Origin of the sequence: Moritella sp. Urea-trap-13, from assembly GCF_002836355.1 — a bacterium.
In the GTDB taxonomy this organism is placed as follows: Bacteria; Pseudomonadota; Gammaproteobacteria; order Enterobacterales; family Moritellaceae; genus Moritella.
The window spans coordinates 115,344-173,014 of sequence record NZ_PJCA01000028.1 but is presented as its reverse complement, the minus strand read 5'-3'; the positions used below and the strand labels follow the sequence as shown (position 1 = coordinate 173,014).

Here is a 57,671-nt window from a genome sequence, read left to right as displayed (position 1 = left end):
CATCCTGGTAATGTGTTTGTTGATTATAAGACGCCAGAAGATCCGCGTTGGATTGGTATTGATTGTGGTATCGTTGGCACCTTAAATCGTGAAGATAAACGTTACTTAGCCGAGAATTTACTGGCCTTTTTCCATCGCGATTATCGTAAAGTTGCTGAATTACATGTGGATTCTGGTTGGGTACCATCGCATGTGGATGTTAATGATTTCGAGTTTGCGATCCGCACTGTCTGCGATCCTATTTTCGAAAAACCACTAGCAGAGATCTCATTTGGTCATGTGTTGGTTAATTTATTTGCCACCGCGCGTAAATTCGATATGACGGTACAGCCGCAATTAGTGCTATTGCAAAAGACCTTGTTATACGTTGAAGGATTAGGTCGTCAGCTCTATCCTCAGCTAGACTTATGGGATACGGCAAAGCCATTTCTTGAGCGCTGGGTTAAAGAACAAATGGGGCCTCAGGCGGTGTTTTCAGCAGTAAAACAACGAGCGCCATTTTGGGCTGAAAAATTACCAGAGTTACCTGAGTTAGTGTTTGATACATTAACCAAGGCAACCAAACAACAAGCTAAGTTGGATAAATTGTTCACTCAAGCGGAGCAGTTTACCCAAAATCAGGCGCAGTCAGGTAAAGGCCGTTATTTACTGAGTGTGGGTGGTGTGATTATGATTTGTGCCGCGATCGTGTACAATCCAGATTCGGCATCGTTAGCATTAACGCTAGCGAGTATTGGCTCTGGACTCACTGTCTTCGGTTGGTTCAAGCTGAAATAAGCGGTTCGAAAAAGGTTGGTTAAATTTATCGTAGATCAGAGTGTAGTAAATATGTAGTCTATATACTGTATACTGATCAATATTAATAATGACGTATTCAATTACATAAAATAAGGTTTTATCATGGGCGGAATCAGTGTTACTCAGTTAATTATCATTGCTGTAATTATTCTTTTGTTGTTTGGAACTAAGAAGTTACGTAATGTTGGTGGTGATTTAGGTGCGGCAGTTAAAGGCTTCAAAAAAGCCATGGGTGACGACGCTAAAGATACCAAAGCAGAAAATAAAGTATTAGAAGAGACGAACGCAGTAAAAACAGACGTAACTAAAGAAACAACCGAAACAAAAAAAGATAAAGAACAGGCGTAATTTATGTTTGATATCGGATTTTGGGAAATTGTGGTTATTTCAGTTCTGGGCCTATTAGTATTAGGGCCAGAGCGTTTACCTGTGGCTATACGAACGGTAAGCACTTGGGTGAAAACCATCAAAGGGGCTGCTAACTCAGTGAAAGACGAATTGTCACATGAATTGAAAATTCAAGAAATGCATGACAATCTGAAAAAAGCCGAGCAGCAAGGCATGAATAATATTAGCCCCGAACTGCAAGACTCTATTGATTCTTTACGCGATGCAGCTGCCTCGGTGACACGTCCCTATGCGGATGCCGATTCATCGACTACGACCTCAACATCGACGGTTGAGCAAGCGCCTAAAATAGCAGAACAGGCTATCGAACAGGATAAAAAATAAATGGCAGCAGATCCAAATACTCAGCCTTTGATTACCCATTTAATCGAGCTGAGGGATCGGTTATTGCGTGCGAGTGCCGCAATTATCGTAGTTTTTCTTTCTTTGGTGTACTTTGCGAATGATATTTATCAGCTAGTTTCTGCGCCTTTGATTGCGCAATTACCGGCTGGTACGAGTATGATTGCAACGGATGTCGCGACTCCATTTTTTACACCGATAAAGCTAACCTTGGTTGCGTCTTCGTTTATCGCTATTCCTTGGGTGCTATACCAAGTATGGGCTTTTATTGCGCCTGGCTTGTATAAACATGAGAAGAAATTAATTGCGCCACTGGTGATTAGTAGTGCGTTACTGTTTTATCTGGGTATCGCTTTTTCTTATTTTATCGTGTTCCCTCTCGCATTCGAATTTTTTGCAGGCGTTGCGCCAGAAGGGGTAACCTTTGCCCCTGATATTAGCAGTTACCTTGATTTTGTCTTGAAGATATTTTTTGCTTTTGGTTTGGCATTTGAAATTCCAATCGCCACATTAGTATTATGCTGGACAGGTGCGACAACGCCTGACAGTTTACGCAAGAAACGTCCTTATATTGTGGTTGCTGCCTTTATTATGGGCATGTTATTAACACCACCAGACATTATCTCACAAACATTATTAGCCATCCCGATGTTGCTATTGTTTGAGTTAGGTTTATTATTTTCTCGTTTTTACGTTAAACAGGACGAGATAGAAGATGAAGAAGCAGGAACTGATTGATATTGGCGTTAATTTAACAAACGCTGCTTTTCACAACGATTTACCTGATGTTATTGAACGCGCCTCTGCCCAAGGGGTGCGTCGTTTAATTGTTACTGGCACGGATATCGCCGAAAGCCAGCTTGCCTATCAACTTACTCAAGATTACCCTCAACAACTTTATGCTACCGCCGGTATTCACCCACACGATGCACGTCATGCTACGGATGAAAGTTGGCAGCAAATTAGAACGTTAGCTCTGCACGACAGTGTTGTGGCTATTGGTGAGTGTGGTCTTGATTTTAACCGCGATTTTTCTCCCCGACCAATGCAAGAAGCCGCTTTTGCCAAGCAGTTAGAGCTTGCTGCAGAATTAAATATGCCAGTCTTTATGCATGAGCGCGATGCTAACGAACGCTTTATCGCGATCTTGAAAGAATATCGTTCTGCGTTACCCGCTGCTGTACTGCACTGTTTCACCGGTTCTGCGAGCGATCTTGCAGCCTGTCTAGAGCTAGATTTACATATTGGTATTACTGGCTGGATCTGCGATGAACGCCGCGGTGCGGATTTATATCAACTGGTACGAGACATACCTGCTAACCGGTTAATGTTAGAAACCGATGCGCCCTATTTATTACCCCGAGATTTGAAACCTAAACCAAAATCTCGCCGTAATGAACCTTGCCATCTACCGCACGTGGCTGAAACGATTGCCAGAGCGCGAGGTGAGGATATCGACACCTTACTTAGCCGTAGTTTACACGTGACGGAACAGTTTTTTCAGCTACCTAAGCTGTGAGCATTATCACTGCTTGCCACTTTATTTTTGTACTAGAGTAGACAAAACCGACTATTCAGTCTATTTTAATTGACTAACTAGTCGGTTTTTATATTGAGGTATGAATAGTATGAGCGTAGCGGAAATCAAAACAAATGATAGCGATAGTATTGCTGAAATTACAGCGATGGAGCAGGTCTTTACTTCCCAAAAACAAGCCTATTTAGCCCAGACTGAATGGGATCTTGCCGAGCGTAAAAAGCGTTTAACGCAATTTAAAGCCGCTTTTCTCGCGAATAAAGAGGCATTAGTGACAGCTGTGTCTGAAGATTATGGCCACCGTTCTCGTTACGATACTTTGATCGCCGATATTTTACCGACAGTAGCACAATTTAATTATACCCTATCGCGCTTAGCTAAGTGGATGAAACCGACCCGACGTAGTCCTGGATTATTATTAGCACCAGCAAGTGTCACTATCCATTATCAGCCTGTTGGTGTTGTTGGTATCGTCGTGCCTTGGAATTTCCCTATTAATTTGGCCATCGTGCCACTGATTACCAGTATTGCTGCGGGTAACCGGGCAATGCTTAAAATGTCGGAATTCACCCCGAAAACTAACCAAGTATTAAAGCAGATCATTACCTCGATATTTGATAGTAAAGACGTGAGTATTGTTGAAGGTGAAATGGCCTTGTCTGCTGCTTTTACTAAACTGCCTTTTGATCATTTATTATTTACTGGTTCGACAGTTGTAGGTAAACACGTTATGCGCGCCGCTGCCGATAACCTAACGCCCGTGACGCTTGAATTAGGTGGTAAGTCTCCTGTCATTGTTGCCCCTGATATTGATATCAAAGTCGCTGTTAATCGTATCATGCTGGGTAAAAGTTTAAATGCCGGTCAGATCTGTGTTGCGCCTGATTATATTCTTTGCCCACGTGCGAAAGTTGATGAGTTTGTTAGCGAATATCGCAATGAATTTAATCGTCGCTACCCAGCTGCAATGCAGAATGATGACTATACGAACATTGTAGATGATCGCCAATATGGCCGCCTTAAATCATGGTTAGAAGATGCGAAACAAAAGGGCGCCAAAGTTGAAACCATGCAAGATGGTAGCAGCTGTGACGATCAAAAGCATCGGATGCTACCGCATTTATTGTTAGAGACAAGTGATGATATGCAGCTAATGCAGGATGAAATATTTGGTCCATTACTGCCAATCTTGCCTTATGATTCGATTGATGATGCGATCGATTATATTAAAGCGCGTCCACACCCGTTAGCGTTATATATTATGAGTTTTGATCATGCGACTCAACAAAAAATTCAACGCGAGACTATTTCTGGTGGTGTCTCAATCAATGATACAATCATGCAGGTTGCAGCTGAAGATGCGCCGTTTGGGGGTGTCGGTTCAGCAGGTATGGGCCATTACCATGGTATCGAAGGTTTCCGTACGTTTTCAAAATCAAAAACGATATTGAAACAAGGTAAATTCCATTCAACGCGCTTTGTTCACGCACCCTATGGCAGTTTAATACAAAAGATAATTTTGAAATTTTTCTTGAGATAATATGACTAAATCAAAAAGAACACTGATCTTGGATGGCGCATTAGCGTTATTCACGATCAATGGTTTTCATGGTACCTCGACAGCGGCGATTGCCCGTGAAGCAAAAGTCGCTACGGGTACCTTATTTCATCACTTTGCGACTAAGGAAGCTTTAATCGAAGCCTTATATTTCGAAGTGAAAAAAGAATTTGCGCAGGCGCTGTTACAAAAAAATGACCCTGATTCACCCTTTCCATTAACGGATATCTGGGTTAATGGAGTGACTTGGTTAGTCAGTCAGCCACAAAAAATGGCGTTTATTCTATTGTGCAGCCATTCGCTGTATTTTGATAAAAAAATCCAATTGGCGATATGGCAAGAAGTGTTAGGCTTTTTTACCCAATTGCTTAATGCGGGTATTAAAAGTGGCACGGTTAAGGATTTACCTATTCCTTATCTACTCACCACCTGTGAAAGTATCCTCTTATCCACGGCGAGTTATGTGTATGCATTACCAGCGGTAGATCAAAAGGCTGCGATTAATTCGTCAATTAATGTAATTGTTGATGCTATTTCAGTACAAGGTGCTGATATTCACTTACTCACGCGGTAAGATAACCCCCTAACCAAGTACAAGCCGTACTTGGTTGCCCAATTCGTATTCCTACCTCGTAAGGAGATATCGTGAGTAAAACTATTCTAGGTGGCTTCCCAAATCGCCGCCCTCGTCGTAATCGTAAAAATGATTTTTCGCGTCGTTTAGTGGCTGAGCATCAACTAACTGTTAATGATCTTATCTATCCTATGTTTGTTCTGGAAGGTAATGGCCGTCGTGAAGCGATTGCATCGATGCCTGGTGTTGAGCGCTTATCGATTGATTTGTTACTTGAAGAAGCTGCTGAGCTTGTTGCATTAGGCATTCCGATGATAGCTATCTTCCCAGTAACGCCGTTAGATCAAAAAAGTTTATTAGCTGAAGAAGCATATAACGCCAATGGTTTAGCACAAAAAGCAGTGCGGGCATTAAAAGCATCGTTTCCTGAACTCGGAGTGATGACTGATGTGGCGTTAGATCCGTTTACGACACATGGCCAAGACGGCATTATCGATGATACGGGTTATATCCTTAATGACATTACCACTGATATCTTAGTTAAACAGGCTCTTTCTCACGCAGACGCTGGCGCTGATGTTATCGCACCCTCAGACATGATGGATGGTCGTATTGGCGCTATTCGTGCCGCGCTAGAAGAAGCCGGGCATGTGAATACCCAAATCATGGCTTACTCGGCAAAATATGCATCAAACTATTATGGTCCTTTCCGTGATGCGGTCGGCTCTGCGAGTAATTTAAAGGGCGGCAGTAAAGTCACTTACCAAATGGACCCGGCCAACTCAGATGAAGCGTTACATGAAGTAGCGATGGATATCGAAGAGGGCGCTGATATGGTCATGGTGAAACCGGGCATGCCTTATCTTGATATCGTCCGCCGTGTTAAAGATGAGTTTGGTGTACCGACGTTTGCTTATCAAGTGAGTGGTGAATATGCGATGCATATGGCTGCTATTCAAAACGGTTGGTTAAAAGAGCAAGAGTGTGTTCTAGAGTCATTGTTATGCTTTAAACGTGCAGGTGCTGATGGCATCTTAACGTATTTTGCAAAACGCGTTGCGATATGGCTGAAAGAAAATAAAGCTTAATTATCTTATAGCTGCTCTTTAGTTAAAGGTCAGCTATCAAAATGTAGATATAAAAAAACCGAGCTTTTATGCTCGGTTTTTCTTTTTTAGTTCGGCGTTATAGCTCTTGAATGTGTAATACTAAATTGTGTTTAGCTTGTAGCTTTTGCTCAATTTCTAATGCAGCTGCGCGCAGCGGGTGCTGTGATAACCAGTTTTTAGGCAGTGTTATTTGCAGACTGTTATCGTCTGCTAATACAAATGAAAATTCTGGGATAGTTCCGTCGGTACGACGTAGTGCTAACGAGTAAGATACTCTTAAAATACGGCATAACTGTAGGGCAACAGCGTAACTTAATGCTGACTGCTGTTCTAGTAAGGCTAAGTTGAGTTCATCGCGTTGGTTTATCAATAAAGCCGAAAGTAATTTTTTTTGGGCTTTGGTGAAACCTAGCATGTCAGTATTATCAATAATGTAAGCAGCGTGTTGCGGGGCTTTCTTATAATCAATGGAGAGACCAATCTCATGTAAGCTGCTGACGTAAGCAAGTAAAGGACCTGCTTGGGCATCATCTTCTGAAATAAGCATTTTACTTTGATCGAAGGCTTTTAATGCCGTACTTTTAACGCGGTGAGCTTGTTCTATGTCCAGTTGATGTTTCACCATCAAGCTATTCACGGTTTGTTGACGTACATTGTGACTGGCTCGCAGTCCGGTCATTTCGTAAATCACACCTTCTCTTAACGCGCCGCCAGCTAAAAACATATTATTAATAGCTAGGCTTTCAAATAACGCGGTAAGAATAGCTAAACCACTGGTGAAAACTGGCTTTCTATCGCTAGCTAAGCCTTTAATATTGAGGTTTTCAATATCGCCACAAGCAATGGCTTGTTGTTGGATCCGCTGTAGCTTTGCTAAGGTTATTTGTTCGTTTTCACCTTGTGCAACCATAATTTCTTGTAGGGCTTGGATGGTACCGGACGCACCGATACAGGTATCCCAGCCTAAGATTAAATACTTTTCTTGCTGAGGGGTCAACACCGCTTTGGCCGCATCAATTGCCTGCGTAAAGTTGTGTTGATTGAGCTTACCGTCGGAAAAGTAGTTATTTAACCAAGTAACACAACCCATTTTAAAGCTATAAAGTAACTTAGCTTGTGCTTGTTCACCAATAATGAGTTCAGTGCTGGCGCCACCAATATCGACAACTAAACGATTGCCTTGACCACTGCTGGTATAGGCAACGCCTTTGTAGATAAGTGCCGCTTCTTGTTCTCCGGAAATAATATTTACCGGATGTGCCAATATTTTTTCTGCCGTTGCCAGAAATATCGCTACGTTGTTGGCTAAGCGCAATGTCGCTGTGCCAACAATACGAATATTCGCAGTCGGAATATCCTGTAACTGTTCAGCAAACAAACTTAAACAATCCCAACCGCGCTGTAATGCCGCTTGATCAAGATTGTTGTCTGTATCAAGTCCGGCAGCAAGTCTTACTTTGCGTTTAACTTTAGCAACAGTTTGTAGGCTATTGTTAACTTCACGAACAACCAACATATGAAAGCTGTTTGAACCAAGGTCAACCACCGCATATAAATTTGACGAACTTTTTTTACTCACACTAATCACTTTATCTATAAACAAACTATTTAATTAATGGCTTTTGTTATGCGTATTATGCTGACGTTGGCCAGTGCGACGGGTTTTACTACGATCATTCATGGTGCGTGAATTACCTGGACGTGCACGTTTAGTGTGGATTGGTCGTGGTAAGTCCGTTAATAATGCGGTTTTATCGTAATGACAAACCGGGATCGCGTTTTCAATATATTCTTCAATCGCGGGTAAATTATAAATGTATTTTTCACACGCAAAACTAATTGAATGACCAGTTTCACCAGCACGACCAGTACGGCCAATACGGTGCACGTAATCACCACAATTATCGGGTAGATCGTAGTTAAACACATGACTTACTAATGGAATATGTAGACCACGTGCTGCTACATCAGTTGCCACTAGGATGTCTAATTTACCTTGGGTAAACTGTTCAAGAATACTGTTACGTTTCTTCTGCGGAATATCACCAGTTAACAAACCAACACGATGTTTATCTGCAGCAAGGTGGCCCCAGATCTCTTCGCATTTGTGTTTAGTATTGGCAAATACAATGGCACGGTCTGGCCATTCTTCTTCGATTAACGTTTGTAATAGCGCCATTTTGTCATCATTTGACGGGTGAAATAGCTCTTGAGTAATACTGCTGCCCGTTACTTTTTCTGCTTCTACAGTAACTTCTTCTGGTTCATTCATGTGCTGATAAGCAAGTTCACGAATATCCCAAGTAAAAGTAGCTGAAAACAGTAAGTTTAGACGTTGTTTTGGTTCAGGCATTTTACGCATAAGATAACGAATATCTTTAATAAAACCTTGATCTAACATGCGATCGGCTTCATCTAATACTAATGCTTCAACACCAGATAAATCCATTGCTCTTTGTTTTTCAAAGTCAATGATTCGACCCACAGTACCAATAATGATATCAACACCGTTGGCAAGGTTTTCACGTTGAATATCGTAGCTTTCACCACCATAAACCAAACCCATTTTAAGGCCTGTTGCTTTGGCAATTGGTATAGCGTCTTTATGAATTTGAATTGCAAGTTCGCGAGTTGGCGCTAAGATAATAGCGCGAGGCTTATTTTTTGGACGATCTTCAGCGACGGGTGTTTTCAATAAATGATGGAAAATAGCGGCTAAAAATGCAATCGTTTTGCCTGTACCTGTCTGTGCTTGACCGGCGACATCTTTACCTTGAATGGCAAATGGCAAGCTAAGTGCTTGAATTGGTGTACAATATTCGAAGCCTGACGCTTCTAACCCAGAAAGTACGTCGGCATTAAGGCCAAACTGGGAGAACTTATGTTCTGTAAGATGTTTTTTGCTCATTTAATTAGCATATCAGGTTAAGCTTGCATTAAGAACTTAAATCTATTGAAATAGGGCAATGAGTGCCACATATACGTAGTAACAAAATTATTTTTTATTGGAGTAATAAATGAGCGACAAAATTATTCAGCTAACCGATGCTGCTTTCGATACTGATGTTTTATATTCAGAATTACCTGTACTAGTTGATTTCTGGGCAGAGTGGTGTGGACCTTGTAAAATGATCGCACCTATCTTAAGCGAAGTTGCTGAAGAGTACGCAGGTAAAGTCACTATCGGTAAATTAAATATCGATCAAAACTCAGGTACGCCACCTAAATTTGGTATCCGTGGTATCCCGACTTTATTGTTATTTAAAAATGGTGCGGTAGCAGCAACTAAAGTTGGCGCATTATCAAAAGCACAATTACAAAGTTTTCTAGACGAAAACCTGTAACATGTAAAATACTGACGAGATTTTGTTCTTTAATCTCGTCAGTATGCTATTATTCAGTGGACGAATAAAATTATAAATGCTAATTTCATTGTGCGTTTATTGCTCTACGTGCCGAATCAGGTACATAATCAATGATCCAATCATTGATTCAATAACTCAAATTATGGATTCATTACTTAGTGAATGAACCACACACTCGATCATTGATTCAAACCCTTTATCCTTGGTTGACATCCCGTTACGCAAAGGTCGCATAAGCTCGAACTCATCATTATGAATTTAACCGAATTAAAAAACACACCAGTTTCTGAACTTGTAAAACTGGGCGAATCTATGGGTCTAGAAAATCTGGCTCGCTTAAGAAAACAAGACATCATCTTCTCCATCCTAAAAGCGCATGCTAAAAGTGGCGAAGACATTTTTGGTAATGGTGTTTTAGAGATTTTGCAGGATGGCTTTGGTTTCTTGCGTTCAGCAGACTGCTCTTATCTCGCCGGACCGGATGATATTTATGTATCGCCAAGTCAGATCCGTCGCTTTAACTTGCGAACGGGTGATACTGTCGGTGGTAAGATTAGACCGCCAAAAGATGGCGAACGCTATTTTGCCCTGTTAAAAATTGACGAAGTTAACTTTGACCGCCCAGAAAATTCTCGTAATAAAATCCTCTTTGAAAACCTTACTCCAATTCACCCGAATGAACGTCTTCGTTTAGAACGTGGTAATGGTAGTACCGAAGATATCACTGCACGTATTCTTGATTTAAGTGCACCGATCGGTAAAGGTCAACGTGGTCTAATTGTGGCACCGCCGAAAGCCGGTAAAACAATGTTATTACAAAACATTGCTTCTTCAATTGCATTAAATCATCCTGATGCAACATTGATGGTGCTTCTTATCGATGAACGTCCGGAAGAAGTAACTGAAATGCAGCGTTTGGTTCGTGGTGAAGTAATTGCTTCAACATTTGACGAACCAGCTAACCGCCACGTACAAGTAGCGGAAATGATGATTGAAAAAGCGAAGCGTCTTGTAGAACACAAGAAAGACGTGATCATCTTACTGGATTCTGTAACGCGTCTAGCTCGTGCTTACAATACAGTAACACCATCATCAGGTAAGATTTTATCTGGTGGTGTTGATGCCAATGCTTTACACCGTCCGAAACGTTTCTTCGGTGCTGCTCGTAACGTTGAAGAAGGTGGTTCTTTAACTATTATCGCAACAGCATTGATTGATACTGGTTCGAAAATGGACGAAGTAATTTACGAAGAATTTAAAGGTACTGGTAACCAAGAGTTACACCTGAATCGTAAAATTGCAGAACGTCGTGTTTATCCTGCGATTGACTTCACTCGTTCAGGTACGCGTCGCGAAGAATTATTAGCAGATAAAGTTGAGCTACAGAAAATGTGGATCTTACGTAAAATCATTCACCCAATGGGTGAGATTGATGCGATGGAATTCCTCATTGATAAACTGGCGATGACTAAAACGAATGATCAATTCTTCGAAGCGATGAAGAAACAAAAATCATAATCGTTTAGGCTAACGCCTGTGATTAATATTTAAAATAAGCGCCATACATTTTGTTTTTATAACAAGTGTGTGGCGTTTTTTTTGCCAAAAATAGCGTGGAACTGTTTATGAAATATAAAGATCTAAGAGACTTTATTGCTTTGCTTGAAAGTAAGGGTCAGCTAAAACGTATTAAACAAGAAATTGATCCGTACTTAGAAATGACAGAAATTTGTGATCGCACATTAAAAGCAGGCGGTCCGGCATTATTATTTGAAAACCCGAAAGGCCATACTATGCCGGTATTAGGTAACCTTTTTGGTACGCCAGATCGTGTTGCTATGGGCATGGGTCGAGAAAGTTTGAGCGAGTTACGCGAAGTGGGTCAGTGGTTAGCTTATTTAAAAGAGCCTGAACCACCAAAAGGTTTTAAAGAATTAATGGAAAAAGTGCCAATCTTTAAACAGGTATTGAATATGCCGACCAAAAGATTACGCAAGGCACCCTGCCAAGAAATTATCTTAACTGGTGATGACGTCGACCTAGCTAAAATACCCGTTCAACATTGTTGGCCTGGTGACGTCGCACCGTTAATTACGTGGGGTTTAACGATTACTCAAGGTCCTTACAAGAAACGCCAGAATTTAGGTATTTACCGTCAGCAAGTACTGAGTAAGAATAAATTAATCATGCGTTGGTTATCCCACCGTGGTGGTGCGTTGGACTTTAAAGAATTTCAGGAGCTACACCCAGGTGAAAACTACCCGGTATCAGTGGCATTAGGTGCTGATCCGGCAACTATTTTAGGTGCGGTAACGCCAGTGCCTGATTCTTTATCTGAGTATGCCTTTGCAGGTTTATTACGTGGTAGCCGTACTGAAGTGGTTAAATCTATTTCTAATGATTTAGAAGTGCCAGCGGGCGCGGAAATTATTTTAGAAGGTTATATCGCGCCGGGTGAAATGGCAGAAGAAGGCCCTTATGGTGATCATACTGGTTACTATAATGAAACTGATTCATTCCCTGTGTTTACTATCACCCACATTACCATGCGTAAAGATGCTATCTATCATTCTACTTACACGGGTCGCCCTGCGGATGAACCAGCTGTATTAGGCGTGGCATTAAATGAAGTCTTTGTGCCGATTTTACAAAAACAGTTTCCTGAAATTGTAGATTTTTATTTACCGCCAGAAGGCTGTTCGTACCGTATGGCTATTGTGACCATTAAGAAACAATATCCGGGTCATGCAAAACGCGTGATGTTGGGTGTTTGGTCGTTCTTACGTCAGTTCATGTATACCAAGTTTGTGATCGTGTGTGATGATGATATTAACGCCCGTGATTGGAACGATGTGATTTGGGCTATTACCACTCGCATGGATCCAGCACGTGACACGACTATGATTGAACATACGCCAATTGATTACCTCGACTTTGCTTCACCGGTATCGGGTTTAGGCTCAAAAATGGGCATGGATGCAACCAATAAATGGCCTGGTGAAACAGATCGTGAATGGGGTGAACCCATCGTAATGGACGAGAAAGTGAAACAACGAGTCGATGATTTATGGGACGAATTAGGGATTTTGTGATATAAATGAGCTAGATCATAAAAATTCGTGCTTGTCAGAGATTAAGTTTTAAAGGGAATGTATGTTAAGAATAAAGTGTGAAGTGACGTTATTAGAGTCTTATACAGATACTGTATTTAACGTGAAATTGAAGCCTGAACAGAAGGTGGATTTTCAAGCTGGACAATATCTAATGGTGGTCATGGCAGAAGATGACAAGCGCCCATTTTCAATTGCTTCTAGCCCAAGTAATGATGAAATTTTAGAATTGCACATCGGTGCATCAGAACAAAATTCATATGCAATGCAAGTTGTAGAAAGACTAAAATCAGGCTCTATTGAAATTGAGTTACCAGGCGGTAATGCCGGTTTAAGAGAAGACTCTGAACGTCCTCTGGTATTAATTGCTGGCGGTACTGGTTTTTCTTATACAAAATCTATTTTAGAGCGTGCGGTTGAAGTTAGCCAACGTCCAATTTCATTGTACTGGGGCGCACGCGAAGAATCGCACTTATATGCATTTTCACTCGCACAAGAATTAGCGGATGCGCATCCACAGGTAACGTTTATTCCTGTTGTTGAATCTGCTCCAGAGCAATGGTCTGGCAAAGTAGGTCAGGTTCATCAAGTGGTAATGGCAGATGTTGCTGATTTAGCGGGTTGTGATATTTATATCGCGGGTCGTTTTGAAATGGCGGGTGCGGCACGTGCTGATTTTGCACCGCTTGGTGTGAAAGATCATTTATATGGCGATGCATTTGAATTCATTTAAGCAATACTAACTGCCGGTAACCATGTATTGATAATGATGCATTGGTCATAATGCACTGGTAATTAGATATTCTTAATCATGTATTCATTAATAATGAACTCGTAATAAAAAAGCCGCAACATCTGTTACGGCTTTTTTATTATCTTCGGTTTTATCACGTCTCACTAAGCTTGCTGGTGATAGCTCAAGCTTTGTTTGTATGTGGTATTGGCTTCGTTAACACGGCCTAATTTCTCATAGGCTTGCGCAAGCGCAACATAAGCAAATGTTGACGGTGATTGGCTAATACCTTGGCTTAACTCTTCAACAGCTTCGCCCCAGCGTCCTTCCTTCACCATTAACTGACCAATACATACCGCTAATAACCCTGAACCTTCACGACTCTGTTGCAGGCGTTTAAGACGTTCGATTAAAGCATGGTAATCCGTTAGATTTAACTTTGGTGTTAGACTGACTAATTCAGGATAAAGTTCGTTACCGAGTGCATCCATAATGAGCAGGTAAGCAGACTGGTCATCATTACGAGCCATCAGCAGACTCGCTGTTTCAGCTAAATAGCGGCCATCATGTTTCAGTGTTTTCGGCAGTGAGCTCCACGTATCAAGTAAGCCAGTGCTACCTTGTTGCTTTGCTACTTCACCTAAATGTTGGAAATGACTGTTTTTACGTAATTCATCGGCTTCATTTGCGGTCAATAATTTTTGTTTTTGCAGTGCTGAAATAATGCTGAGTAATTGACTCCATTCTTTTCTTTCAATGCATACATTTTTAAATAAGGCTAACACCACTTTATTTTTGGGATGTTTATCGTGTAATACCGATAGCGATGCAAATGCTTGCTCAAATTGTTGTTGTTCGACTTGTAATTTAGCTTGTGTCAGTTCGACGGCAAAGGTGTCTTTATGGGCATTTTGGTGTGCTAATAATAAATACTCATCACGCTTTGCTTCGTTACCAAGGCCTTGTGCAGACTGTGCCGCAGCAAGGTAGTTTAATACTGGTACTTGTGCTTTTTTAGCTGCTTTTAAAGTTAAGGTTTCGGCTCTTTTAAAATCACCACTGGCCAGTGCTAAGATACCTTTTTCGGTTTGTATTTTAGCGCGAGCTTGATGATAACGATTAAACCAACCTAAGCTGTACGTCAGCCTATTGATTAATGCTTCGATCGCTAATAACGTAAAGTAGAAACCAATGACCATGACCACGGCGCTACTCACCGTTGCATCAATGATATAGTCTCCAGCGGCAATCATCACATAACCTTTATTACCCATTAAATAAGGGGCCGCTATTGCACCTGCAAGAAGCAGCGCGATTAATACTATAAATCTAACCATTTTCTGCCTCCGCCTATTCAGTGTCAGTGTTATTTGCTAATGAATTGATTTTTCGATCTCTAATCGTCGTTTGAATCAATGCTGCACTATTTAATTTAGTTGGGTATGTTGTGGTAATCGTCACTTTACTGAGACTGTCAAGACTCGTTAACATACTTTTTGTTGCGGGCTGGTTTACATCGTAATAGCGCTTGATCCAAGCTTTAGCCGTTTTTAGCGCCTGGGTAAATTTAGCTTGGTCTTGACGATGTACGGCTAACTCAGCTTGCAGTAATTGAGTTTTTAAATTTTCAGTTAAATACCAAGCCGTTTGTGGTGATAGTAGCGCCTCAACCGAGTTATCTTGACGACGAATGGTAATAAAGTTATCACTGAATGATTGCCATGACTTGGTTAGATTCGCTTGCCAGTCAGCACTATCACTCGACAGTTGCGTCTCAGATGCCACGACTTCAGGGCGGGTAAAACCGGCTAATGCTAAGCTATCAACTTGTTCTGCTTGGATCGCCAATTTTAACGCTAAACCATCATGGTCAATACGCGGTAATTTAGTCAATGTGGCAATGTCTTGCTCAATGACTTTACGCAGTGGTAATAAACTTGGATCGTTTAATTGTGTTAGGCGGCGGCTTGCTGATGACAGCAGCGCTAAACTGGTATCAATATCTTGTTCTAGTGCAATTTTACGCCCAGCGATACGAATTAAGTATTCTGCTTCTGCTAACATCCATTCATTAGGATTACGCATTTTCAGATTAGCGATTGCCAGCTGTACTGTTTCTAATTGCGCAGCGGTTAATTTTTCGCTGTCTTGGATCTTAGCCAGTTGTTGTGTGGTTTGTGTTAGTTGGCTAGCCACGACTTGCTTGTCTTCGCTTAATTGCAGACGTAATGATTGCTGGCTATCTTTTTGATCTTGCAACTGTGCTCGTAGTTTCGACAAAACTTGCTGCTGTAGCTGGTTTTGTTGATGACTATGATAATAAAGACCAGCACCTAGACCTAGCGTTAATAATATCGCGATTGCTCCAGTGATCACTCCGGCTTTACTGGATGATTTCTCTTGTGTTGCAATCGCATTTGAGGTGTCAGTAGTGCCTTTATTTGTTGTTTTAGTATCGGCACTTTGACTATTATTCTTGTTGTTTGTCATTTAGCTTATTCCTATCTGCATATCCAATTGCTTAACAGCATTAAATAATGAATTATTTGATGCACCACTAGCAATGGTGACGTGTGCTATTCCTAACTCATGAGCAAGTGCTGCTATTCGAGGGCTCGGAACAATAAAGTGTAAGTTCAGGATCCAAGGTAACGCCGTGTAGGGTATTGTTTTTATCAGGTTACCGAGTATTTCACCGCTAGTGATAATAACACTATTAATCGCGAATTGTTGCCACTTATTAATCAACATTTCCTGATCGTAATCCGGTACAGTACGTTGATAAACTTCACAATATGTCACGTTTGCGGTTCGTCTTCTTAGATCTTCAGCCATGGTTTCGCGACCACCATTACCGCGAAGAATGACGATGTTTTTGTTGGCGAGGGATACGTTGGCGAATAGTTTTAATACCCCTTCGCTATCATGTGAATCGGGTATTTTTGCGTGCCGTATACCGTATTTTTGCCAGCTTTTTGCAGTCGTTGGACCCACTGCTATATAGTTAATTTGCTGTGGCCAAGCTTTATTATCGAGTATTAAACTTGCATTGGCATAATTTACCGCATTATCGCTTATGGCAATAATATAGTCATCAGACTGTAAATTTTCCAGTAATGGACTGACTTTATCAAATTGTTGCCCTGCGGAAATATCGATAAACGGACAACATAAAGCTGCCCCATTGGCAGCCTCAATTTGACGAGCAAGTTGCTCGCCTTTTTCATGTGGGCGAGTTATGAGCGCCCTGATTTTCATGCGTCTGCAGTATTGTAAACTTCAGTTAAAATTTCTTTTGCACCTTGCGCAAGTAGGGTATCAGCAAGTGCTAAGCCTAATTGACGGGCATTTTTACGATCGCCACGAATTTCAGCGCGGATCACTTCAGTACCATCTGGTTTACCAACCAGGCCACGTAACCAAAGTTCATCACCGTCGATTAGTGCATAACTACCAATTGGCACCTGACAACCACCTTCAAGCGCTAAGTTCATTGCGCGTTCAGCCCATACTCGATCACTGGTTAAAGCGTGGTTTAATGGCGCTAATATTGCCTTTACACGTTCATCATCAATGCGACATTCAATGCCAACAGCACCTTGGCCAACAGCTGGTAGACTTTGCTCTGGTTCAATATAACTGGCAATACGGTATTCCATATCCAAGCGTTTTAGACCTGCAGCGGCGAGGATAATCGCATCATAATCTTTGTTATCCAGTTTTTTTAAACGGGTGTTAACGTTGCCACGTAAGTTCATAATTTTTAAATCAGGACGAGCTTCGCTTAACTGACATTCACGGCGTAAGCTGCAGGTACCAACGATTGCACCTAGTGGTAATTCTTCAATTTTGCTATAAGTATTTGAAACAAATGCATCACGTGGATCTTCACGTTCACAAATGACTTCTAAACCCAAGCCTTCTGGAAATTCAACTGGTACGTCTTTCATTGAATGCACGGCAATATCTGCACGGTTCTCAAGCATTGCCACTTCAAGTTCTTTTACAAAAAGACCTTTACCACCCACTTTTGCTAACGGCGTATCTAAAATTATGTCACCTTTGGTTACCATGGGAATAAGTTCCACGGTAAGGTTTTGATGGAGCGATTCTAGACGTGCTTTTACATATTCTGCTTGCCACATTGCCAGTGGACTTTTACGGGTTGCAATTCTTAGTGTTTCAGTAGCCATGATATTTCCAAATTTAACTAGATTGACTAAATATTAACAGATTTCATTGATTAATGGTTGATCTAAGATGGGGTTATTTAGAAAAAGGAGGGCGGTTTAAAGTGAAGTATTGATGTGGCTAGCGGAGGGATAATAGGGCTATCATCAAATTGCAGATATAAAAAAACCTCGATAAACGAGGTTTCTTTATTTATTCTTGTAAGAAAGTGGTGGGCTGTGAAGGATTTGAACCTTCGACCAATTGATTAAAAGTCAACTGCTCTACCAACTGAGCTAACAGCCCCCGTAGTCTTTCTTTTATAGTTTTACGTCTTATAACGTAACACCACAATAAAGTGGTGGGTCCTACTGGGCTTGAACCAGTGACCCTCGCCTTGTAAGGGCGATGCTCTCCCAACTGAGCTAAGGACCCACATTATTTTTTAGCGATAGTTGTGGCTATCGTATAAACTGGTTGCGGGAGCAGGATTTGAACCTACGACCTTCGGGTTATGAGCCCGACGAGCTACCAGACTGCTCCATCCCGCGACAATGCTGTTGTATACTGTTTCTCTAATAGTAAGAAAGAACAGTAAGAAAGTGGTGGGCTGTGAAGGATTTGAACCTTCGACCAATTGATTAAAAGTCAACTGCTCTACCAACTGAGCTAACAGCCCCCATAGTCTTTCTTTTATAGTTTTACGTCTTAAACGTAACACCACAATAAAGTGGTGGGTCCTACTGGGCTTGAACCAGTGACCCTCGCCTTGTAAGGGCGATGCTCTCCCAACTGAGCTAAGGACCCACATTATTTTTTAGCGATAGTTGTGGCTATCGTTTAAACTGGTTGCGGGAGCAGGATTTGAACCTACGACCTTCGGGTTATGAGCCCGACGAGCTACCAGACTGCTCCATCCCGCGACAATACTGTATTATAAAGAAAGTGGTGGGCTGTGAAGGATTTGAACCTTCGACCAATTGATTAAAAGTCAACTGCTCTACCAACTGAGCTAACAGCCCCCGAATTCTTTCTTCATAGTAAATCCCGTTACTTATCTTATAAAAGATATAACCAGACTTAATATATGGTGGGTCCTACTGGGCTTGAACCAGTGACCCTCGCCTTGTAAGGGCGATGCTCTCCCAACTGAGCTAAGGACCCCATACTTTCGATTAACATTGGTAACGTTGTTTTGAAGCAGCGCCCCTAATCGAGGAGGCAGATATTATCCAGATCCAATTCGTTATGCAACCCCTAAAGCAAATATTTTATTTAAATTGTTGAGTTGCGATCTTTTTTACTTCTTTTTGTTTACAAAATGTGCGGTGATCGTTTGTGCCAGCCGAATTTCTAATAATAGAGAACAAATTTATGAACGGCCACAATACTTGTGAAGCAACTATTTAGATGGTTTTAATCGACCCTCAAGCTTATCCATTTTAATAATGTGACTATTTTGGCGCTATAAGTTTACCATTATCTAGAAAACTGTTAGCATCATCACACTTCTGTGCCCGTCATATAAGTGATTTTTTAATGTTTAAAAGTCACTTAATAGTAAGCATGGTTTTCCTCATTTAAGGTTTTATTTTGCAGAATAAAATTGTTGAACTGAAGCAAAAAGCTAAGTTGTTTAATCAGCTTAGACTTGATCGTGCCTTGTCTATAATGGATGATAATGGCCGTGAAGTGACAGCTATTTTACCTCTTTTACTGCATTGTAATCACCCAAACCTACCTGTTTATCTCGATACAGCGGTGCCATATGGTATCTGTTTATTTACCCCCGATGAGCAACAGCAAGATTATTTAACCGCCTTAAATGTCGAATTAGTTGATGATGAATGTACCACCTGTTCGCCTATATACAGTTTATATGCCATGGGCAGTACCGGCTCTATCGGTCAGAATTGGCGTAGTGATCTGGATATTTGGGTTTGTCATGATCCAGTCATGAGTGCGGAACAAGCTGATTTATTAGAGCAGAAGTGCACGCTAATAACGGCGTGGGCTGAAACTTATCATGTAGAAGTTAATTTCTTTCTGATTGCCGAAGATAAGTTCCGAAAAGTAAATAATGCGGTGATGACAAAAGAAAGTTGTGGCAGTGCCCAACACTTTCTTTTGTTAGATGAATTTTATCGCAGTGCCTTACGGATCGCGGGTAAACCCAGCCTATGGCATATTTTACCGGTTGAATTTGACAATAATTATGATGATTATGTTGATGAATTGGTTGCCGATGGCGTACTTGATCGTAGCGAGTGGGTTGATTTAGGTGGTTTTCCACGTATTCCTGCTGAAGAGTATTTTGGTTCTGCATTGTGGCAGCTCTATAAAGGTATCGATTCTCCTTATAAGGCGGTATTGAAAACCTTATTAATGGAAGCTTACTCAGCTGAATACCCAAATAACCGTTTATTATCGCAAATAATGAAAGAAAACTTTCAGTTGGCATCTTCACAACAACTAGCTTCTTCACAGCAATTGGCATTATCACACGATACCTATTACCAGATTTTAATTAAAGTAACGGCTTATCTCGAAAAAATAGGCGATAACGCCCGTGTAGATTTATTACGTCGTTGTTTTTACTTGAAAATGTTTAGTGGTAATTGCGCTGCTGAAAAACTGGCGCGTCCAGAATGGCATCGCACGTCTGTTGCTGAAGTCATTAGTGAATGGCATTGGCATCCTGATCGTATTGCCCATCTTGATAACCGCGACAATTGGAAGATTGAACAGGTGCAAGAAGCGCATCCTGAATTATTGGATGCGATGATGAAGGGTTACCGTAATCTGATTGGTTTTGCTCGTCGCAATAATATCAGTGAATCGATTAATCCAGCAGATATCGGTATTTTATCGCGTAAGTTATATGCCGCGTTTGAATCTCTGCCGGGTAAAGTGACTTACATTAATCCGCAGATCTCGCCTGATTTATCCGAACACCAGCTCAGTTTTGTGCAAGTCCCCGATGGCCGCTTTAATAATGCCGGTTGGTACTTATATAACTCGTCGTTAGAGCCAATGCAGATTGTTGGTCGTAAACCTCTAGAGCATAACGGCTACCTCAGTAAATTGGTGGCCTGGAGCTACTTTAATGGCTTGATGGCTGATAAAACTCAGGTTGATATTTTTAACCAAGATTCAGATATGAATAGCGATGTGTTGAATTCATTCTGCAAAGATCTTAAAAATAAATTTCCGATCAATGCCAAACCCGCTTCTAATCAAGCATTGAGCCGTCCTTGTGAAATCCGCGATTTATCTATATTTCTGAATTTAGAACATGATCCGACGAACCATTGGGGTGGTCGTATTATTGAATTCGATACTAATACCAGTGATGTATTCTCGTTTGGTGATTGTAAAGCCTGCTTAGTGGGTAGCATCGATTTGATTTATCGTAATTCTTGGAATGAAGTACGGACACTGCATTTTTCTGGTGAAGAGCGTATTGTTGATGCGTTAACCACCATCATGGGAAAAATGCATCAAGATGCGACAGAACCTGATTCTATTAAGGTGTTTTGTTATAGCCTGCATTTTCGCGGTCTGATCCGTCACAGTTTCGAACGTTTGGTGCGTGACTGTATTAGTACTAGATTACAACGTGATAAAGATCAGATTGTTAAAATGCTGACCATTAGTGATGAGCGCTTTGGTATTTATTTTGAACGCCGTGGCGTGTCTATCCGTAAACTCGAGAGTTCGCTGGATCTGTACAACCATATCTCAGAGCGTAAGTTAGAGCAGATGCCATTACGAATTGATAAAACTACCACAGCTGAAGGTACGCCTTTGGCGGTTGAATCGCATTCATCAGAAGGCTTAGTACAATTCTTTTTTGAGAATTATAAAAACGGTTTTAACGTTTATATCGTTGATGAAGCTAACCGGGTAGAAACGTATCAACATTTAAGTGGCAATAAAGATGAGTTAATTAAAGGTGTGCATCGTTTTTATACCAATTCTCAAGAAGAATCGCGTAACGAAGGTACCTTTGCTAATTTCAACTTACCGCAGTTTTACGATATCGTCTATTCTGAAAATAAAGAATTAGAAGTCATTCCTTACGTATCGGCGAAATAGTCCCGCATTGTATATCAATCATTGTCACCTATTAGGTGATTTTATTGAAAACGACAACTTTTAGTTTTTAATTCGATTTTACACTGTAAGACATTGACCATTTTAACTGTAAGACTTTGATATTTTATTGTTGTGGGCTTATTCGTTTTCAGCCATGTGATACACCTTGTCATTGCTTTTAAGTTATTGATATTAAGATTGTAAATTTGTTTTGTGACCTAGATCTTGTATTTTTTATGCAAAAAAGTCGATTTATGCATTGCAGCAAAATGGGATTTCTCTATAGTAGGTATCCGTAAGGACGCAGACGTAGTTGGTAAGGATTACTAACTAGATATGGATTATCGAATAGGATTTACCACAGGATGTGGTCGCAAGGAAAAATCTTCAGGATGAAGATGTGATGGACACTCAACGGATATGAGTATAAAGGACACCTCCAGGATGGAGAGGAAATAAATCGGCTTGATTTATTGTACCAGGATGGTAATAAAAAATACCCGATGGATTGGGAGTTAAACCTAAAGGACATTAGGTAAGTCAATTTGCAGGGAGCAAAATTAGTTCAAGGATTGGGCTACACGACTATTTAAGGACGGCATTTATGCCGTCCTTTTCTTTATCCGCTGTTTTATTTTCACGTCTATTTTCAACGTTTCGCCAAGTGTTTGCCTTGCTGGTTTTTTGTACAATTCCTTGCAGGTATGGTGCATTTATGCCCATCTATGTTTAGCGCTCTTAACAAGGCTTATCGTAATCGCTGTTGAACATTCGGCTACGACTCAATTTGATTCTTTTTATCTTTACTACAGCGCTATTATCCAGCTTAAAATCGCCATTTGAATCATGTGTTTTCATTTCAATTTAGTCCTGTAATAGTGTTAGGTATGAGCTGCATGTTGGTAGTAATCTAAGGCTAATTCGAGCAAGAGATGAACATAATGAAGACCACCGATAACAAATTTATAGAAACCGATTTTAGCGAACAAGACCTTGAATCGATGATTTTTACACGCTGTGCCTTTTACCGTTGTGATTTTAATCATGCCCAGTTAAGTGATGCTGAGTTTGTTGATTGTAAATTTATCGAGCAAGGGGATATCAGCGGTTGCTGTTTTGATTATGCTGACTTGAAAGGCGCGAGTTTTAAAAATTGCGATTTAAATATGAGCCGGTTTATTGGTGCTGAGTGTTTTGGTAGTGAGTTTCGTGGCTGTAATTTAAAGGGCGGCGATTTTAGTCGTGCCAGTTTTGCTAATTATATTACCCAAAAAATCTTCTTTTGTTCTGTTTATATAACGCAATGTAATTTGAGTTATGCCAACCTTGCTGATCAGCGGTTGGAAAAATGTGAGTTGTATGAAAACCGCTGGACCGGCTGTAATTTAGTCGGCGCCTCATTACAGGGTTCTGATTTGAGCCGCGGTGAGTTTTCTCAAGAAAGCTGGTCGCAGTTTAATCTTCAGTATTGTAATTTAAGTCACGTAGATTTAACCGGTCTCGACCCGAGACAGGTTAATTTGTACGGTGTGACGATTTGCAGCTGGCAGCAGGAACAACTATTAGCGCCTTTTGGATTGATTATTAGTGGTGATTAATAAGGTAGAGTGATCTCGATCACAAATAAACAGCTGCTGATTTACAGGATACTGAAGATGAGTTTATCCACTTAAATTGACGTGTAAGAGATCGACTATTCATGCTCAGAGACATAGTACTTATATTCAGGGGTGATCCTCGGGTGTGAAGATATTTATTGCTGCTACTTTACTGCTTAAAGCCTATTCTCACGGTATTTATAGCAATTTTCACTGGAGAATTCGTGTCGTGGCAATAATTTAATTTTTTTTATCGCTATCTATTGTTTTTAGGTTTGTTATATTTGTTTCCAGAGAAGCAGGAAGCTCATCAGGATGATGACTTGGCCCTCTACTGAAACCGCAAGGATGTGGTGGATTACAAGGATAGCACTCACGGATTTTGAGTGAATAAAGGACACCTCCAGGACGGAGATGAGAAACAGGTTAGGATGACTTGTTAGGCTAGGATTGCCAAAGGAACAACTCAAAGGATTGGGGAAAAGTAAATCACCTAACGGATTAGGTAAAAACGTCTAAGTGCAGGGAGCACAATAAGTTCAAGGATATGAGCTATTACGACAACGTAAAAAGGCCGCATTAGTTATCTAGTGCGGCCTTTTTCTTTGCTTAAAATTTAGCAATTAGCTAAAGCATACCAATCACGTCTATTTACGTCATTGGTAGCATTGCATACTAGAAGTTAACGTCTTCACCGCCCTGATTTTTAACCGCGTCGGTCAATACCACAGATAAAGACTGCTGCGTGCGATTATCAATCCACACATCATTGTTAAATTCAAAGTGATGGCCATTGGCTTTTGTTGCTACCCAAAGCTGATGTAATGGTGCTTGTTTGTTCAAAATGATTTGCGAACCATCACGGCAGTATAGAGTCAAAATACTGTTGCTGTTTTCATAATCGAGCTCAACATCACTGTCATCAATGATCTCTTCAAAGCTAATTAATAGTTCATCTACTTGTTCGTGGAATTCTGAATCAGTCATTTTTTATTAATCCTATTGCTTTTAATTTTGTCAGTGCGATTATAAGGGATAGAATTAATTTATCATTGAGTCGGTTATGAGCCAAGCAAGAAAAACAACATTTATTACATTAGCCTTTCTATTTAGTGCTGGCTTACTGAGTGGTTGTGGTATTTCAGGTCCTTTATATGCACCTGGAACGGGACCTGATGCGGCGAAAGCCAAGCCAAAACAGGTAACAACACAGACAGCGACAAGTGTTGATAACAATACCGCGAGTGAGACGCCAAACGCTGCAGCAGAATAAACAAGCATTGTTGCATGATCGACAATGAATGGATGTGTTTACGAATTAAAGAAAAGGAATAGAGCATTGGATTATTTTAATTATCAGGATGATGGCCAGTTATTTGCGGAACAGTGTGCGATTGCAGACGTTGCAGAAAAATTTGGTACGCCAACATATGTATATAGCCGAGCGACAATTGAACGCCATTGGCACGCATTTAATGATGCTGCTGGTGAGCACCCGCACTTGGTTTGTTATGCGGTAAAGGCTAATTCGAATATTGCAGTGCTTAACGTGATGGCGCGTTTAGGATCAGGTTTCGATATTGTCTCAGGTGGCGAATTGTTACGAGTGATAGCGGCGGGTGGTGATCCAAGCAAAATAGTGTTCTCGGGTGTCGGTAAAACCATCGCTGAAATTAATTTAGCACTCGATCATCAAATTCATTGTTTTAATGTTGAATCGACATCTGAGTTAGAGCGCATTAATGAAATTGCGTTAAGCCGAGGTGTACAAGCGCCAATATCTATCCGCGTTAACCCGAATATTGATGCCGGTACGCATCCATATATCTCTACCGGTTTAAAAGAAAACAAATTCGGTATCGACATCGATCTGGCTGAAGGTGTTTATCAAGCGGCCAGCAAAATGCTGGGTATTAAATTAAACGGCGTTGATTGCCACATTGGTTCTCAATTGACTGAATTATCACCGTTTCTAGAGGCGGTAGATAAGTTGTTGGTATTAATTGATAAATTGTCAGCACAAGGCATCGTGCTAACGCATCTTGATGTCGGCGGCGGTTTAGGTGTGCCTTATGAAGGCGAAACGCCACCATTGCCAGCGGAATATGCACAGGCATTAAAAGATAAGTTAGCGGGTCGTAAACTGGCGCTTATTTTTGAACCGGGCCGTGCCATCATGGCTAATGCCGGTATTTTGGTGAGTAAAGTTGAATATATTAAACTTACTGAACATAAAAACTTTGCTATCGTCGATGCGGCAATGAATGATCTGATTCGTCCAGCGCTATACAGTGCATGGCAAGCGATTGCGCCAGTGAATAAATCATTAGTGCGTGAATCTCGCAATTATGACGTGGTTGGTCCTATTTGTGAAACTGGTGATTTCTTAGGTAAGAACCGTGATTTAACCATCGCTATGGATGATTATATTGTTGTACGCTCTGCCGGTGCATATGGCTCAACCATGAGCTCTAACTATAATTCTCGTAGTCGACCTGCTGAAGTGATGGTTGATGGTGATGTGGCGCATTTAATTCGTCGTCGAGAAGAACTGGCTGAGATCTGGAAAGACGAAGCGATTTTACCTGCACAGTAGTATTTACCTACAGAATGAAATAAGGGTTACAGGTTCATATGTTTATACAGTTTTCAAAAATGCACGGTTTGGGTAATGATTTCATGGTTGTTGACTGTGTGACCCAAAATGTATTTTTTAATAATGACAATATCCGTCGTTTGGCGGATCGAAATACCGGTATTGGCTTTGATCAACTGTTAGTGGTCGAAGCACCTTATGATCCTGATCTTGATTTTCACTATCGTATTTTTAATGCCGATGGCAGCGAAGTGGAGCAGTGTGGTAATGGCGCGCGCTGTTTTGCTAGTTTCGTGCGTCATAAAGGTTTAACCAATAAAAGTAAAATCTCGGTAAGTACTAGCTCAGGTAAGATCACGTTACAAGTGGAGTACGATGGTCAGATCACGGTGAATATGGGGGTGCCTGAATTAGCCCCTGATAAAATACCATTCCGTGCCAAGCAGCAGGAAAAAACCTATATTTTACGCGCCTTAGACAGCACGGTGTTTTGTGGTGCTGTGTCTATGGGCAACCCACATTGTGTCACGTTAGTCGATGACATCGATGCGGCGCCGTTGGCCGATCTTGGTCATGCGATCGCTCATCATGAACGTTTTCCTAACCGTGTTAATGCTGGTTTCATGCAGGTATTGTCACCGGAACATGCCAAGTTACGGGTATATGAACGTGGTGTCGGTGAAACACGTGCGTGTGGCACTGGTGCTTGCGCGGCAGCGGTTGTCGGTCAATTACAGGGGAAACTCGGTCAAGATGTGTGTATGGAACTGCCTGGCGGTAAATTACAAATATCATGGCGCGGTCCTGGTACACCGGTCTTTATGACTGGTCCTGCAACACTCGTTTACGATGGACAAATAAATATATGAGCGACGTTGCAGCGTCGATGTTAATCGCGGAACCGTCGGTGCTAACAGAGCAAGATGTGATTGCTTTTCTGCAGGCGGATCCGGATTTCTTTGTGCGTAATAATGATTTAGTCGACTCCCTACCGATATCGCATGGTGCGCAAGGCAGTGTGTCTTTGGTTACCTTGCGATTAGAACGTCAGCGTCAACGTATTGCCGAACTAGAACAACAGTTACAACAGTTAGTGGCTATTGCCGCTGACAACGATAAATTATTTCGTATCTATGCAGATATTTATACCGCCTTGTTTAATTGCACTTCAGTGATGCAAATGCAGCGTATTCTGGTGACGAAAATTCAATCGCAATTGCCTTTAGCTGCGGTTAATTTACATCTTAATGAAGCTTACTTTCATCTTAAATCACAATATCTGCCGCTGGCTATTTCAGCGGGACAGTTAGTGCGCATGCGTCAGCAGCAATTTGCCGGTGGTGACCATTACTTTGGTCCTGTGGCAGGTGTCGATAAAGCCCTGCTGTTTGGCCAAGATGCCTTGGTTAACTCAGTGGCCTTAATGGCACTGGGTGAGCGTGGCGAATATGGTTTACTCGCTATCGGTAGTGCCAACGCCGATCATTACCAAGCGGGCATGGATAACTTGCTGTTAGGTCAACTTTGCCGCATTATCTCTACCCTGTTACCGCAACTGATGCCTTTACGTGACAACGCCATCAAAAAATAATATCGCCGCAGGTAGTGACCTACCTGCACCGTGCGATCTACCTGTACAATTGCTTAAACCGATTGAACGGTTTTTACGTTATATCACCAGTGAGCGCCAATTGAGTCTGCATACTGCGCGTAACTATCGCCGTCATCTGACCTTATTCGCCGAGCAAATGCTGACATTTCCGCTCACGGAATGGCGTGCGCTTGATGCATCCCAAGTACGTAAGTTAGCGACTTTAAATCATAAGTTGGGTTTATCGCCGCGCAGTCTGGCGACAAAATTATCCGCCTTGCGCAGTTTTTGTGATTATTTGGTACTGCAAGGTGATTTGAGTGCCAACCCTGCTAAAGGTGTATCAGCCCCCAGACAACATAAATCATTACCCAAAAATCTGGATGTCGATGAAATTAATCAATTACTCGCGGTTTCCAATGCAGAAGAAAAAGATGCTCCGTTTTTAGTGCTGCGTGATAAAGCCATGATGGAGTTGATGTATTCGGCGGGTTTACGGTTAGATGAACTGGTTAATTTAGATTTAAAAGACGTTAAACTAAGTGAAAAAACCATGCGCGTGATTGGTAAAGGCGATAAACAGCGTCAGTTACCTATCGGCAGTGTCGCGATCACCGCATTAAAAGCATGGCTGAAAGTACGCTGTGAATATGCTGATAGCGCGCAACCGGCATTATTTGTCAGTCAGCTGCGCCGTCGGATCTCACATCGTAGTGTGCAAAGCCGTATGGCGAAATGGGGACAACAACAAACACTCACCAGTCATGTGCATCCGCATAAATTACGCCATTCATTTGCCACCCATATGCTCGAATCCAGTGGCGACTTACGTGCCGTACAAGAATTATTAGGGCATGCTAATATCAGTACCACGCAGATCTACACCAGTTTAGATTTTCAACATCTAGCTAAGGTATATGATGCTGCGCACCCTCGCGCAAAGAAAAAGAACAGAGAGGATTGATGAAATTCTATCGACGATTACAACAGATTAAAGCCATGAGTTTCGATCTTGACGATACCTTATATGATAACGGTCCTGTGGTGCGCCGCGCCGAGGCTTGGATGCACATGCATTTACGCAGCCAATATCCACACATTACGCATTTAGATAACAATGCTTGGTTGCTATTAAAGCGCCAGGTTATGCATCAACAACCGAGCTTGGTACATGATGTCAGTGCGATGCGCATTGCTTGCTTAACCGCATTATTTTTACGTCATGGTTATAGTGAACAAGACGCGCGCTTTGTTGCCGAAGATATTTTTACGCAAGTACTGGCCGTGCGCAGTGACTTTGTCGTACCTGAAAATACTTTTGCGGTGTTATCTGAACTGGCGAGTAAAGTCCCGTTAATTGCAGTAACCAATGGCAATGTCGATACTGATAAAATTGGCCTAACGCCGTTCTTTACTGCAGTGATAAAACCGGGCAATGGCTTGAGAATGAAACCCTATCCGGATTTATTTACCCTTGCGGCAGAAACCTTAGCATTACCACCTCAACATATTCTCCATGTTGGTGATCACCTTAAGTCTGATGTGGCTGGTGCAATCAGCAATGGCTTTATGTCAGCTTGGTTTAATGATCAACAACAATCGTTAATGACCAGTAACAAAAGCAGTCATTTACCCGATATTGAAATAACGCACTTGGATGAATTAACAAGCCTGTTATAATCCTTTTATTCTACTGATTAAATATACAGTCTAAGGTGACTAAATTATGGATGTATCTCTCTTACTGGACGGCCTCAATGATGAGCAGCGTAATGCCGTTGCGGCCCCACCATCAAGCATGCTGGTTTTAGCTGGCGCAGGTAGTGGCAAAACCAGAGTATTGGTACATCGCTTAGCTTGGTTAATGCAGGTTGAAGACTGCTCACCTTATTCTTTATTAGCAGTAACCTTTACTAATAAAGCCGCCGCAGAAATGCGTGGCCGTGTTGATAAGCTATTAAAAGGCCGCCAGCAAGGCATGTGGATTGGTACCTTCCATGGTATCGCTCACCGTCTATTACGCGCCCACCATCTCGATGCCGGTCTGCCAGCTGAATTTCAAATTATTGACAGTGATGATCAACTGCGTTTATTAAAACGTTTGATCAAAGCCATGAATCTAGATGAAAAGCAGTGGCCAGCAAAACAAGCGATGTGGTATATCGGCGGTAAAAAAGACGAAGGTCTACGCCCTGAACATTTACAGGCTTATGATCCGATTGAACGTACCTGGATCAAGATTTATCAAGCCTATCAAGAATCTTGTGATCGTGCTGGTTTAGTCGATTTCGGCGAACTGTTATTACGCTCACATGAACTTTGGTTGCACAAACCGCATATTTTAGCCCATTACCAAGAGCGTTTTTCTAACATCCTAGTAGACGAATTCCAAGATACCAATAATATCCAATATGCGTGGCTACGTATGCTGACGGGTGATCGCGGTAACTTGATGATCGTGGGTGATGATGATCAGTCTATTTATGGCTGGCGTGGCGCGCAAGTAGCAAACATCCAACGCTTCTTAACTGATTTTGAAGGTTCAAAAACCATTAAGCTTGAGCAGAATTACCGTTCGAGCAGTAATATTTTGAATGCCGCCAATGCGCTTATCGTCAATAACAGCGAGCGTATGGGCAAAGAATTATGGACCGAAGATAAAGAAGGTGAACCGATCTCCTTGTATGCGTCATTCAATGAAGTCGATGAAGCACGTTTTGTCGTTGGCCGCATTAAAGAGTGGCAAGATAAAGGCGGCTCACTCAGTGATTGCGCGATCTTATACCGCAGCAATGCCCAGTCTCGCGTCGTGGAAGATGCATTATTACAAGAACAACTCGCTTATCGTATCTATGGTGGACTACGTTTCTTCGCGCGTCTTGAAGTGAAAGATGCGATGGCTTATATGCGCCTGAAGAATAACCGCGATGATGACGCTGCATTTGAACGTATCGTCAATAAACCTACCCGTGGTATTGGTGATCGCGCATTGTCATTATTACGAGATGCGAGTCGTGAACAGGGCTCAACCTTGTGGCAAGCCGCGATCTATTTACTCGATAACAATTTGATCGCCGGACGTGCAGCAAGTTCGATCCGTAAGTTTGTTGAGCTGATCACCGAACTTGATAACGATGTTGCTGAGTTAGCGCTACATGAACAAATCGATCACGTGGTATTACACTCGGGCCTTAAATCTATGTACCAACTGGAGAAAGGCGAGAAAGCCCAATCCCGTATTGAGAACTTAGACGAACTCGTTTCTGCTGCCCGTGGTTTTAAGATCCCTGATGACAGTGAAGAAATGACCGAGTTATCGGCATTCTTAGCTTTTGCGGTATTAGAATCTGCAGAAGGCCAAGCGGATGAATTTGAAGATGCAGTGCAATTGATGACATTACACTCGGCAAAAGGTTTGGAGTTTCCAGTAGTCTTTATGGTGGGTGTTGAAGAGGGCATGTTCCCAAGTCAGCAATCGACCGAAGAATCAGGCCGTATGGAAGAAGAACGCCGTCTTTGTTATGTGGGTATAACCCGTGCAATGAAAAAACTCTACATTAGTTACGCTGAGTCACGTCGTTTATACGGTAAAGAGATGAATCACCGTCCATCACGTTTCATCCGTGAAATACCTGAAAAGTACATTGAAGAGATCCGTTTAAAAACCCAGATCCGCCAACCAACGCAGTTTGGACGTTTTAGTGCCGGTGCTGAAAAAATGTCATTTGAGTCTACGGGTTATCAATTAGGTCAGCGTGTATTACATGCCAAATTTGGTGAAGGTATTGTGATGAATTATGAAGGCAGTGGTCCACAATGTCGCATTCAAATTGAGTTCGATCAACTCGGTAGTAAATGGTTGGTAGTATCTTACGCTAGATTGCAGGCTCTATAGTCAGATTCAACTTTTTGTAGTATAGTTGCGCGATTTTTTAGGATAGTATCACTGCATACTACACGCTAACTTGGACGTTAGCGCTACCTATGTGGCTACAGGGAGTTATTTTGATATTACGATTTATCGTCGCGCTTATGTGCCTATTCAGCTCATTCGCTTATTCTGCTGTATTTAAATCAGAAAATACCGCGTTATTAAAGCAATGGCTAGTGGGCATTCATCGCTCTACAAACGATGTTATTCAAGGACGTGAAGTTAATATCGGCCTGCAAATATTACCGATTTGGCAAGAGCGTATTGATGGCGAATGGTTGTATATCGAGAGTAATATTATTGACTCGGCAAACAAACCATTCCGCCAGCGTATTCTGCAGCTCGTCGCCACGCCCAACGGTCTTATTCGTTTATACAGCTACACGATCCCACGTGCATCTGATTTTGCTGGTGCTTATTATTTCCCGCAAGTATTAGCCAGTTTGACTCAGTCTCAACTTAGTATTAGCGGTAACTGTGAGTTACTCATTGAGTTAAAAGTGACAAGTACCTTCGTTGGAGAAACTGATGCGAATTCTTGCTTTACGAATTCCGGAGCCGCATTACTAACGACTTTTTTCGCGGTATCAGAAGTGAATATCTCATTTTTAGACGGTGGTTATGACAAGTTTGGCAATTTAGTACCAGGTCGACTTGAAGTACCTGTCACGTTTTTGAAGCTGGAAGATTATGCTTTGCATGAGGATAACGAATAACATCAGCGCTCAGTAACAATTGACCTGAGGGCTGATGGTGAACTCTATACTTGTATAGTCATGTTGAATCGAGTTATGTAGACTTTAATTTTGCCCGTTGATGACGGTTATTTTTAAAACCATCAATGCTAAATACCACTAATGCTGCCCAAATAAATCCAAAGGTCATCAGCGTTTCAGTGTTTACCACTTCATCATACAGAGTCACACCGAGAATAAAGATCAATGTAGGGCCGATATACTGGAAGAAACCTAATGTTGATAACGGTAAGCGTACCGCTGCATGATTAAAGCACAATAGCGGTATTGTAGTAACAAAAGCGGCACTGAGTAACAGTAAATTAAGGTGCAGGCTATTAGCGCCGAGATCTGATGTCGCAGAGTCCGCAAAGATAAATAGATAAGTTGCCGCGATAGGCAGCATGATAATAGTTTCAATCAACAGACCAACCAGTGCATTGAGCTTTAACTTCTTACGCAGTAACCCATAGAAACCAAAACTACAGCTTAATACCAACGCCACCCAAGGTAGATAACCGAGTGTGAACACTTGGATCAAGATGCCGATCACCGCCAGTAAAATAGCCGCCCACTGTAACTTACGCAGTCTCTCAGATAAAAATACCATGCCGAGAAAAACGTTAATAATCGGGTTAATAAAATAACCTAAACTGGCATCGAGTAAGTGATCGTTATTCACTGCCCAGATATAAGTTAACCAGTTAATACTGATCAGTAATGATGTGCAGAGCAGTAATAACACGTTCTTAGGCACGGATAATACCGACTTTACCATTGGCCATAATTTAAATAGGCTGAGTAATGCGGCAATTAAAATACATGACCACAGCGCACGATGGGCTAAAATCTCATACGCTGGTACTTGCTGTAATTGTTTAAAATAGAGCGGTGCCATGCCCCACATTACATAAGCGAGAACGGCGAATATCACCCCGTGCTTAGTATCATTGTTGGTTGTCATTGGTTATGCCAGCGGTTTTTATAGGAATAAATAGGTCGGCTAGCATAACAATGATGGATAATCAGCGATAGTGATATTAATTATCTTTGCGATTGGCTAACCAACTAAATAGGTGCCGGTACCAAAAGCAATGTGTACCCCAGCTTGATTGTGCAATTCCATTCGCGTTACTGCTACCTTGTTACCAGATCGGATAATCTGTGCTGTGGCGGTAAACTCATCTCCCCAGCCTGGACGTAAATAGTCGACGCGTAAGTCGATGGTACCCAGTGATTTCAGGTTGCTATGGAAGTTAGCGGCACTTTTGGTGGTCATTTGTGGAATAGCTGCCGCAGCAACTAACATACCGCCTGCTACATCAAGCAGACTTGCAGTCACCCCGCCGTGGAGTATTTTCCGGATCGGGTTGCCAATCAGCTTATCATCCATATTGATCCGTAATTCGATACTGTCAGTGGTGTAACTGGTGATCCGCATACCAAGTAAATCATTAAAGGGCATTTGATTCATAAACATATCACTGATGAAATCGAGCATCTGTTGTTCAGTGAGCTCTTGGTCAATTACGTCTTGCTCGGTTATTATTTGCATGCATCCTGCTTAAGCTTGGTGGTTAATTAATTTTTCACTAAGTTCATGAGTTACGTTAAGGTAACTCAGTTTTGCAGCGAATACACCTGAAATTGTCTATTCGCTTACTTTTCTTTTATGTCGCGGGCTGTTCTGGGATCAAAATAACACCTTGATAACCAGTGAGCGTAATGGTGTCGGTAAGCTTACCTAGGCTGCCATCGGCATTCAGTCTGCGGTATTGACCCGGTAACGCAACGGTCGTTGTAGCTTGCTGACCAAATATTTTATTTTTACCATGCAGATCTGTGTAGTAGAGGATTAACCCTTGTTGGTATAGTCGGGCTATCACAGCTGTCTTGGGTGGTTGTACTTGCTGCCAAGGGAATGTGCTTGTCGTTTGCTGGTGCAGGTAAAACCAATGGCTCGGGGTAATTGATAGCAGTTGATCATTGACGCTGAGTTGGTTATCACGACTGGTGGCGATAATATTATTATCCGCATCGACATAACTGACCGCGGGGTAATTAGCGGGTGCAGCAATCGGTTTACCAATGTCATGGCGTAACATGCTGGTTGGTTGGTAAGCTACATTTTTAGGAATACCGGCTTGATAGAAATTATCGCTTTCGGTATTTGCACTAGAATAGTAAAAGCTATTATTCCATTGCTGGTAAAAATCGAGGCTGGGATTATTCAATAAATAAAAGATCGCCAGATTGGTACTTTTATCATGTTCCCAGTTGGCAGCGGTATGACCTTGCCAGCTAACTTTTCCGCCTTTGCGGGTATTGGCCATCAGTATATTACGTTTCCCTTGCGCGACCAGAACAAAGTGTTCCCAGCGTTGCAGTAGCCCATCCCTGTGGGCTAATCCCATGCTTGGGTGAATATAATCTTCACGGACAAAGAAGTTAAAGCCGTTTTTCACTGGCAATAAGTCTGGTTCGGTAAATAAGTTCAGGTTTGAAATATTAGCGCCTATCCAGCGTTCCGTTCCTGCTTGCTGTAATTTTTGGGTAAATGCGCTGAGTTGCTGCCAATAGTGTGGACTTACTTGTTTGATTGGCAGTTGTAGCTCCAATACCTTACCTTCATTGCTACTCGGGAATTGCACTTTTCCTGGGATCCGATATAAATCATCATTGTAAGCGCCGACAAAGCCTTGCGCTTGCCAATGTTGATCTAGATATTCAGCCAATAACTTACGATTGGCGACGGTGAATAAGTTGGTATAACAAAATGAAGATTGTGGACTCCACATACGACCGAGGGGGACGAGACGAGCTTGATAGGGGAAGCGTGCACTGGCTTGGTTATTTTTGCGCATTGCGTATTCTCGATCATCGATATAATTATCTTTATTGATATCATTCACTGGATCCCAACCAGAGATAGTGACCTGCTGTTTGTCCCCATGTTGAGTGATGTTATACCAGGAAGGTAAATTGATACCTGCTAGCTGTAGCCCTGTTGATGGTGTATTGATGGTTATTTTGAGCACAAAAAAACGTGCGTGAGCCACCGACGTTTGTTGATTTAATACCAGCGTAAATGCCACTCTTGGCCAGCTTTTGGGTGGCAGCCAAGATACTTTGGTTGTATTACTTAATGCGCTTTTAGTTAATGGTTGCCAGTCTGTATCTTCATTTTTGGGATTCGATGATGAACGGTCTATGGCCTTTGTCGCATAGGCAATATTAACGCTGGAAGCGGCGAGTTGCTGGTTCTCGTCTGAGTGTTTAAATTGCAGGGTTAAGCCATCGAGCTTTTCTGATGAGAGTAGATATAACGTCTGTTGGTTGACCAAGGTTACCGGTTGTTGCAGTGGCATCGTCAGTAATTTAATTGGCGCTGCGTGTGAGTCGCTATTTTTAATGGCGACGACTTCAGGTACACCATAAAGGGGCGTTAGGTGGCCGTTGGTGTTTTTCGGTAATGGCATTTCAGTATCATTTTGGAAGTGTAAAAACAGGGATTCATAGTCTTGCTGAGATTGGCTGAGTTGGTGACGTAAATACTGCTCTTTAACGCCCATTTTCCACTCTAGTTTTTGGTTATACATATAATCTATTCTGGCGACTTTTTTGGTGGCATGTTGGTAATGGCCGCCAATGCTAATATCGGCATGATTTTCTTCCCAGCGAGATACGGTTTCAGGTGTGCTAAATTGTTGTTGCCAATCTGGCGCTGTGGAACTTTGGTGTTGGCCAGTTAATACCCAAGCAGTACCAGCCGATGGAAATACTTGGCTGTTAGTTGTTGGAACGATAGCAATAAAGCAAATAATTAAAATAACCTGTTTGCATCTATTCAAATTGAATGTCCTTTTCGATTAGCGAGTTACTACCTATTCACACCTTAGTTTAGGCCAATTTTATGCACTGGATTATTTTGTTAATGTCGATCTGCTGATTTTGTTTTTACTAGTGTTTGTTTACAGCATGTATATACTGCTAAAATCGTGGATTCGCAGATTCGATGAACTGCGTACCCCCAATTATTTATATTGAGATCGAACCACCATGACTGCAACCGTTTCTACCCTGCCATCCGCGCAACAAGTGCTTGAAAGTGTTTTTGGTTATCAACAATTCCGCATGGGTCAGGAAGAGGTGATCGCACATGCGGTTGCTGGTCTCGATAGTCTCGTTATTATGCCTACAGGTGGCGGTAAATCATTATGCTATCAAGTGCCAGCATTGGTGCGAGGTGGTTTAACCATAGTGCTGAGCCCACTTATTTCCTTGATGAAAGATCAGGTCGATGCATTACGTGCCAGTGGTGTCGCGGCTGCGTATATGAATTCTAGCTTGGCGCGCCAAGAATCAGCTCAAATCTATAATGATCTACAGAACAACCGTTTACAGGTTTTGTATTTATCACCAGAACGTTTGATGGTGGGGGATTTTTTACAATACCTGCAGCAATTTCCAATCAGTTTGTTTGCCATTGATGAAGCCCATTGTATTTCCTCTTGGGGTCATGACTTTCGACCTGAATACAATGAATTAGGAAAGTTAAAACAGTTTTTCCCGAATGTACCTATGATGGCATTAACGGCAACCGCGGATGATGCCACACGCTTAGACATTCTTAATCAATTGCAAATGCATGAGCCGAAAGTGAGTATGTCGAGTTTCGATCGACCTAACATTCGTTACTCACTGGTGGAAAAATTCAAAGCGTTAGATCAACTTAAGCGTTATGTAAAACAGCAGGATGGTGTCAGTGGTATCGTTTATTGCACCAGCCGTAAACGTGTTGAAGAAGTTGCTGAAGGCCTAAGTCGTGCTGGCTTTGATGCCAAACCTTATCATGCTGGGTTATCGCAGCAGGAACGCCAAGAAACTCAAGAAACTTTCATTCGCGATGAACTTGATATCGTGGTGGCCACGGTTGCCTTTGGTATGGGTATCAATAAACCCAATGTGCGTTTTGTGGTGCATTATGATTTACCTAAAAATATCGAATCGTACTATCAAGAAACTGGTCGTGCAGGGCGTGATGGCTTACCAGCTGAAGCATTATTGATGTTTGATCCGGCCGATATCATGCGCGTGCGTTATATGGTTGAACAAACTGAAAACGAACAACAGCAGCGGGTGGAAATGCACAAGCTCAATACCATGGTGGCGTTTGCAGAAGCACAAACTTGTCGTCGTCAGGTATTACTGAATTATTTTGGTGAGTTTAACGATAAGCCCTGTGGTAACTGTGATATTTGTCTCGATCCGCCGAAGCGTTATGACGGTGCTGAAGATGCGAAGATGGCATTGTCGTGTGTGTATCGCGTTGGCCAAGCCTTTGGTATGGCGTATGTTGTTGATGTCTTAAGAGGCTCGCAAAACCAACGCGTGAAAGAACGTGGTCACGATAAGTTGTCGACGTTTGGCATTGGTAAGGCTAAATCGCAAGAGCATTGGTTAAGTGTGCTGCGCCAGTTAATTCACAGCGGGTTACTGTTGCAAAACATTACCCGTAGCTCGGTATTGCAGTTAACCGAAGCGGCGCGCCCGGTATTACGCGGTGAGCAGGCATTGGAATTAGCCGAACCACGCTTACAGCCTATTACCAATGTAGATAAAGCACCAAAACGCAGTAGTCGTATCGCTAATTTTAATTATGATCGCAAACTCTTTGCTGCACTGCGTAAGTTACGTAAAGACATTGCCGATAGTGAAAATATTCCGCCGTATGTGGTGTTTAATGACGCGTCATTAGCCGAAATGGCGGAGATAAAACCGCAAAATGAAGCTGAAATGTTAGATATAAATGGCGTTGGTCACGTTAAATTGGAACGCTTCGGTCGTCAATTTTTGACTAAAATAGCGGCTTACGACTAGTTTTATCTGACGCATAATCAGATCGTATTTTATGAATAATAGGGAAGGATAAAACCATGAGCTGGACTCTCGCAACACAACAAGCAACGGCTAATATTTTGATGTTAGAGCATGCGACATTGAATTTTGAAAATTTTACCGCACTGGCACCAACCTTGGTGGCGGTATTAGACGCGCGGGTATGTGATAAAAATTGGGGCGCAGACCGTCATGCTTGGGTATTAGAATACCAAGATATTAATTTATTATTTGAATTTGAAGACTACACCAGCAGTGCATGGTTGGCGGTTGCCCGTGAAGAAGAGCAGGGCGCTCTTATTGAAATAGCTGCAAAGTTGAAATCGCAGTAATGTTGAAATTGCAGCAAAGCTAACGGCCAGTTAGTTTTATTCTACTATCCCTATTAAATATTAAAAAATTTCTTCTTCGTTAAACCATAACTCAGCCTGTAAAGTCGTTGAAAAACTTTCAACTTCGATCGGGTTGATCGCTTCAATCGTTGTTACCAGCGTATGCAACCATTTCGGTTCGGCAATAAACGCTATTTTATGCCAGTATTGCCAATACTTTATCCCCATCATCGCATCATCAACCAACGCATGTAGCTCGAATCCGGCAAAATCATTGGCGAATATAACGCAGACATTCACTTGCTGATGCTGTTTGAGGATATCGGCGATCACCGGTTCTAATACGGTTTCGTAATCATTGTGGGTGATGGTTTGTGACAGGTTAATAAATAGATTGGCTTCAGCTAGATTGATAATAGTGATCATGGACATCTCCGGTTGGTTGAATGTCCTTAATTAGGCGGCGTAAAGCGGCTAACATTCATGATGATACATTAATTATAGTCGCTATTTGCTGATAATTATTGAGGTGTAGCGATTAACCTTGGGTGGTTATCGGCTTTTCACAATAAACATACTGATGAGTACGCTAACAATAATAAAGGTCAGTGCAATCACGCTAAATGAAGCAATGCCAACAGTATCAGAAAAAAGATCGCTTAAAAGTTTAGTCCAGATATCCATCGTGTTCATCCTTTATTAGTCAGTGATTATGTTATGAGTTACTTATTTATGGGTAATCATAACAAGTTGAAAAACAAGGAAACTGATCCAGATCAGTGAATGGTTTTGTTACCGTAATGTTATTTTAAAACTGTGATGAGACGATATAATGATGTATTTACGCGGTGTTATTTGGTGTGGTATGCCGATCCAGACATATTGGTAAGAAAGCATGATTTTTAACATAATAAAGGTGTGTTTCAGAGGGGGGATTGTGAAACCGAATTACTGTGGGCATCACTTGCTTAGAATATTACTTACAAAAAAAGCCACTCGATGAGTAGCTTTAATGTTTGGAGCGGTCAGCCAGGATTCGAACCTAACGTTTTCAACTTGGAAAGCTGATGTAATGCCATTATACGATGTCCGCATGGGTGAAGATATTAACCTCGTTTTATCGTCGTGTAAACGACGTAAATGTAAGAGTTTGTAAGCCGCGCTGTAGCATTAAAGAGGGTTGGGGCTACGTTTGGATAAGCGGTACTGGTCATCTTTTTTCCTACGGGTTCGTCACACCATGCACTCATTCGGAGTGAATTTTTTATGTCTGAAATATAATTACATTGAATTCAAGGCCAGCTTTTGTATAATGCCCGTCCGCCTGTTTCAATTGAAAGGGCGGATACAATTTGCATGGGTTCCCTCACCCCATGAATTTAACTAAAAAGGTTTATTATGCGTGAATTAACTGCAATGCAGACGCGTCAAGCGTTGATCTGTCTCTCTTGTTTTCATATTTTAGTGATCACAGCGAGCAACTATTTAGTCCAACTTCCAATAAATATATTTGGTTTCCACACGACGTGGGGAGCATTTACATTTCCGTTTATCTTTTTAGCAACCGATCTGACTATTCGTGTCTTTGGTGCTGGCATGGCAAAACGCATTATTGCGCAAGTTATGTTACCGGCATTAGTGATCTCGTATGCGTTATCCGTGGTGTTCTTTGAAGGTAGTTATCAAGGATTTGCTGGTTTAAGCGAGTTTAATAGTTTTGTTGGGCGTATTGCGCTGGCAAGCTTTTTGGCTTATCTATTCGGTCAGGCGCTTGATATCGTTGTTTTTAATCGTTTAAGACAATTAAAAACCTGGTGGGTTGCACCAGTATCATCAACGGTATTTGGTAACTTAATCGATACTATTATATTTTTCTTTGTGGCCTTCTACCAAAGTTCAGATGCCTTTATGGCGGCTAACTGGGTTGAAATCGCAACGGTGGATTACGGCTTTAAATTATTGATTAGTTTGGCTATATTCTTACCATTATATGGTGTGCTATTAACTAAATTGGCAAGTGTTATTACTTTTCAAGGTAATAGTAACAACAACCTCACGAGTGCAAAACTGAGTTAGTAAAACTTAGCGAGCACGAGGGCGAAAGGCGCTAAACTGATTCATCGAGCTGTGAAAAGTTTAGCGCCTTTTTTGTTTTATTACAGTAAATGTATTGGTAGTTAAGGTATAATCGCCGCGTCCCTGATTTTACGCTTTTAATTTACACGCAATTGAGGTGCCGAATGGCAACTGACGTCGGTTTATACGATGATATTCGTCCTTTTAATGATGACGAAATAGCCAGTGTTGTTGAACGCTTGGTTAACGATAAAGAATTTATTACTGCGATCGCGCATTTTCAATTCCCACGCTTGATCAAAAATTTTAGTTGGGTGATATTCCCAATGATCCGCATATTGTTACGCCGTAAATGTCGCAATATTACGAGTGTGAGTGAAATTCAACACGAAGTGATCGCTTATATGGAAAAAATGATTGCGACAACCACAACTCAAGTAACCTTTAATGGTACCGAGAAGTTGGATAAAGATAAGAATTATTTATTCATTTCCAATCACCGCGATATAGCCATGGATCCAGCATTTGTAAACTGGGCATTACACCATCATGGCCTTGATACTGTGCGTATTGCTATCGGTGATAATTTATTGAAAAAGCCATTTGTAGCAGATTTGATGCGCTTAAATAAAAGTTTCATTGTAAAACGCTCAGCCAAGGGTGTACGTGAAATGATCGCGGCCTTTAAGTCACTATCGGGTTATATTTCGCATTCAATCAAAGCAGAACACCAATCTATTTGGATCGCCCAGAAAGAAGGTCGTGCTAAAGACGGTAATGATCAGACTGATCCGGCGATTTTAAAAATGATGTATATGCATGGTAAGGGCGAGAAAATTAGCTTTCCCGAGTACATGAAATCATTAAATATCGTGCCGGTGGCGATCTCTTATGAATTTGATCCAAACGATGCGGCGAAAGCCAATGAGATTTGTCAGTTAGCGACTGCTGGTGAGTACAATAAAGCTGAATTTGAAGATATTGATAGTATTGTGCAAGGTATTGTCGGCTTTAAAGGCCATGTTAATGTCACCTTTGGTGACGTTATTACCGATGATATTACCGATGATATTGCCGATGCCAATGAATTAGCGCTGCGTATTGATCAAGTCATCGATAATAATTACCACCTGCATAGCACTAATTTATTAGCCGCTGAACAATTACATGCTACCGCTGAATATAAGCAGGCGGCGAGTTCGGTAACCGCAAGTCAACGCGCTAAATTTGCTGCGCACTTGCAAACGATACCAACCGAGTTGCATGCGACTGTATTGGCTGGTTATGCGAAATCAGTAGAGAAGCAGCTAACTATAGATGCTTAATGGCTGATTAATAGTGGTTATTTAGATGTGATTTTTAAGCCCAGTATCGCTGGGCTTTTTAGTGCCTGAAATTCAGGGGAAAAATTATTTTAAGTTTTTGGTCGGAAATCCTTGCATATCCAAATGAGAATGATTACTATTACCTTGTTCTTCAGGAAGTCAGTATTTATTTCGGTAGGACAAGACATTGCTCACATTGCTCACATTGCTTCCGGGTTAATTTTAATCCATTACTCCTTGCAGGGTAAACCGAATTTTTTCGGGCCGGTAGATCGAACTTCTATCCCTCAATTTTTGAGAAGTTTGATCAATACCGGCTTTTTATTTTCTGCAATAAACTCCTCTTTATTAACATAAATCAAACATTTCCTTTATTCCATAGTGTATTATTTTTAATCATCATGGGTTCTTTTTAGACATTACTTTACTCTGTTTAAGATTCTTTTCCACATATCCTAAAATCGTTAGATAATTTTAGATCTTACGTTGTAAATAAGTAAGTTGTTGTTATTTATGTTTTTTTAAATGTTATCATCAAGATCTTCACAGATTGTCTATTTTTTAGATCGTCATTATTAACAGAGTTATCCACAGTTAGATCAAGATCTATGATCTGGTGGTTAAGATCTGATCGCGAGATATATTTTTATCATCAACATAGCGTGAATAGGCGGCTTGTGGCATGCTTACTCTATTCATCATTTATTTCATTGAGTTTAATTTTTATGTCTACGATCCCTAGCAATCCCCTTGTGCTTGTCGATGGCTCTTCGTACCTGTTTCGTGCTTATCATTCACCTCCGCATTTAACTAATGCAGAAGGTATGGCAACGGGCGCTGTGTATGGTGTCGTTAACATGTTGAAGAGCTTATTAACCCAGTTTGACCCAAGTCATATCGCGGTGATCTTCGATGCCAAAGGTCCGACGTTCCGAAATGAAATGTATCCAGATTATAAAGCTCATCGTCCACCAATGCCGGATGATCTACGCTGTCAGATCGAACCTGTGCATAACGCTGTTAAAGCACTGGGTTTACCACTGATCTGTATTTCGGGTGTTGAAGCCGATGATGTGATCGGCACGATCGCTAAACAAGCGAGTGCAGAAGGTCGCGCGGTCTTGATCAGTACTGGCGATAAAGATATGGCGCAGTTAGTTGACGAACATGTCACGCTGATCAACACCATGACTGACACGGTATTGGATCCACAAGGCGTTAAAGACAAATTCGGTGTACCACCGGAGCTGATCATTGATCTGCTCGGTCTTATGGGCGATGCTGCTGATAACATTCCCGGTGTTCCCGGTGTTGGCGAAAAGACGGCGTTAGGCCTGTTACAAGGACTCGGTAGCATCAAAGATATCTACAATAACTTAGATGCGATTGCTGCTTTAGGTTTCCGTGGTTCGAAAACCTTGGCTAAAAAGATGATCGAACATAAAGATAATGCTGAAATCTCTTATGCATTAGCGACGATCAAACTCGATGTTGAAACAGGCGTCACCTTAGATGATCTGGCGATCGCAGAAACAGATGTTGACGCATTAGCTGAGTTGTACCAACAGATGGGCTTCAAGCGTTGGTTAGCAGCGTTAGTTGGTGGTGCAGATGCAACTAAACATGTGCATGCAGCTAAAACCGCAAAATCAACTTCAGCGTCAAGCGACTCTGACAATGATGATGTTGTTGCGCCTTGTACAATCGATCGCAGTAACTATGAAACAATTTTAACTCAAGCCGATTTTGATCGCTGGTTAGAAAAATTACAACAAGCCGAGCTGTTTGCGCTCGACACTGAAACCACTAGCCTTAATTACATGCAAGCGGAATTAGTCGGTCTGTCATTTGCGATTGCAGAAGGCGAAGCGGCTTATTTACCCGTTGCCCATGATTACATTGACGCACCTGAGCAATTAGATCGTGACCATGTATTAGCGTCATTAAAAACATTACTAGAAGACAGTAATGCTAAAAAAGTCGGTCAAAATTTAAAATACGATACCTCAGTGTTAGCCAACTACGGCATTAAATTAGCCGGTATTGCTTATGACACCATGATTGAGTCGTATGTGTATAACAGCATTGCTACGCGTCATAATATGGACAGCTTAGCGGAAAAATACTTAGGTCATCAAACCATTAGCTTTGAAGAGATCGCCGGTAAAGGCAAAAAACAATTAACCTTTAACCAGATCGAGATCGAGCAAGCGGCGCCGTACGCAGCTGAAGATGCTGACGTGACGTTACGTTTGCACAATGTACTATGGCCAAAAATTACTGCTGAACCTTCACTAGAGGCGTTATTTCACGAGGTTGAATTACCGCTAGTCAGTATCTTATCGTCGGTAGAACGCCAGGGTGTATTGATTGATAAATCAAAACTCGATGCGCAAAGTGTTGAACTTGGTATTCGTATGCTGGAACTGGAAGCAAAAGCCCACGAAATTGCTGAGCAACCATTTAACCTAAGCTCGCCAAAACAGCTGCAAGAAATTCTATTTGTACAAATGGAATTACCGGTTATCAAGAAAACCCCAAAAGGTGCACCATCGACTGCTGAAGAAGTACTGCAAGAGTTAGCGCTTAATTATCCGTTACCAAAATTGATCTTAGAGTACCGTAGTTTAAGTAAACTAAAATCAACCTATACCGATAAACTACCAACCTTGATTGAAGAAAAAACCGGTCGTGTGCATACGTCTTATCATCAAGCTGTTACCGCGACGGGCCGTTTATCATCAAGCGATCCAAATCTACAGAACATTCCTGTACGTGCAGGTGAAGGTCGACGTATCCGTCAGGCGTTTATTCCTGAGACAGGTTATAAATATGTGGCGGTGGATTACAGCCAAATTGAATTACGTATCATGGCGCATTTATCCCAAGATAAAGGCCTGCTAACGGCATTCTCGGAAGGTAAAGATATTCACAGTGCCACTGCCGCGGAAGTATTTTCTGTCGCGTTAGATGAAGTCACAACGGATCAACGCCGTAGTGCCAAAGCGATTAACTTCGGTCTTATTTATGGTATGAGCGCGTTTGGTTTAGGTCGTCAGTTAAATGTGCCGCAAAAAGAAGCTAAGCAATACATGACACGCTATTTTGAGCGTTACCCTGGTGTACTTACATACATGGACGAAACGCGTAAAGTAGCCAAAGAGAATGGTTATGTAGAAACGTTATCGGGTCGTCGTTTATATCTACCGGAAATTAATGCCCGTAATAAAATGCGTCAAATGGCGGCTGAACGTGCTGCGATTAATGCACCAATGCAAGGCACAGCGTCAGATATCATCAAGAAGGCGATGATTAATGTGGCTGGTTGGATGGAGACGGTGGAAACTGATTCGATTCGCATGCTAATGCAGGTGCACGATGAATTAGTCTTTGAAATTAAAGAACAGCATGTTGAAGCTTATGTTGTCAAAATTAAAGAGTTGATGGCGGCAGCAATGTCGTTAGATGTTCCGCTACTTGCTGAAGCGGGTGTCGGTGATAACTGGGATGAAGCACATTAATATCCCATTAGGGATTGATTACGCGCTGATTTTATAAAGCGAGTATATTAAGTATAGAAACTAAAACCAGTCTTAGGGCTGGTTTTGTTGTTTTTATACATAAAATAATGCTGTGAGTGCGCTTTGTCACAAAAAATGTAACTAAATAACGTATTTTACTTTCGTGTGAAATAAGTTTGCAGTATATTAGCGGGGTAGGGTATGGAGGTTCGAAATTATATTTCAAACCTTTTGTTTCAAATTGAATTTATTATTCATCGCCACGTCACTTTTTGACGAGGCGTTTTTTTTGCCTACAATTCAGTAACGACTAATCGTCTTCGTTAATGTATTCGTAGTCGCTGTCATCGTATTCTTCCGCGTCTTCACTTGGAATACCTGTTGAAGGTTCTAGCGCATACCATTCACATAGTTTGTTTTTCAGTACATCAATACCGGTATGCTTTAATGACGAGAATGGTGCAACAGTTACGTCACCACCAAATTCTTTCACTGCCGCTTGAACTTCTTTAACGGTTTTACTACGAACGCCTTGTTTTAATTTATCAGCTTTCGTTAATAACGCCATTACAGGAATTTCAGAATCAATAGCCCACAGAATTAACTGTTTATCTAAATCTTTTAATGGGTGACGAATATCCATCAATACCACGATACCTTTTAATGAATCGCGTTTTTGTAAATATTCACCTAATGCTTTCTGCCATTTTTTCTTTACTTCAAATGGTACTTTAGCAAAGCCGTAACCCGGTAAATCGATTAGGCGTTTGCCTTCTTCGATTTCAAAAACGTTGATAAGTTGGGTACGACCAGGTGTTTTACTGGTTCTCGCTAAGCTTTTTTGGCGTGTAAGTGTGTTTAATGCACTTGATTTGCCTGCATTTGATCGCCCAGCGAAAGCAATTTCAATGCCCGAATCATCTGTTAGGTGACTAATGTCTGGCGCACTAATCCTAAATGCAGCGTTTTCGAAGTGTATCTTTTTGTTATCCAATCTAATATCTCTCATTGAAATTGTGTTAAATGATTACTTTTTTTTGAAAATGTGTAAAATAGTCAAATAGAATAATAATAAGTGTAACATGTCACGCCGTGACATGGGATCGGAAGCTGAAAATAACAAGTGGAATGCTATGAAAAGTCTTGTCTTATCTTTTGCAATGTTAATCGGATTAATGGGTTCAGCTCAAGCTGCAGGGGATGCAGCAACGGGTGAAGCTATTTCTGGTACATGTACTGCGTGTCATGGTGCTGATGGCAATAGCCCAGCAAGTATCTACCCTAAATTAGCGGGGCAGAATGCTTCGTATATTGTTAAGCAGTTGAAAGATTTTCAACTAGCGATGCAAACCGGTGGTGAAAAGGGTCGTAACGATCCTGTCATGATGGGTATGGCGGCAATGTTAACTGAGGAAAACATGCAGGATCTTGCTGCATTTTACTCAGCGCAAACAATGAAGCCTGAAGAAACGCCTGAAGAAGTGGTTGCTGCTGGTGAACTATTGTACCGTGGTGGCGACATCGAACGTGGTATCGCTGGTTGTGCAGCATGTCATGGCCCACGTGGTAATGGTAGCGAAACGGCTAAATTCCCGAAAATATCTGGCCAGCATGCTGATTATATTAAAGCGCAACTAGAGAAATTTAGCAGCAAAGAACGTGCAAATGACCATAATGGTATGATGCAAGATATTGCATATAAAATGAAACCTGCGGATATGGAAATGATTTCTAAATATCTAGGCGGTCTTCACTAATCATTTTTGTTTAGTGAGTACATTTTAATATCGTAAAAAACTCAGCTTCGGCTGAGTTTTTTATTTTCATCTGACCTAAATTACCTTTTTTCTTTCCTGCTTTTTTGGTAGTCTGCGCTCACTTAAAGAATTGCCTCATTATGTCCTTAATAAAGATTGGTAAATTGACTATCTTTAAATAAGACGAAATACGATACCCGCTAATCATTAATGTTATAAAAATGAATCACTATAAACATGATTATTAGACAGATCTAAAACAGAGAATACTATGACTCGTAAAAGAAAAGAACGCTCAGGCGGCCCGTTAGCCATTGCTAAATCAGATCGTGCTAAACGTGAAACAAATACTCAAGCTGTAGAAGCGCGTAAGCAAAAACGTTTAAAAAAACGTAAAGGTTTAGCATCAGGCAATAAAATGGCTGAAGCTGAAACGGGCAGAAAACAGACTAATGGCCCACGTAAATCTAGCGACCCGCGTGTAGGCAGTAAAACACCGATTCAATTAGTAGCGACTGTGACACCTGTTGCACAACCTAAAATTGTAAAAGTAAAACAGCCAAAAGCAGACGTGAAACCAGTTGCACCGGTATTAACATTCGAGCAAGAACTTGATAAGTTAGAAAGTGATGCACGTCTAAATGGTCTATTACTACGTCTAGATAATAACGAAGTATTAAACCTTGATGATCAAGATTATGTTGATGAGCGCGTAGAACGTCATGCATTCTTACTTGAAGAACTTGGTTATGCTGATGACGAAGACTTTGAAGAAGATTATGATGAAGAAGAATGGGATGAAGCGATGATGGCAGAACTTGATGCTAAATCACTACAGACTAATAACGATAAATTATCTGAAGATGAGTTGTATGAACGCTTCTTAGCAACAGAAAAAAAGTTAAAGAATAACGATAGCGAGGACTAATAATGCAAGCGAGTTGGATGATTTTAATCGGCAGTGGATGCCTGATCATTCTGGCATTATCAGTGTATGCAGGACGTTTATTGTATCGTGTAAAAGCGCAACAAGTGCAGCAGCTTAATCAACAAAACGAAGCCATTGCTGCACGTAAAGTCCGTATCACTGAAAGTGTACAGATTATTGCTAAAGCTATGGGTAGTGAAGAGTGTGACTTGTCTGAAGGCACAATCCGTATCAGTAAGTTACTCGCCGCTATTCCTGCCGCGGAACCTGTTGATTGGGTTAAGCTGTATCCTGATTTACATGCGTTTTATGACAAAATAAAACACATGCCGATTATGGATGCTCGCAGTGAGTTATCAAAAAAAGAGCGCATGCAATTAGACTTAAACCGTTTTCGTTTTGAAGGTGAGTATGCTGAAAGTGTACAACAAGATGTTGCTCGCTTAACCACGTTCGAATGTTAATTAATACCGTGCTAACCGTTAATATTATGATGTAAGACAAGCGACAAATTGCTTATTTTCGGCATACTGTCGCGAGTTGTCTTAGGGGATGAATATGCTAAATCAAAAATTAGTCTGGGATCAGGCTATGATCGAAAAATATAATTACAGTGGTCCAAGATACACATCTTATCCAACCGCGTTGGAATTTGATGAGTCTTTTGGTTATCAAGACTTTCGCTTTGCTTGCGAGGAGACGCCAGATAAGCCGTTGTCATTGTATGTGCATATTCCTTTCTGCCATAAGCTTTGTTATTACTGTGGTTGTAACAAGGTTATTACCCGCCATCTGCATAAAGCCGATAAGTACCTAGATGTACTTGAAGCTGAAATTAAGCTGCAAGCGCCGTTTTTCAAAAACCGTAATGTATCGCAATTACATTGGGGTGGTGGTACGCCAACTTTCTTAACACAACCACAAATTCAACGTTTGATTGATGTGTTAAAAAACAGTTTTAATTTTGATGACGATGCTGAAATTTCGATTGAAGTTGACCCGCGTGAAATTGAACTGAGTACGATCGATCTATTGTCTAAGGTTGGTTTTAACCGTTTAAGCCTTGGTGTGCAAGATTTTGATAAAAAAGTACAAGTAGCGGTTAATCGTGAACAAGATGAAGATTTCATTTTTGCCATTATTAAACGTGCACATGAACTTGGTTTTAAATCGACTAATATTGATTTAATTTATGGCTTGCCACACCAAACTAAAGAAACTTTCCATAAGACTTTAGAACGGGTACTTGATTTAGACCCGGCTCGTTTAACCGTATTTAACTATGCGCACATACCGAGTTTGTTTGCTGGTCAGCGTAAAATGAAAGAAGAAGATATGCCGTCAGCTTCCGATCGTTTAGCGATTTTGGAAGACGCGATTTCATTTTTAACTGCCAACGGTTACCAGTTTATTGGCATGGACCACTTTGCTAAACCGGATGATGAATTAGCCATTGCTCAGCGCGAAGGCATACTGCATCGTAACTTCCAGGGTTACACAACCCAAGGTGAAAGCGATTTATTAGGTCTAGGTGTTTCTTCAATCAGTCAAATTGGTAATGCCTATTCGCAAAACCAAAAAGAATTAAAAACCTATTACCAGCAAGTTGAAGAACTGGGTCATGCGCAATGGCGTGGTGTCGGTTTGAATGACGATGATTCAATTCGTCGCGCTGTGATCAAGCAATTGATGTGTAATTTTGAACTGGATATGGACAAGATTGCGGCTACATTTGAGCTTGATTTTGCCCGTTACTTTGCTGAAGATATGACTTTATTGCAAACGTTCGTTAATGACGAACTGGTTATTATTGAAGGTAATATGCTGCAAGTCGCACCGAAAGGTAAATTGTTGATCCGTAATATTTGCATGTGTTTCGATGTGTATTTACGTCAACGTGCACGTCAGCAACAGTTTTCACGCGTGATCTAAGCTAGTCGATAGACATGAGTTGATATTAAGGCACCCGAGGGTGCCTTTTTAATGCCTGTAATAGATGATTAATATACATAACTTAGTATCTATGTAATATTGTTGCTCGATTCACATAGTCTTATTTTATATAAAGATTAATGGCTGAAATGATCACAAAAATGGAAGTACGTCTATGAAAGCGATAGTCATTGATATTGATGATACGGTATTAGATTTTGGTTCTCGATTACGCGAATTTGTAAATCATCAATATGATAAGAAAGTGATTGGCAAGCCACTGGCTTGGGATCTCTGTGAATGGTTGGGTATTAAAGAAGGCCAGGATGTTACAATATTAAAAGAGTTTGCATCTAGCTGGCAATTTGGTGCGTTGGACGCATTGCCAGGCGCATCTCGAATTCTAACTAAATTAGCGCAAGAAGGTTATGAAATCTTCTGTATTACCGCGTGTAGTCGTGATGCACAAGTCGAAGCGCTACGTCGCGCCAATATGTATCATTGTTTTGGTAATATTTTTCAAGATATTTTCTTTGTTGAATTTGGTGAGTCAAAAGCGACTTATTTAAATAAAATTCAACAAACACATGAAATTCATGCTTTTGTTGATGATAAGTATGACAATCTAGTCGATGCGAAAAATGCCGGTATTGAGCACTGCATTATGATAAAACAACCGCATAACAAGGTGTTTCGCGATAAAGTCACTTGTGCGCACGACTGGTATGAAATTTCTCATATCATTCAAACGTGGCACGGTAAATCGTGGTCGGTACAGTAAGTTATACTTATCATTAGCGATGCAGCTCTCAGTTATGCTATGTATCTGCGTTTTTCAATTTGTAGTTTTAATTAGTACTTATGACTTTCAGATGAAAGTGGTACTATCTATTTTATAGGTAACCTTAATTGTGTGGGATATGAGAAATCATGCAGCAACGACATACTGATATTATTAATCTTGTAAATGAAAAGGGACGCGCTTCTGTCGGTGAAATGTCAGTGAAGTTGGGTGTTTCAGAGGTCACGATCCGTCATGATCTGAACAAGTTAGAAAAAGAAGGCTTCATCCGTCGTGTTCATGGTGGTGCTACTCCACATAATACCGATAACGTGTCTCATCGTATTACTGTAAATTATGAGCACAAACGCAAGATGGCTATGTGTGCAGCAAGCTTGGTTGAGCATGGCGAAACTGTCATGATCGAAGGCGGTAGCGCCAATGCATTACTGGCTAAAGAATTAGGTAACCGTAGTGATGTTACTATCATTACGCCGAGTAGTTATATTGCCCATTTAATGAAAGAAACCGATGTGAAAATCATCGTGTTAGGTGGTCTTTATCAACACGAAAGTGAAAGTATGGTCGGTACGTTGACACGTCTTTGCATCAAGCATACTCACTTTACCAAAGCATTCTTAGGCATTGATGGCTTGCATCCGAATACCGGCTTTACCAGTCGAAATATGATGCGTGCTGATGTTGGTGTGGCTATTTTAGAAAAAGGTGCACAAAATATTGTCATCACAGATTCTTCTAAATTTGGTCAAGTTCACAATACGCCATTATATCAATTTGAGCAGGTTGATATGGTCATCACTGACGAAGATGCGTCGTTAGAATATGTCCACTTATTAGAAAAACATAATATTAAAGTCGTAAAATAATACCCCTCTACGGCTTACCCTCGTTTTATGTATGTTAGTTAGAGTTGTTATAATATAACAATTCTAACTGGCATCCGCCATATCCGTTATGTTATAATATAACACCTGTTTTACTGACCTCGTGTTCATACCATGTCTTTACTGTTATTTCTAAGCATTGCAACGCTCTTCCTTGGCCCTTATTTATGTAAATTTGTCGGCTCTAAATCTGATCGCTTTGCTTTCTTCGACAGCTTTATTTTTGTGTCTATTGGCGGTTTGGTGCTATTCCATATCTTGCCTGAATTACTTGAAAGTGGCGGCATTGCTGTGCTTGGATTGATGCTGGTTGGCTTATTTGGCCCTGGTATGGTCGAGAAAGTATTCCATAAAATCGCTAAGCAAACCCATTCGGTCACCTTAATATTAGGCGTGTTAGGTTTAGTCTTACACGCGCTTACCGATGGCGGTGCACTGGCGATTGAAGATGATCAGACAGCTTATTTATTAGCAATTGGTGTGGTACTACATCGCTTTCCTGTTGGTCTAACCGTATGGTGGTTGTTGCGTCCGCATTATGGTCGAGCCTTACCGTTAGCGGTATTAACCGCAATGTCATTGGCTACTGTTGCTGGTACTTGGCTGGGCGGCGAACTGATCGCACACGATAGCGGTAATTGGTTGATCTGGTTCCAAGCGTTAGTGATGGGCTCTATTTTACATGTGGTTTTTCATCAGCCGTACAAACAAGAACACGGTAAAGAAACGCAACGAGATAAATTTGCTGCCGGCACCGGTAGCTTAATTGGCGCTATCTGTTTGCTTGCGGTATTACTGCCGCATTGGTTAGGTTATGCGCCGCATAATCACGATACCGAAGCAACGTCTGTATCACAGAGCGTAACTTCATCTGAGCTACACGCTGATCACGTAGGACATGCCGGACATGATGACCATGCCGGACATGATGACCACGCAGGACATGATGACCACGTAGGGCATGATGACCACGCAGGACATGATGACCACGTAGGGCATGATGACCATGCAGGACATGATGACCACGCAGGACATGATGACCACGCAGGGCATGAGGACCACGCAGGACATGATGACCACGCAGTACATGATGACCACGCAGTACATGATGACCACGCAGTACATGATGACCACGCAGTACATGATGACCATGCAGGACATGATGACCTTGCAGGACATAGCAGTGAAACTGCGGAAACCTTACTACGCTTTGTTAGTTTGTCGTTACATGCAGCACCAGCGTTATTATTCGCTTATATCCTCACCTGGTTGATTAACTTTGTGAAACCAGCCTTTAATATGGTCGGTCAATTACGCAGTACCGGTTCAGTGGCAGGGGCATTAAAAGGTACACTGATTGGTTTACCATTACCGATCTGTATTCCAGATGCTTCGGGCATGTATAAGCAATTAATTAAAGCGGGCTGTGGTTCTGCACTCGCGGTCTCTTTTCTCGTGGCCTCGCCAGTGCTGGGCTTTGATGCATTACTTATTTCGCTGCCGTTATTAGGGGTTGAATGGGTCGGTATTCGCTTAGTAATGGCGATTGTTTTAGCGGTAACGCTGGGTTTATTGATCGGTTTATTGTTTAAGAAACATGATTTAAATACTGAAACGTGTGCGACACCAGAACAGTTAAAACAATCAACATCGCGTTTGAAACATGCTTTTGAACATGGCTTTGCCCATTTAATTGATCATACCGCGCCTTGGGTTTTATTTGGCTTAATTGCGGCAGCAACATTTACCCCGACGATTGGTTGGCAGTTCTTACAGCAAGAACCTTGGTTACAGGTAGTGCTAGCTATTATTATTGCGTTGCCCTTTCATTTCTGTGCCACGGGTATTACCCCAGTATTAGCGATTATGTTGGTGGCCGGTGTATCACCGGGTGCTGTAGTCGCTTTCAGTCTGGTTGGACCGACGCTTAACCTAGATTTATATCGCTTTATTAAAGATAACCAAGGTAAGCAGATCGCTGTCGCTGTGGTGATGGCTATTGTTACCGTGGCCTTGTTATTGGGTCTTGGTATTATGTATTGGGTACCTGAATTACCGAAACCTTGGCTGACGCTGGCACCACATTGGCAGGATGACTGGTGGCGTTATGTTAGCTTAGCCATTGTGACCGTGTTATTTTCGATAAGTATTTTACGTCGTGGTGCTCGTAGCTTTATGCTGGAATTATTACCGCATAGCTTTAGAAATGCGAAACCACATCACCATCATCACTAGATGGTAATATCAATCTTGTTGCTGCGGGCGTCACGTCGTTTACTGACTCGGCGTTCGTAACGGGGATTATGTTTTAATAGACGTTGCCGCCGCTCATGGCGGTGACGTTGCTCCATGATAAACTCACCTTTCACTTCTATCGTGTCGATGACCTCGAACCCTTGATTTACATCGTCTATATTTGCTTCCATGCCTAACCTACTTATGCTGTTATAGATATCGTGATTTGTTAATTCTCAATTTTATGTATTCACGTCAAGCTTATTGGTTTTATATTTGCAAGGCTAAATCTGATCTGGTTTACTAAGATTAGTATAATTAGATGTAAACTTAGTACTAATTATGAATGAATTTTTTATGGCGTATAAAGGAGATGGGGATGCATAATCAGGGACGGTTACTTCATGCCAAAAAAAGTTAGCGATGTATTAACTCAAGACGAACTTAATTTATTACAGGAAGTAATAGATAGTCAAATTGAGCATGGTTGCAATGATATTGTTATATCTGATATATCAAAACAACTGCTGAATGTGTTAGCGCAATCGGCTGATATTGTGTTGGTTGCTCAACGTCAGCAGGAAGAATTTCGTTTTCCGCTTTATTTGATAAGTGATGAGCTAAAGGAACTCGGTCCGCCAGATATTATTGATCATAAAGGTGGTGGTGGGCGCTATTGGCGTTTCGCTGATCCGAAAGGATTGAAAATATTCGATCATAAGGGTGACGTGTTATTGGGCGTTGTCAGTAATATTTCAACCTCTGGGTTATTCATGCTATGCAGTGAACAGCAATTTTTGTCATCTGGTTTTAATCTAAAAGAGGGGGCTAACATGCGTTTTTATTTAAAGATCCCGCAGCGTGGTTTTCACTTAGTTGATGCTATTGTGGTACGGATTGAAAGTGAGAAAAATAATGTCAAAGGATTAGCGCTGAAATTTAATATTAACGATGAACTTACGTTAATACTACATGATTATATTATTGAAAAGCATGACTCATTACATGAGCTAGAATAGCAATTAACAGACTAAACTGAAGTAAGTTAACTGCTCGCGATATTGACGTTATGCCCGTTAGAAGATTACAGTTTAGCGTTAATGAATATCGAGTTCTTTTAATTTACGGGTGAGGGTGTTGCGACCCCAGCCGAGTAATTTCGCTGCATCTTGTTTATGCCCTTGAGTATATTCTAAGGCGGTCTGCAGCATGATACGTTCAAAGTCGGGCATGGCTTCGGCGAGAATATCGCTTTGTCCTGAGGCTAACTGCTGTGCGGTCCAAGTTTTCAATTGACTGCGCCAGTCGCCATTTTGATTGCTACTCGCACGACCGATTACCGTGGACTGTTCCTCGGTAATTTCAGGCGGCAAATCAGCAATGAATATCTCTTGGCCACTCGCCATCACGGTTAACCAGCGACAAATATTCTCCAGTTGACGGACGTTACCAGACCAATGATGATTGGCTAAATAGGTTTGTGCTTCCTTACTGAGAATCTTAGTTTCGACGCTTAACTCTTTACCCGCTCTAATCAAAAAATGGCTGGCTAATTTAGGGATATCTTCTCGACGTTCGTTTAATGACGGAATATGAATACGGATCACGTTTAGACGATGAAATAAATCTTCACGGAAACTACCATCAGCAACTTTTTGTTCTAAGTTTTGATGGGTGGCGGCGATAATACGCACATCGACACTCACTGGTGAATGACCACCGACACGATAAAACTGACCATCCGATAATACCCGCAACAGTCGAGTCTGAATATCGATCGGCATATCACCGATCTCATCTAAGAATAAGGTTCCGCCATTGGCTTGTTCAAAACGACCATTACGGACATTTGCAGCACCGGTAAAGGCGCCTTTTTCATGACCAAACAGTTCTGATTCAATCAAATCCTTGGGGATCGCGGCCATGTTTAAGGCGATAAACTCATTGTTCACTCGTGGACTATGTTTGTGTAATGCTTGGGCGACGAGTTCTTTACCTGTGCCTGATTCACCATTAATTAATACACTGATTGATGAACGCGATAAACGCCCAATAGCACGAAATACTTCCTGCATGGCAGGTGCTTCGCCAATGATCTCGGTAACAGGTGCGACTTTATTATTCTTGCGACGATTCTTCGACTGCTCTCTGGCATGGGTTACTGCGCGGGTCGCTAAAGATACGGCTTCATCAATATCAAATGGCTTGGGTAGGTATTCGAAAGCACCAGCTTGATAGGCATTGACGGCACTATCGAGATCGGAATGGGCCGTCATGATGATGATTGGCAAGTCTGGGTGAGTCGTATGCACTTCACTCATTAATTCTAACCCGGTCATTTCCGGCATGCGAATATCAGAAATGATAATGTCGGGCTGTTCGAATTCTAATTTTTTTAATAAAGCATGCGGTTCACTAAATGCAACGGTATTAAACGCTTGTGATTTTAGTGCTTTATCGAGTACCCAGCGGATAGAACTATCGTCATCGACAATCCAAACTGTTGCTGTTGTCATAGTTTAATCCTTTATTTTCTTAATGGCAGATAAATGGCAAATTCAGTATGTCCTGGCCAGCTATTACACTCAATTTTACCTTTATGTTGCTTCACTAGGTTTTGGGCAATAGAGAGACCGAGTCCGGTGCCACCTTCTCTGGCGGTGACCATCGGATAGAATAAGGTATCTTTGATATGTTCAGGGATACCAGGTCCATTATCAATGATCTTAATTTCAGCACACAGGCGATATTTCTGTCCTTGAATATTCACTTGATGTGCGGTTCGGGTAATAATTTTTATGGTACCGTATTGTTTTAGAATTTGAATGGCATTACTAATGATATTCAACAGTGCTTGCTGTAATAAATCGGGTTCCATTTCAAAATCAGGGATCGAAGGGTCGTAATCACGCTCGATAATAATGCCTGGCGGTAAATCAAACTCGACTAACTGTTTTACTTTTTCAATTACCGAATGGATGTTTAAAATGGTTTGTTTACCGGGTTTTTGCGGCCCCAACAATCGGTCGACGAGCGAGCGCAAGCGATCGGCTTGTTCGATGATAATACTGGTGAACTCTTTTAATTCTGCCGTTGGCAGTTCTTTCTCCAGTAATTGTGCCGCACCCCGTAAGCCACCTAATGGATTCTTAATTTCATGGGCCAAACCGCGTACTAACTCTTGTGCAGCTTGTTGCTGTACGTGTTGGTAGAGTTCCTGACTAATCTTTTTTTGTAAGTCGATTTGCCTTGCTTCAATCAGGATGCAAGCATCAGCACCAAAGTTAGTCAGGGTCGCTGAAATTTCCACTAACAACTGGCGATCATCAATCACCAAAGATACTTCATTATCGGTAAAGCCTTGGCCAGTCTTAATCGTGCTGGCCAGTAATGATAGATCTAGCGTTGTGTGCTCAATAATATCGGTTATCTTCATGTCACGTACACGCGAGGCACTTGACCCTAATAGCTGTTCGCCTGCAGGGTTGAGGTATTTAATGTGCAGATCATTATCGAGTACGAAAACAGAAGAAACTAAATTGTTAAGCAATGATTGCTGCGTTTCGGGGATCATGATCATGGTACTTCCTTATCAGGATAACATCTAGTTACCGCTCTGCACCATTTTGGTGCTACAACTAAAATACTACTGTACGGCGAGATGAAATTAAAGCAGTAATGAGTTAGTTAGCTTTAAAACGATGTAAATAAACTGTGATTAGTTCTGAC

General features: G+C 41.5%; 51 protein-coding genes and 9 tRNA genes (2 of these 60 cut by a window edge). 35 read left to right on the top strand and 25 right to left on the bottom strand.

Annotation, left to right across the window (positions count from 1 at the left end; genetic code table 11):
* The 8 genes from ubiB to hemB form a co-directional block, all read left to right on the top strand.
* A protein-coding gene (gene ubiB, locus CXF93_RS06855) for a ubiquinone biosynthesis regulatory protein kinase UbiB (RefSeq protein WP_101061681.1) crosses the window boundary here: on the top strand, positions 1-777 show its 3' end. It extends 864 nt beyond the left edge of the window; only the last 777 of its 1,641 coding nucleotides appear in the window; its start codon lies off the left edge, out of view; it ends in the stop codon at positions 775-777.
* A gap of 123 nt (positions 778-900) precedes the next feature.
* Complete coding sequence (gene tatA / locus CXF93_RS06850) at positions 901-1,146, top strand: twin-arginine translocase TatA/TatE family subunit (RefSeq protein WP_101061680.1); 246 nt, start codon at positions 901-903, stop codon at positions 1,144-1,146.
* A gap of 3 nt (positions 1,147-1,149) precedes the next feature.
* Positions 1,150-1,530, top strand: a complete 381-nt coding sequence (tatB, locus tag CXF93_RS06845; protein WP_101061679.1) for a Sec-independent protein translocase protein TatB — start codon at positions 1,150-1,152, stop codon at positions 1,528-1,530.
* Positions 1,531-2,286: a twin-arginine translocase subunit TatC gene (gene tatC, locus CXF93_RS06840; RefSeq protein WP_101061678.1), complete on the top strand. Its 756-nt coding sequence runs from the start codon at positions 1,531-1,533 to the stop codon at positions 2,284-2,286.
* Positions 2,264-3,067: a TatD family hydrolase gene (locus CXF93_RS06835; protein ID WP_101061677.1), complete on the top strand. Its 804-nt coding sequence runs from the start codon at positions 2,264-2,266 to the stop codon at positions 3,065-3,067. The genes tatC and CXF93_RS06835 overlap by 23 nt, the downstream gene beginning before the upstream one ends.
* A 109-nt stretch (positions 3,068-3,176) precedes the next feature.
* Positions 3,177-4,625 carry a coniferyl aldehyde dehydrogenase gene (locus CXF93_RS06830; RefSeq protein ID WP_101061676.1) on the top strand — a complete coding sequence of 483 codons (1,449 nt, stop codon included), beginning with the start codon at positions 3,177-3,179 and terminating at the stop codon, positions 4,623-4,625.
* 1 nt (position 4,626) lies between these two features.
* Positions 4,627-5,217, top strand: coding sequence for a TetR/AcrR family transcriptional regulator (locus CXF93_RS06825; protein WP_101061675.1), 591 nt, complete (start codon positions 4,627-4,629; stop codon positions 5,215-5,217).
* 71 nt (positions 5,218-5,288) lie between these two features.
* The gene (gene hemB / locus CXF93_RS06820; RefSeq protein ID WP_101061674.1) at positions 5,289-6,305 is read left to right on the top strand and encodes a porphobilinogen synthase; all 1,017 of its coding nucleotides are present in this window, start codon (positions 5,289-5,291) and stop codon (positions 6,303-6,305) included.
* Positions 6,306-6,402: 97 nt separating this feature from the next.
* On the opposite strand, the gene gppA is transcribed toward hemB, so the two are convergent.
* Complete coding sequence (gppA, locus tag CXF93_RS06815) at positions 6,403-7,905, bottom strand: guanosine-5'-triphosphate,3'-diphosphate diphosphatase (RefSeq protein WP_101061693.1); 1,503 nt, start codon at positions 7,903-7,905, stop codon at positions 6,403-6,405.
* Between the two features lie 33 nt (positions 7,906-7,938).
* A complete protein-coding gene (gene rhlB, locus CXF93_RS06810; protein ID WP_101061673.1) occupies positions 7,939-9,234 on the bottom strand; it encodes an ATP-dependent RNA helicase RhlB in 1,296 nt (431 codons plus the stop codon).
* 109 nt (positions 9,235-9,343) lie between these two features.
* On the opposite strand from rhlB, the gene trxA reads away from it, so the two are divergent.
* The 4 genes from trxA to fre all read left to right on the top strand — a co-directional run bounded on the left by trxA (position 9,344) and on the right by fre (position 13,534).
* Positions 9,344-9,670: a thioredoxin TrxA gene (trxA, locus tag CXF93_RS06805; RefSeq protein WP_019442731.1), complete on the top strand. Its 327-nt coding sequence runs from the start codon at positions 9,344-9,346 to the stop codon at positions 9,668-9,670.
* 273 nt (positions 9,671-9,943) lie between these two features.
* Positions 9,944-11,209 (top strand): transcription termination factor Rho, encoded by a 1,266-nt coding sequence (gene rho / locus CXF93_RS06800; RefSeq protein ID WP_101061672.1) that lies wholly within the window; start codon positions 9,944-9,946, stop codon positions 11,207-11,209.
* Positions 11,210-11,316: 107 nt separating this feature from the next.
* Positions 11,317-12,783, top strand: coding sequence for a 4-hydroxy-3-polyprenylbenzoate decarboxylase (ubiD, locus tag CXF93_RS06795; RefSeq protein WP_101061671.1), 1,467 nt, complete (start codon positions 11,317-11,319; stop codon positions 12,781-12,783).
* A 61-nt stretch (positions 12,784-12,844) separates the two neighbouring features.
* Positions 12,845-13,534, top strand: coding sequence for an NAD(P)H-flavin reductase (gene fre / locus CXF93_RS06790; protein WP_101061670.1), 690 nt, complete (start codon positions 12,845-12,847; stop codon positions 13,532-13,534).
* A 164-nt stretch (positions 13,535-13,698) separates the two neighbouring features.
* Here the strand turns inward: fre and CXF93_RS06785 are convergent, their stop codons facing one another.
* From CXF93_RS06785 to CXF93_RS06730, 12 genes are all read right to left on the bottom strand, one after another.
* On the bottom strand, positions 13,699-14,871 hold the full coding sequence (locus CXF93_RS06785; RefSeq protein WP_101061669.1) for a heme biosynthesis HemY N-terminal domain-containing protein: 1,173 nt from the start codon (positions 14,869-14,871) through the stop codon (positions 13,699-13,701).
* Between the two features lie 13 nt (positions 14,872-14,884).
* Entirely contained in the window at positions 14,885-16,024 is a 1,140-nt protein-coding gene (locus tag CXF93_RS06780; RefSeq protein ID WP_101061668.1) for a uroporphyrinogen-III C-methyltransferase, read from the bottom strand.
* Positions 16,025-16,792, bottom strand: coding sequence for a uroporphyrinogen-III synthase (locus CXF93_RS06775; protein WP_101061667.1), 768 nt, complete (start codon positions 16,790-16,792; stop codon positions 16,025-16,027).
* Entirely contained in the window at positions 16,789-17,727 is a 939-nt protein-coding gene (gene hemC, locus CXF93_RS06770) for a hydroxymethylbilane synthase (protein ID WP_101061666.1), read from the bottom strand. The genes CXF93_RS06775 and hemC overlap by 4 nt, the downstream gene beginning before the upstream one ends.
* Before the next feature lie 207 nt (positions 17,728-17,934).
* Positions 17,935-18,010: transfer RNA gene (locus CXF93_RS06765), tRNA-Lys, on the bottom strand.
* A gap of 53 nt (positions 18,011-18,063) precedes the next feature.
* Positions 18,064-18,139 (bottom strand) — tRNA-Val (locus tag CXF93_RS06760).
* A gap of 39 nt (positions 18,140-18,178) precedes the next feature.
* A tRNA-Met gene (locus tag CXF93_RS06755) sits at positions 18,179-18,255 on the bottom strand.
* A gap of 52 nt (positions 18,256-18,307) precedes the next feature.
* Positions 18,308-18,383: transfer RNA gene (locus CXF93_RS06750), tRNA-Lys, on the bottom strand.
* A 52-nt stretch (positions 18,384-18,435) separates the two neighbouring features.
* Positions 18,436-18,511: transfer RNA gene (locus tag CXF93_RS06745), tRNA-Val, on the bottom strand.
* 39 nt (positions 18,512-18,550) lie between these two features.
* Positions 18,551-18,627: transfer RNA gene (locus tag CXF93_RS06740), tRNA-Met, on the bottom strand.
* Positions 18,628-18,650: 23 nt separating this feature from the next.
* A tRNA-Lys gene (locus CXF93_RS06735) sits at positions 18,651-18,726 on the bottom strand.
* A gap of 66 nt (positions 18,727-18,792) precedes the next feature.
* Positions 18,793-18,868, bottom strand: a tRNA-Val gene (locus CXF93_RS06730).
* 429 nt (positions 18,869-19,297) lie between these two features.
* Between CXF93_RS06730 and CXF93_RS06725 the strand changes: the two genes are divergently transcribed.
* Both CXF93_RS06725 and CXF93_RS06720 read left to right on the top strand, forming a co-directional pair.
* On the top strand, positions 19,298-21,802 hold the full coding sequence (locus CXF93_RS06725; protein ID WP_101061665.1) for a class I adenylate cyclase: 2,505 nt from the start codon (positions 19,298-19,300) through the stop codon (positions 21,800-21,802).
* 941 nt (positions 21,803-22,743) lie between these two features.
* Positions 22,744-23,400, top strand: a complete 657-nt coding sequence (locus CXF93_RS06720; protein WP_157824422.1) for a Qnr family pentapeptide repeat protein — start codon at positions 22,744-22,746, stop codon at positions 23,398-23,400.
* 675 nt (positions 23,401-24,075) lie between these two features.
* Here the strand turns inward: CXF93_RS06720 and cyaY are convergent.
* The gene (gene cyaY, locus CXF93_RS06715; RefSeq protein WP_101061664.1) at positions 24,076-24,387 is read right to left on the bottom strand and encodes an iron donor protein CyaY; all 312 of its coding nucleotides are present in this window, start codon (positions 24,385-24,387) and stop codon (positions 24,076-24,078) included.
* A gap of 76 nt (positions 24,388-24,463) precedes the next feature.
* On the opposite strand from cyaY, the gene CXF93_RS06710 reads away from it, so the two are divergent.
* The 8 genes from CXF93_RS06710 (at position 24,464) to CXF93_RS06675 (ending at position 32,234) form a co-directional block, all read left to right on the top strand.
* Entirely contained in the window at positions 24,464-24,673 is a 210-nt protein-coding gene (locus CXF93_RS06710; RefSeq protein WP_101061663.1) for a lipoprotein, read from the top strand.
* Between the two features lie 66 nt (positions 24,674-24,739).
* Positions 24,740-25,996, top strand: coding sequence for a diaminopimelate decarboxylase (lysA, locus tag CXF93_RS06705; RefSeq protein ID WP_101061662.1), 1,257 nt, complete (start codon positions 24,740-24,742; stop codon positions 25,994-25,996).
* Positions 25,997-26,034: 38 nt separating this feature from the next.
* Positions 26,035-26,865, top strand: a complete 831-nt coding sequence (gene dapF, locus CXF93_RS06700; RefSeq protein WP_101061661.1) for a diaminopimelate epimerase — start codon at positions 26,035-26,037, stop codon at positions 26,863-26,865.
* Complete coding sequence (locus CXF93_RS06695) at positions 26,862-27,587, top strand: DUF484 family protein (RefSeq protein ID WP_101061660.1); 726 nt, start codon at positions 26,862-26,864, stop codon at positions 27,585-27,587. Before dapF ends, CXF93_RS06695 begins: the two co-directional genes overlap by 4 nt.
* On the top strand, positions 27,565-28,551 hold the full coding sequence (gene xerC, locus CXF93_RS06690) for a tyrosine recombinase XerC (RefSeq protein ID WP_101061659.1): 987 nt from the start codon (positions 27,565-27,567) through the stop codon (positions 28,549-28,551). The genes CXF93_RS06695 and xerC overlap by 23 nt, the downstream gene beginning before the upstream one ends.
* Complete coding sequence (locus tag CXF93_RS06685) at positions 28,551-29,267, top strand: HAD-IA family hydrolase (RefSeq protein WP_101061658.1); 717 nt, start codon at positions 28,551-28,553, stop codon at positions 29,265-29,267. The genes xerC and CXF93_RS06685 overlap by 1 nt, the downstream gene beginning before the upstream one ends.
* A gap of 46 nt (positions 29,268-29,313) precedes the next feature.
* The gene (uvrD, locus tag CXF93_RS06680; protein ID WP_101061657.1) at positions 29,314-31,482 is read left to right on the top strand and encodes a DNA helicase II; all 2,169 of its coding nucleotides are present in this window, start codon (positions 29,314-29,316) and stop codon (positions 31,480-31,482) included.
* A 110-nt stretch (positions 31,483-31,592) separates the two neighbouring features.
* The gene (locus tag CXF93_RS06675; protein ID WP_232784129.1) at positions 31,593-32,234 is read left to right on the top strand and encodes a chromophore lyase CpcT/CpeT; all 642 of its coding nucleotides are present in this window, start codon (positions 31,593-31,595) and stop codon (positions 32,232-32,234) included.
* Positions 32,235-32,307: 73 nt separating this feature from the next.
* Here CXF93_RS06675 and rarD read toward each other — a convergent pair whose 3' ends face one another.
* The 3 genes from rarD to CXF93_RS06660 form a co-directional block, all read right to left on the bottom strand.
* On the bottom strand, positions 32,308-33,216 hold the full coding sequence (gene rarD / locus CXF93_RS06670; RefSeq protein ID WP_101061655.1) for an EamA family transporter RarD: 909 nt from the start codon (positions 33,214-33,216) through the stop codon (positions 32,308-32,310).
* 96 nt (positions 33,217-33,312) lie between these two features.
* Positions 33,313-33,807, bottom strand: a complete 495-nt coding sequence (locus CXF93_RS06665) for a thioesterase family protein (RefSeq protein WP_101061654.1) — start codon at positions 33,805-33,807, stop codon at positions 33,313-33,315.
* 115 nt (positions 33,808-33,922) lie between these two features.
* Positions 33,923-36,103, bottom strand: coding sequence for a hypothetical protein (locus CXF93_RS06660; protein WP_101061653.1), 2,181 nt, complete (start codon positions 36,101-36,103; stop codon positions 33,923-33,925).
* A gap of 208 nt (positions 36,104-36,311) precedes the next feature.
* Here CXF93_RS06660 and recQ point away from each other — a divergent pair, with 208 nt between their 5' ends.
* Together recQ and CXF93_RS06650 are read left to right on the top strand one after the other, a co-directional pair.
* The gene (recQ, locus tag CXF93_RS06655; RefSeq protein ID WP_101061652.1) at positions 36,312-38,132 is read left to right on the top strand and encodes a DNA helicase RecQ; all 1,821 of its coding nucleotides are present in this window, start codon (positions 36,312-36,314) and stop codon (positions 38,130-38,132) included.
* Positions 38,133-38,188: 56 nt separating this feature from the next.
* The gene (locus CXF93_RS06650; protein WP_101061651.1) at positions 38,189-38,482 is read left to right on the top strand and encodes a DUF3630 family protein; all 294 of its coding nucleotides are present in this window, start codon (positions 38,189-38,191) and stop codon (positions 38,480-38,482) included.
* A gap of 60 nt (positions 38,483-38,542) precedes the next feature.
* Here the strand turns inward: CXF93_RS06650 and CXF93_RS06645 are convergent, their stop codons facing one another.
* The 3 genes from CXF93_RS06645 to CXF93_RS06635 form a co-directional block, all read right to left on the bottom strand.
* On the bottom strand, positions 38,543-38,908 hold the full coding sequence (locus tag CXF93_RS06645; RefSeq protein ID WP_101061650.1) for an STAS/SEC14 domain-containing protein: 366 nt from the start codon (positions 38,906-38,908) through the stop codon (positions 38,543-38,545).
* 126 nt (positions 38,909-39,034) lie between these two features.
* Positions 39,035-39,166: a DUF3149 domain-containing protein gene (locus tag CXF93_RS06640; RefSeq protein ID WP_101061649.1), complete on the bottom strand. Its 132-nt coding sequence runs from the start codon at positions 39,164-39,166 to the stop codon at positions 39,035-39,037.
* 333 nt (positions 39,167-39,499) lie between these two features.
* A tRNA-Gly gene (locus CXF93_RS06635) sits at positions 39,500-39,575 on the bottom strand.
* Between the two features lie 305 nt (positions 39,576-39,880).
* Here CXF93_RS06635 and CXF93_RS06630 point away from each other — a divergent pair.
* The 3 genes from CXF93_RS06630 to polA all read left to right on the top strand — a co-directional run bounded on the left by CXF93_RS06630 (position 39,881) and on the right by polA (position 45,404).
* Positions 39,881-40,558: a 7-cyano-7-deazaguanine/7-aminomethyl-7-deazaguanine transporter gene (locus CXF93_RS06630; RefSeq protein ID WP_101061648.1), complete on the top strand. Its 678-nt coding sequence runs from the start codon at positions 39,881-39,883 to the stop codon at positions 40,556-40,558.
* A 164-nt stretch (positions 40,559-40,722) separates the two neighbouring features.
* Positions 40,723-41,883: a 1-acyl-sn-glycerol-3-phosphate acyltransferase gene (locus CXF93_RS06625; RefSeq protein ID WP_101061647.1), complete on the top strand. Its 1,161-nt coding sequence runs from the start codon at positions 40,723-40,725 to the stop codon at positions 41,881-41,883.
* 725 nt (positions 41,884-42,608) lie between these two features.
* Positions 42,609-45,404 carry a DNA polymerase I gene (gene polA, locus CXF93_RS06620; RefSeq protein ID WP_101061691.1) on the top strand — a complete coding sequence of 932 codons (2,796 nt, stop codon included), beginning with the start codon at positions 42,609-42,611 and terminating at the stop codon, positions 45,402-45,404.
* 310 nt (positions 45,405-45,714) lie between these two features.
* On the opposite strand, the gene yihA is transcribed toward polA, so the two are convergent.
* The gene (yihA, locus tag CXF93_RS06615; RefSeq protein WP_198551610.1) at positions 45,715-46,398 is read right to left on the bottom strand and encodes a ribosome biogenesis GTP-binding protein YihA/YsxC; all 684 of its coding nucleotides are present in this window, start codon (positions 46,396-46,398) and stop codon (positions 45,715-45,717) included.
* 139 nt (positions 46,399-46,537) lie between these two features.
* On the opposite strand from yihA, the gene CXF93_RS06610 reads away from it, so the two are divergent.
* The 8 genes from CXF93_RS06610 (at position 46,538) to CXF93_RS06570 (ending at position 54,961) form a co-directional block, all read left to right on the top strand.
* A complete protein-coding gene (locus tag CXF93_RS06610; protein WP_033197672.1) occupies positions 46,538-47,161 on the top strand; it encodes a cytochrome c in 624 nt (207 codons plus the stop codon).
* Positions 47,162-47,432: 271 nt separating this feature from the next.
* Positions 47,433-48,089: a Der GTPase-activating protein YihI gene (yihI, locus tag CXF93_RS06605; protein ID WP_101061645.1), complete on the top strand. Its 657-nt coding sequence runs from the start codon at positions 47,433-47,435 to the stop codon at positions 48,087-48,089.
* Positions 48,090-48,091: 2 nt separating this feature from the next.
* Positions 48,092-48,553 carry a DUF2489 domain-containing protein gene (locus CXF93_RS06600; RefSeq protein ID WP_101061644.1) on the top strand — a complete coding sequence of 154 codons (462 nt, stop codon included), beginning with the start codon at positions 48,092-48,094 and terminating at the stop codon, positions 48,551-48,553.
* A 94-nt stretch (positions 48,554-48,647) separates the two neighbouring features.
* Complete coding sequence (gene hemN, locus CXF93_RS06595; RefSeq protein WP_101061643.1) at positions 48,648-50,021, top strand: oxygen-independent coproporphyrinogen III oxidase; 1,374 nt, start codon at positions 48,648-48,650, stop codon at positions 50,019-50,021.
* A gap of 175 nt (positions 50,022-50,196) precedes the next feature.
* Positions 50,197-50,802, top strand: a complete 606-nt coding sequence (locus CXF93_RS06590; RefSeq protein ID WP_101061642.1) for an HAD family hydrolase — start codon at positions 50,197-50,199, stop codon at positions 50,800-50,802.
* A gap of 149 nt (positions 50,803-50,951) precedes the next feature.
* Positions 50,952-51,689, top strand: coding sequence for a DNA-binding transcriptional regulator YciT (locus CXF93_RS06585; protein WP_101061641.1), 738 nt, complete (start codon positions 50,952-50,954; stop codon positions 51,687-51,689).
* Positions 51,690-51,821: 132 nt separating this feature from the next.
* The gene (locus tag CXF93_RS06580) at positions 51,822-53,942 is read left to right on the top strand and encodes a permease (RefSeq protein ID WP_101061640.1); all 2,121 of its coding nucleotides are present in this window, start codon (positions 51,822-51,824) and stop codon (positions 53,940-53,942) included.
* Between the two features lie 404 nt (positions 53,943-54,346).
* Complete coding sequence (locus CXF93_RS06570; protein WP_101061638.1) at positions 54,347-54,961, top strand: PilZ domain-containing protein; 615 nt, start codon at positions 54,347-54,349, stop codon at positions 54,959-54,961.
* A 78-nt stretch (positions 54,962-55,039) separates the two neighbouring features.
* Here the strand turns inward: CXF93_RS06570 and glnG are convergent, their stop codons facing one another.
* The 3 genes from glnG to CXF93_RS06555 form a co-directional block, all read right to left on the bottom strand.
* The gene (gene glnG / locus CXF93_RS06565; RefSeq protein WP_101061637.1) at positions 55,040-56,458 is read right to left on the bottom strand and encodes a nitrogen regulation protein NR(I); all 1,419 of its coding nucleotides are present in this window, start codon (positions 56,456-56,458) and stop codon (positions 55,040-55,042) included.
* Positions 56,459-56,469: 11 nt separating this feature from the next.
* Positions 56,470-57,522: a nitrogen regulation protein NR(II) gene (glnL, locus tag CXF93_RS06560; protein ID WP_101061636.1), complete on the bottom strand. Its 1,053-nt coding sequence runs from the start codon at positions 57,520-57,522 to the stop codon at positions 56,470-56,472.
* 103 nt (positions 57,523-57,625) lie between these two features.
* Positions 57,626-57,671, bottom strand: partial view of a DUF4124 domain-containing protein gene (locus tag CXF93_RS06555; RefSeq protein WP_101061635.1) — the final stretch only. It continues 476 nt past the right edge of the window; the window shows 46 of its 522 coding nt (coding positions 477-522); the start codon falls outside the window, past its right edge; the stop codon is at positions 57,626-57,628.

What these genes read in the sequence shown, in the direction of transcription:
- tatA (WP_101061680.1), top strand. Translation starts at nt 901, where the DNA reads ATGGGCGGAATCAGTGTTACTCAGTTAATTATCATTGCTGTAATTATT.
- tatB (WP_101061679.1), top strand. Translation starts at nt 1,150, where the DNA reads ATGTTTGATATCGGATTTTGGGAAATTGTGGTTATTTCAGTTCTGGGC.
- tatC (WP_101061678.1), top strand. Translation starts at nt 1,531, where the DNA reads ATGGCAGCAGATCCAAATACTCAGCCTTTGATTACCCATTTAATCGAG.
- CXF93_RS06835 (WP_101061677.1), top strand. Translation starts at nt 2,264, where the DNA reads ATGAAGAAGCAGGAACTGATTGATATTGGCGTTAATTTAACAAACGCT.
- CXF93_RS06830 (WP_101061676.1), top strand. Translation starts at nt 3,177, where the DNA reads ATGAGCGTAGCGGAAATCAAAACAAATGATAGCGATAGTATTGCTGAA.
- CXF93_RS06825 (WP_101061675.1), top strand. Translation starts at nt 4,627, where the DNA reads ATGACTAAATCAAAAAGAACACTGATCTTGGATGGCGCATTAGCGTTA.
- rhlB (WP_101061673.1), bottom strand. Translation starts at nt 9,234, where the DNA reads ATGAGCAAAAAACATCTTACAGAACATAAGTTCTCCCAGTTTGGCCTT.
- trxA (WP_019442731.1), top strand. Translation starts at nt 9,344, where the DNA reads ATGAGCGACAAAATTATTCAGCTAACCGATGCTGCTTTCGATACTGAT.
- rho (WP_101061672.1), top strand. Translation starts at nt 9,944, where the DNA reads ATGAATTTAACCGAATTAAAAAACACACCAGTTTCTGAACTTGTAAAA.
- ubiD (WP_101061671.1), top strand. Translation starts at nt 11,317, where the DNA reads ATGAAATATAAAGATCTAAGAGACTTTATTGCTTTGCTTGAAAGTAAG.
- fre (WP_101061670.1), top strand. Translation starts at nt 12,845, where the DNA reads ATGTTAAGAATAAAGTGTGAAGTGACGTTATTAGAGTCTTATACAGAT.
- CXF93_RS06785 (WP_101061669.1), bottom strand. Translation starts at nt 14,871, where the DNA reads ATGGTTAGATTTATAGTATTAATCGCGCTGCTTCTTGCAGGTGCAATA.
- CXF93_RS06780 (WP_101061668.1), bottom strand. Translation starts at nt 16,024, where the DNA reads ATGACAAACAACAAGAATAATAGTCAAAGTGCCGATACTAAAACAACA.
- CXF93_RS06775 (WP_101061667.1), bottom strand. Translation starts at nt 16,792, where the DNA reads ATGAAAATCAGGGCGCTCATAACTCGCCCACATGAAAAAGGCGAGCAA.
- hemC (WP_101061666.1), bottom strand. Translation starts at nt 17,727, where the DNA reads ATGGCTACTGAAACACTAAGAATTGCAACCCGTAAAAGTCCACTGGCA.
- CXF93_RS06720 (WP_157824422.1), top strand. Translation starts at nt 22,744, where the DNA reads ATGAAGACCACCGATAACAAATTTATAGAAACCGATTTTAGCGAACAA.
- cyaY (WP_101061664.1), bottom strand. Translation starts at nt 24,387, where the DNA reads ATGACTGATTCAGAATTCCACGAACAAGTAGATGAACTATTAATTAGC.
- CXF93_RS06710 (WP_101061663.1), top strand. Translation starts at nt 24,464, where the DNA reads ATGAGCCAAGCAAGAAAAACAACATTTATTACATTAGCCTTTCTATTT.
- dapF (WP_101061661.1), top strand. Translation starts at nt 26,035, where the DNA reads ATGTTTATACAGTTTTCAAAAATGCACGGTTTGGGTAATGATTTCATG.
- CXF93_RS06695 (WP_101061660.1), top strand. Translation starts at nt 26,862, where the DNA reads ATGAGCGACGTTGCAGCGTCGATGTTAATCGCGGAACCGTCGGTGCTA.
- CXF93_RS06685 (WP_101061658.1), top strand. Translation starts at nt 28,551, where the DNA reads ATGAAATTCTATCGACGATTACAACAGATTAAAGCCATGAGTTTCGAT.
- uvrD (WP_101061657.1), top strand. Translation starts at nt 29,314, where the DNA reads ATGGATGTATCTCTCTTACTGGACGGCCTCAATGATGAGCAGCGTAAT.
- rarD (WP_101061655.1), bottom strand. Translation starts at nt 33,216, where the DNA reads ATGACAACCAACAATGATACTAAGCACGGGGTGATATTCGCCGTTCTC.
- CXF93_RS06665 (WP_101061654.1), bottom strand. Translation starts at nt 33,807, where the DNA reads ATGCAAATAATAACCGAGCAAGACGTAATTGACCAAGAGCTCACTGAA.
- recQ (WP_101061652.1), top strand. Translation starts at nt 36,312, where the DNA reads ATGACTGCAACCGTTTCTACCCTGCCATCCGCGCAACAAGTGCTTGAA.
- CXF93_RS06650 (WP_101061651.1), top strand. Translation starts at nt 38,189, where the DNA reads ATGAGCTGGACTCTCGCAACACAACAAGCAACGGCTAATATTTTGATG.
- CXF93_RS06645 (WP_101061650.1), bottom strand. Translation starts at nt 38,908, where the DNA reads ATGATCACTATTATCAATCTAGCTGAAGCCAATCTATTTATTAACCTG.
- CXF93_RS06640 (WP_101061649.1), bottom strand. Translation starts at nt 39,166, where the DNA reads ATGGATATCTGGACTAAACTTTTAAGCGATCTTTTTTCTGATACTGTT.
- CXF93_RS06630 (WP_101061648.1), top strand. Translation starts at nt 39,881, where the DNA reads ATGCGTGAATTAACTGCAATGCAGACGCGTCAAGCGTTGATCTGTCTC.
- CXF93_RS06625 (WP_101061647.1), top strand. Translation starts at nt 40,723, where the DNA reads ATGGCAACTGACGTCGGTTTATACGATGATATTCGTCCTTTTAATGAT.
- polA (WP_101061691.1), top strand. Translation starts at nt 42,609, where the DNA reads ATGTCTACGATCCCTAGCAATCCCCTTGTGCTTGTCGATGGCTCTTCG.
- CXF93_RS06610 (WP_033197672.1), top strand. Translation starts at nt 46,538, where the DNA reads ATGAAAAGTCTTGTCTTATCTTTTGCAATGTTAATCGGATTAATGGGT.
- yihI (WP_101061645.1), top strand. Translation starts at nt 47,433, where the DNA reads ATGACTCGTAAAAGAAAAGAACGCTCAGGCGGCCCGTTAGCCATTGCT.
- CXF93_RS06600 (WP_101061644.1), top strand. Translation starts at nt 48,092, where the DNA reads ATGCAAGCGAGTTGGATGATTTTAATCGGCAGTGGATGCCTGATCATT.
- hemN (WP_101061643.1), top strand. Translation starts at nt 48,648, where the DNA reads ATGCTAAATCAAAAATTAGTCTGGGATCAGGCTATGATCGAAAAATAT.
- CXF93_RS06590 (WP_101061642.1), top strand. Translation starts at nt 50,197, where the DNA reads ATGAAAGCGATAGTCATTGATATTGATGATACGGTATTAGATTTTGGT.
- CXF93_RS06585 (WP_101061641.1), top strand. Translation starts at nt 50,952, where the DNA reads ATGCAGCAACGACATACTGATATTATTAATCTTGTAAATGAAAAGGGA.
- CXF93_RS06580 (WP_101061640.1), top strand. Translation starts at nt 51,822, where the DNA reads ATGTCTTTACTGTTATTTCTAAGCATTGCAACGCTCTTCCTTGGCCCT.
- CXF93_RS06570 (WP_101061638.1), top strand. Translation starts at nt 54,347, where the DNA reads ATGCCAAAAAAAGTTAGCGATGTATTAACTCAAGACGAACTTAATTTA.
- glnG (WP_101061637.1), bottom strand. Translation starts at nt 56,458, where the DNA reads ATGACAACAGCAACAGTTTGGATTGTCGATGACGATAGTTCTATCCGC.
- glnL (WP_101061636.1), bottom strand. Translation starts at nt 57,522, where the DNA reads ATGATCATGATCCCCGAAACGCAGCAATCATTGCTTAACAATTTAGTT.